We start from the raw sequence: 57,671 nt of genomic DNA, 5'->3' as shown, positions 1-57,671 counted from the left end.
GCCGAAATATGAGCCGCTAGTTTTTAGTATTATCGTGAATCAGTCGGATCAATCTGCAACAGTTATACGACAGGCAATTGATGAAGTTGTTGTGTTGTTAACACAGTTGCAGCATTGTTAATATAATTCGTAATTCGTAATTCGTAATTCGTAATTCGTAATTCGTAATTCGTAATGACGCTCTCTACGAGACGCTAAAAGCGAACGCGGACTCGCTAACGTAATTACGTTTTGTGACGGGGATTTAGCTTAGGTGTTCAATTCGTTCTGAATGTAGAAGCAGAGGACTTAAACCCTCAAGCATTGTTAATATGATACTTTTCACTCCTAACTTGTTTCATGCCAGCCAAAATCTTACCATCGCCCTTAAAACCTGGAGACTTATTACGAGTAATTGCCCCTAGTGGTGCTTTGCGAGAATTTGAGGAATTTAAACAGAGTCTAGAAATTTGGCGATCGCGTGGCTACAAACTAGAAATCAGTCCCCAGGTAGATGACAAATGGGGTTATCTAGCTGGAACAGATGAAACTCGTCGTCAACAGCTAGCAGCAGCATGGCAAGATCCCGATTGTCGTGGTATTCTCTGTGCCAGAGGTGGTTTTGGCAGCACCCGCATCTTAGAAAATTGGAATTGGCCAAACTCAGGGCCTCCCAAGTGGCTTATAGGCTTTTCTGATATCACAGCTTTATTATGGAGTCTTTATACAGCAGGAATTTCCGGCGTTCACGGCCCTGTAATGACAACTTTGGCAGATGAGTCAGATTGGTCAGTTAAGCGATTATTTGATTGGGTAGAAGGTGGTTCTTTTACCCCTCTCAAAGGTTGCGGTTGGGGTGGTGGTGTAGTGAATGGTACTTTGTTACCAGGTAATCTGACGGTGGCTACTCACCTTTTAGGTACACCAATCTTGCCACATCTGGATGGTGTAATTCTGGCGTTGGAGGATGTTACCGAAGCACCTTATCGCATCGATAGGATGCTGACGCAGTGGCGTTTGAGTGGTGCTTTGTCTCAAGTCTGCGGTATTGCGTTGGGCGGTTTTACTCGTTGTGAAGCGCCACCAACTATATCTAGTTTTAGTGTAGAAGAAGTATTGCGCGATCGCCTGGGTGATTTAGGGATTCCCATTGTCTCCGATTTGCCTTTTGGCCATGATAGTCCCAATGCAGCCTTACCAGTGGGTCTAGAGGTAACTTTAGATGGAGATGCGGGAATATTAGCGATCGCGCATCCACATTAAGTTAAAATCAGATCCGCTTCTGGTTAAACAGTCATAATCCACTCACAGAATAATGTTCTAAATGCTTTGGTAAATTCCAATTGATTTTCGGATCTGGCTGATGTTTTACAGGTTCAACATCTCCTCGCCAAGCAGCACCCATAATTTGCATAGTTTGGTAAATGATTGTATTCCAACCTTTTTCCTTTAAGTAGTCTAAACCTTGTGCTACATCAGGGGAAGTTAAATCATGGAACAAAATTAAAGCATCGTCCTCTGCCAATGGTTCACAAACAATCGTATCATTGAGCGGAGCAGGTGCTTCACGATCGCCATCAATGAAAATCAATGACCACTTGTGTTGTAATTCTTTAGCTAACTCTTCTACCCTTTGTGGGCTATAACCAGCTACTAAATTAACTGAGTCAAGAACATTAGCAAGTCGTAGGGAATTACTTACACTTTCATAAACATCTTCTCTGGCTAAAAAAGGATCGATTACATCTAATTTCACTCCACCCAATGCCAGATGACAGGCAGACCAACCGCGCAAACAACCAATTTATAAAGCTTTTTTTCCGGCAAATCTGAGTGCCGTATTATCTAAAAGCCTCTAGTATGGTACTGCGGCAATTAGAGCGGAGCATCGATTCAGGAATCACAAACCTAACCCTCCAGACTCCTTACTTACCAGATAAGTAGAGCAACACTTGCCTCTTGCAACCGGGGAAGGATTGGAAAAGAGGATCTTCCAGGAACGCTAAATTGTTATTTTCAGGCAAGCTTAAAATAAATGCGATGCCATTATAAATAAAATACGAAAATAGCTTATAATATCTAATTCATCTTCCTGATTATAAAACTTTGAGTTATTAACTATATGCCAAAACAATATGTACCTAATGCCTTTTTAAAAGTTGAAGATTCACAGTTATATGCAATTTTTGCGTGGAGTCAGCGAACCGCAAAAATTATCCCATCAAAATCATGGTTGACAATCTTGGAAATATTTATTCATGAACATTCATTAGAGACAGCTTACCAAATATTTCAAAAAATTAAATTAGAACCTATAGCAGAGAAAGTTATTCAGGAGATCAAAAAATATGAGCAGCTTCTTAAAAACGCCCTAATTTTTTTAGCAGATGGTAGCCTGACAATCTTCGGTAAAGGCTTTCGGAGTTTTATCGAAAAGGAAATGCAATATGAACTTGGTTCATTAAGTAAAGAAACTTACCAAGTATTGCCACAATTATTTTCCCAATATCAATTAGAAAATGACCTAGAATCTATTAAAAATATAGAAGACTTTCGTAAATTAGTAGAACATTTAGAAAGTCTTGGTTTACTGTCCCCTGCTACAGGTTCGATAGATTGGGGTGATTTGAAAAAAACAGTTCCTATTTGTCAAGCATTTGGATTGACAAGAGGTACACCCGTCGATAGATACTACCTCAGCAAATTTCTAAAAGAAATTCAAACCCAAATTGGTGGCAATATCTTAGAAATAGGAGGAACACCAAAAGATAAAGATTTTTATCAAATTAACCCAGGCGGATTATATCAGATTCTCAACTTAGAAGCAGGCCCAGGAGTAGATATAGTTGGAGATGCTCATGATGTATCCGTTATTAAACCAGAATCTTTGGATTCAGCGATCATTTTTAACGTCTTAGAACATTGTTATGCCCCCTGGATAGTGGTGGAAAATATCCACACTTGGCTAAAACCTGGTGGAAAATGTTTTGCAATGGTACCAAGTGCGATTAGAGTTCATGCTACTCCCGTTGACTATTGGCGACCTTTACCTGATGCTTTCGCCTGGATGTTTAGAAACTTCTCACAGCAGAAGTTGTATGTCTATGGCAACCCTACCAGTGTCATAGCTAGTTATCATGGAATAGCCGTAGAAGAACTAACATCTGAAGAACTAGACGCTTACCATCCAGATTATCCCGTCGCAACTTGTATTTTGGCTGAAAAGTAAATCTAAAAGTGTGAGGAGAAATTAAATTATTTATGAAAATTGCTCTTGTAGCTTGGGGTTATATCCCTGAACCCCCCTATCGCATTCTGTTTTAACTGTGATAAATGAATACAAAAATTTTTTAGAAACAATTTATGATTTTGTGCATTTACACACTTACAGTTTTGTCAAACTCATAAAATTGTTACCGATACAATTAGCGAGATGATTGAGAAAAACCAATATTATCGTCCACAAATTTTAGAATATGTTCGAGAAAACTTTGATTATAGCCGGATAATTTATCATTATAATGATACAATGCACGATTTTATAAACTTACATAACTAAGGAGTAATTTTTCAGCCTGTTAATAACTTAGTTCTGTTCAACACAGCTTAATACTTTACTCCTCAACAATTAAAAACCCCTCTTTTGTTAGTGAGATTCTTGTGCGAACAATTACGATGATGATTTAAAAATGGAAACTGTAGTTTTTGATTTCAATCAGGAAGTATCAATTATCCTCTGTACCTATAATCGGGCAAAATATTTAAACAATTGCATTGATAGTGTTATTGCTCAAAGTTTTCAAGATTGGGAACTGATTATAGTTGATGATGGCAGCCAAGATAATACCTTTGAAGTTGTCAATCCTTATATTCAACAATTTCAAAATATCCGATATTTGAAACACCAAAATAGGAAGCTGTGGTATGCTAAAAATGTAGGGATACAGGCATCTTTCGGCAAATATATAACATTTTTAGATAGCGATGATGCGTACAAAGTCAATCACCTGGATGCGCGAATTGAATATATGAGAGCTAATCTAGAAATTGATTTAATTGAAGGTGGATTCGCCACAGAAGAAGAGGTTTGGGTTGCAGATTATTTTCAACCAGGTCAAAAAATTAATCTCCGAGAATGTGTTTTAGGACCAACATTTTTTGGAAAAAGACAGGTATTTTTGGAGGTGAAAGGATTTAATAATATTGCATACGGAGAGGATACAGACTTTTGGTATCGGGCGGCAAAAATATTCAGAACTGAAAAAATAACCGAACCCCAAACTTATATTTACACAAGAGCAGAAACTAGTATTACCAAAAGTGTTTTGGAGAATATTTCTTAATCTGATGAACTATCTGGTATGAAGATTATCCTTTTTCTATCCCAAATAAGCCATTATTCTCGCCGAGTCATCGCTTCTGGTTGGCAGATGTTACTTCTAGGGATTGTTCTAAGTTCGTTCCTAATATTTTTATCTGCTTGTCAGGGACTAGTACAGAAGGATGATGGAGTAATTCATTTAACCCTATGGCAAGCAATCAATCCCCCTGCTAATCGGGATGTGTTTGAAAAATTGGTAGACAAATTTAATCAGACTCATACTGATGTGCAGGTAGAATCTGTCTTTTTAGCTCAACCCCACTTGCCAAAAATATTAACAGCTGTTGTGGGTAATGTGCCTCCAGATATCTTGGCATTCTATCCGCAAATTACAGGTCAGTTAGCAGATTTAAGGGCAATTATACCTTTAGAAGATTGGTTGAAAAAATTGCCCCTAAAGTCAGAAATCACCCCTAACTTACTTGAAGAATTGCAATTAGATGGTCATCTTTGGTCGGCTCCATTATATACAAGTAACATTGGTATTTTTTACAGACCTAAGCTTTTTGAAGCTGCGGGAATTACACAAACGCCCAAGACTTGGGAAGAATTGAGAGAAGTTGCCAAAAAATTAACCATAGACCGCAATGGCGACAACCGACCAGAACAGTACGGAATTCTACTGCCTTTAGGAAAGGGAGAATGGACTGTTTTTAGCTGGTTTCCTTTTTTATTGAGCGCTGGCGGAGAAGTACTGACAAATAACCGACCGAATTTAACGAATGCTGGAGCGCTGAAAGCTTTACAATTCTGGCAGCAGCTGTTGAAAGATGGTTCAGCAATGCTTTCTTCTCCAGAACGGGGTTATGAAGAAGATGCCTTTATAGCGGGTCGGGTTGCTATGCAAATTACGGGCCCTTGGACTTATATCACGAAATCTAACGTTGATTACGACGCATTTCCCATACCTACAAATGTTGGTCAAGCTACGGTGACAGGTGGCGGAAATATCTATGTGATGAAGACTACACCAGCCAGAGAGCAAGCTGCACTCAAGTTTTTAGAATATGTTTTGAGTGAAGAATTCCAAAAAGAATGGAGTATCGGTACCGGTTTTTTACCAGTTAATCTTAAAGCTGCACAAAGTGAAGCTTATCAGCAATTCCTCAACCACAAATCTTGGTTAAAAGTGTTTATGGAACAAATTCCTCTAGCTGGTGCTAGACCGATTATTGCCGGATATAGCCGTCTTTCTGACAGTCTTGGTCGAGCTATCGAGGCTACATTGCTGGGTGAATCTCCCGACAAAGCTCTCAAAATAGCACAAGAGCGTTTAGAAACTATTTGGGATAACAATTAAATGGGACTGGGTAACTCGTGATATCCTTTGAGGTGTTGTAGCGATGCGCGTTCGTAACTACATCCCAGTTCCGCCAAGATATCTGCTGGGGTATATGGTAATTCAAAATACTTACTAAATGTATAACTTTGACCGGGTTGGAGAATGCGCGGGCGAGTCATAAATATTAAGGTTATGGAATATATCGATAAAAGTCAGGAAGAAACTCCAGTTTTGGAATGTAAATTTCTTTTTAATCTACACAAACCAATTGCTGGTATAGCTCCTAAAATCGCCGCTGTCAGTCCTTGTCCACTCCAATATAGTATGGGAGTACGGTAGGTTTCTGGAATCAAATTTTGCATAATAAAAAGCAACCAAATCAAAATAGTAATCCAGAAAAAAGAGATTGAGGGTACAAAATTCCACCACCAAATACCTGCTGTATATCGCCTTAACACCAGCCATTGGCAAATCCCTAGCCAAATTCCAGAAATTATATATGCGATCGCAGACAAAAATCCAAAAATCAAAGTATCTTCAGAAGCTGATGAGGCAATGGTTGAAATGTAGTTAATCCAGGCTGTAGAAACGCCGTTGGCAATCAGCCAACCGACACTAGTAGCAAATAGCCACTGCCAACCCGGTAAATATCGGTAAAGGACAAGAGCTTGATCTGCAGCGAAAATCACGGCAAATACAACGTTACTCAGGCTTCTAACCAAAATGCTCCATGTTTGTGGTTGAGTAGCAACGTTAGATGAAAGACTTTGGAGAATAATTTTCTCTAAGGCGATACTGGCAACACCACCGACAACCCATCCGATGAGGGTCATTAAGGTAAACTGAATAAAGAACCTCTGTCGCTGCGATCGCGGAATCAAATACTTTCCTGGATTAAGCTCATTATTAGCAGATGCAACACGATCGGGACTGTTAGAGTCAGTTTCCATAGGGAATTAAAAGAGTAGATAGTGGAGACAACACAAAAGAGTGACGAAATTCTTTTATATTCCACTTTCTTTGTTAATTCTTGTTTTATCCCATTTCTGACCCGATTTTCCTTTGGTGTAAAAGGACTAGGGCTTTTGCTGACAACTTGCTAATAAAGCGTAATCCCAGAATGATAAGCTAAACAGTGGCATAAAAGTTGTGACTTAGGATGAAGTGATAAATGGGTGTTTATTCAACGACTCCTCATCTCTTACGGGCTGCTCGTGGTGAAGTAGTAGATCGTCCCCCTGTATGGATGATGCGACAAGCGGGACGATATATGAAAGCATATCGAGACTTAAGAGAAAAGTATCCTTCGTTTCGCGATCGCTCCGAAATTCCAGAAGTAGCAATTGAAGTTTCTTTGCAACCCTGGAGAGCTTTCCAACCAGACGGAGTAATTTTGTTTTCTGATATTGTCACCCCATTACCTGGTTTGGGGATTGACATGGACATCGCCGAAGGTAAAGGGCCAATCATTCACTCACCTCTGCGCACTCAAGAACAAATTGATAATTTGCATCCTTTAGAACCAGAAGCAGCTCTACCATTTATCAAGACAATTTTGCAAGCGTTGCGTTCGGAAGTAGGCGACAAATCAACGGTGTTAGGCTTTGTGGGTGCGCCGTGGACATTAGCAGCTTATGCGGTGGAAGGAAAAGGTTCTAAGACCTACTCCATCATCAAAAACATGGCATTTTCCGATCCGACGATATTGCATAAACTGTTAGCTAAATTAGCAGATGCGATCGCCATCTATGCCCGTTACCAAATTGACTGTGGCGCTCAAGTTGTGCAAATGTTCGATTCTTGGGCAGGGCAATTGAGTCCTCAAGATTATGATACTTTTGCTCTCCCCTATCAGCAGCGAGTTTTCCAGCAAGTCAAGCAAACCCATCCCGATACACCTTTGATTTTGCTAGTTAGCGGTAGTGCGGGTGTGTTGGAAAGAATGGGACAATCTGGCGCTGATATTGTCAGTGTAGACTGGGCAGTGGATATGGCAGATGCAAGAGCCAGATTGGGTAAACAAATGAAAGTTCAAGGAAATCTTGACCCAGGTGTACTATTCGGCTCTAAACAGTTTATCCGCGATCGCATTCTCGATACCGTTCGCAAAGCCGGTAATTGGGGTCATATTCTCAATCTCGGTCACGGTGTCTTACCAGAAACTCCCGAAGAAAATGTCGCTTTCTTTTTTGAAACTGCGAAGGAATTGAATCTTGCAGGAGTTAAGGGTTAGGAGTCATACAATTTTAGATTTTAGATTTTAGATTTTAGATTTTTCCTGCAATCTAAAATCCAAAATTCAAAATCTAAAATTTTCAGAGTTATTCAGTTGCAATTCGGAACTTTTAACTTTATTCTTAATTCTTTAATTTTAACTCCTAACGTTTTATAAATTCTCTATGAGCCAGAAACGGATTTTAGTGACTGGTGCAAGTGGTTGTGTAGGTCATTATTTAACAGAAGCCTTAATTAAAGAAACAAATCACGAACTGTATCTATTAGTTAGGAACCCAAGCAAACTGCAAGTTGATACTAATGCTCGTTCAGGCATCAACGTTTTACAAGGTGATATGCAAAATATTCGCCAATTTGCCGATTTGCTATCCACAATTGATACGGCGGTACTTACAGCCACAGCTTGGGGTGGCGAGCAAACATTTGATATTAATGTCGTCAAGACTATAGAGTTGCTCGAACTCCTAGATCCAGAACGTTGCCAACAGGTAATTTATTTTTCGACAGCTAGCGTTTTGGATCGCTACAATCAACCATTAAAAGAAGCCGGGGAAATTGGAACAGATTATATCCGTTCTAAATATGAGTGCTTAGAGAAAAAAGAAAAATTAGCGATCGCACCCAAAATTACCACAGTATTTCCGACTGTAGTATTGGGCGGTGATGCGAATAAACCCTATTCTGCTGTCACATCTGGTATTACAGAAGTGACGAAATATATTAATTTGATTCGCTTTTTAGAAGCAGATGGCAGTTTTCACTTTATCCACGCACAAGATATTGCCACTGTAGTGCAATATTTGATCGATCGTCCTGCTAAAGATAATCAGCCACGTCGGCTGGTTTTAGGTCAAGCACCGTTAACTGCTAATCAAGCAGTGAAACAAGTTTGTGCTTATCTGGGCAAAAAGATTTACTTTCGTATTCCCATATCTATAGCATTGGCTAATTTGATTATTGTTCTGTTCCGCATTCGGATGGCCGCTTGGGATCGGTTTTGCATGAACTATCGGCATTTTACATACGAAAAATTCATCAATCCCGATAATTTCGGCTTGCCAAATTATTGTGCAACCATGAGTGATGTTTTGAAAATTAGCGGTGTTAAACGTGTGTGAAATATCTATTATTTGCTAATGATAGCGGTCATTTCTTGCGAAGATAAGCCGACACAAGCTGCCAATTCTTCCAATGTCAATCGTTCGCGTGTGTTTGCTTCTAACAAAGATGTTGCAGCTGCAACGTAATCAGGATTAGCAAGATGATTGACATTCTTAGGAAAACTTGTTTGGGAATCAAGATTGGCAATGTCAGAACTTCCAGTAATTTTTTGTATTTGATAAGTGGCAATTAAAGCTGCTTGACGGGCTTGGAGATAGGCAACATAATATTGCACGATAGCTAATCTTTTTTGCTGTCTAGCTTCCTTCCAACGAGCTTGCAAAACAGGAAGCTGCCCAAAAGTACTAATAAATTTAATCGGGTCAACTGTGACGGTTAAGGAAAAGCTGTTTGAGCGCTCAGATGGGGAATCCGGTGATGTTGAGATCGTACTTAGAGCCGGAGATAATTCGATAGCTAAGACATCTCTAAAAGCATTCAATCCCATTGCAGCTTTTGTTTCCAGTACTTGGGCTGAGTTGCGTTCAGCAATAGCTACTAATTGATCGATGATTCTGAGATCCTGCTGTGTAATTTCAGTTTGAAGGAGGTTACGTTGATTACTAGAACTAGACTTATCTTCGGATGCAACCACAGGAAATGTAGTACTGACAAATGTAACGGCAAGGAAAATCCTGAAACTTTGTGCAAAAGCTTTTGAGAGCCATTGTGCGATCATCTGATTGATTTATTCGGAAGCGCTACACTTGTTTTCTAATTTGCTTCTCTTTTCACGATACAGCTAAATGACAATAATTCTTATATATGGGGGGAGTCTTTTTAAGGAAATCCTAGTAAACTGTGGCGAAAGTTTACCTACCTTTAACCAGTTGCTCAGAGCAACTTGTCTAGTTAATTGAGATGGTAGTTGGATTTACGCCGTGCTGTACTGGTCGCCCATTTGAGTTAAAAATATGAATGGTAAAATAAAACAACTTTAATAAAAAGTCAATAACTCTTTATTTTCGTTAGAGTGGGATAACAATCAAAGTGTGAGGATTGATACTACATGCGAATCTTGTTAGTGTATCCAATATTTCCCAAAACCTTTTGGTCTTATGAAAAAATCTTGGAATTAGTCGATCGCAAGGTTTTATTACCACCTCTGGGTTTAGTAACAGTGGCGGCGATTCTGCCCCAAGAATGGGAATTCAAGCTGGTCGATCGCAACATCCGCCCCGCAACAGAAGCAGAATGGGCATGGGCAGATGTAGTAATTCTCTCTGCGATGATTGTCCAGAAACAAGATTTACTTGAGCAAATTCAGGAAGCAAAAAAACGTGGCAAGTTAGTCGCAGTTGGCGGCCCTTACCCCACTTCTGTACCTCACGAAGTTGAAAATGTTGGCGCAGATTTTCTGATTTTGGATGAAGGGGAAATCACTCTCCCCATGTTTATTGAGGCAATTAAACGGGGTGAAACATCTGGCACTTTCCGCGCCACAGAAAAACCTGATGTCACCAGCACACCAATACCCCGCTTTGATTTATTAGAATTGAACGCTTATGACATGATGTCGGTGCAGTTTTCGCGTGGATGTCCTTTCCAATGCGAATTTTGCGACATTATTGTTCTCTACGGGCGCAAACCGCGTACCAAAACCCCAGCGCAATTGTTAGCAGAGTTAGATTACCTCTATGAATTGGGTTGGCGGCGGGGTGTGTTCATGGTAGATGACAACTTTATTGGCAACAAGCGAAATGTCAAATTGTTGCTGAAAGAGTTAAAAGTCTGGATGGCAGAACATAAGTATCCCTTCCGATTTGACACGGAAGCTTCAGTTGACTTGGCACAAGACCAAGAAATGTTGGAGTTGATGGTTGAATGTGGTTTCTCAGCGGTGTTTTTGGGAATCGAAACGCCGGATGAGGATAGTTTGCAAATGACCAAGAAGTTTCAAAATACTCGCAGTTCTTTAACTGAGGCGGTGCAAACCATTATTAAAGCGGGATTGCGCCCAATGGCTGGGTTTATTATCGGGTTTGATGGCGAAAAAGCCGATGCAGGCGATCGCATTGTCCGCTTTGCAGAACAAGCAGCAATTCCCTCAACTACTTTTGCCATGTTACAAGCGTTACCTAACACTGCGCTTTGGCATCGCCTGAAAAAAGAAGGACGACTCCGGGAAAATCAAGATGGCAACATCAACCAAACAACATTGATGAACTTCCTGCCTACCCGTCCCCTGGAAGAACTAGCCAGAGAATATATTGAGGCATTCTGTACTTTATACGACCCAGTACAATATTTGGATCGTACCTATCGCTGCTTCTTGATGATGGGCTTGCCGAGTTGGAAAGCGCCAGCCAAAATGCCCGAGTGGGTAGTTATAAAAGCGTTGCTGATTGTGATTTGGCGACAAGGAATCAAACGGGAAACCCGTTGGAAATTCTGGCATCATTTGTTCAGCATTCTCAAGCGGAATCCTGGAGTTATTGAACATTACATCGCTGCTTGCGCCCACAATGAGCATTTTCTGGAATACCGCCAAATTGTGCGCGATCAAATTGAAAGTCAGTTAGCTGAGTATTTGGCACAAGGTGCAGAAAAACCTTATATGCTAGTTAAGGAAAAAGCTGAGGAAAAAGCTGAAGCAGTAGTTAGTTAAATGTAGTAACGGTTAATAGGTAAAAGTGAAAAAATTACTTATTAGCCGTTATTAAAATCAGTATGCTATTCAAAGTATGATAGATATAAAGTGTGCGTTAGCCTTTGGTGTAACACACCCTATAAAAACTATTTTGCTTTTGCAATCCCAGTTATTTCAAAAATTAGCTCTGCTGCTTTACTGATTAACGAAGTGTTAATTTCAAGTTGATAGTTATCTTGTTTTAAAACCTCTGTTACAACTTTCGCCAAATCTGCGTTACCTTTTCTCGCACCCAAACCATTAATTGCACATTCAATTTGCCTCGCACCGCAACTTAAAGCAATGAGTGAATTATCTACCGCCATACCCAAATCATCATGACAGTGTACTGAAACGACAACTTTGTTAATATTGGGCACTCGATTAAAAATCATTTGCAGAAGTTGTGAAAACTCTTCTGGCGATGCCAAACCTAAACTATCAGGAATGCTAACAGTCGTGGCACCACTTTTGATTGCAGTTTCAATAGATTTACACAAAAAATCAGGCTCACTTCTAGGAGCATCAAAAGCGCTCCATTCCACATCATCACAGTAATTGCGTGCTAAAGAAACACTCTCTTTGATTGTTTCTAATACTTCTTCTTTGGTTAATTTAGACTGATTTTTCAGATTTACCGGAGTATAAGTGTGAATTCTACTTCTGATTGCTGGTTTAATTGCTTCAGCAAGAGTGATTATTTCATTTGAATTGGGACTAGCTAGCCCACAAATAGTAGAATTTTTAATTAATTGAGAAACCCGAAAAACTTCATCAAAATCTTTTTGAGAACTTCCTGGATAACCAACTTCAATAATATCTACTCCCATTTCTTCGAGCAATTGGGAGATAGTAATTTTTTGTTGCAAATTCATCTTTACACCAGGCGTCAATTCTCCATCACGCATGGTGGTATCAAAAATAATTACTTTATGATTATTTTCTGACATATTGGCTAGAGATAGCGATCGCTTACATCAAATGCAATATTAAGGAATATCCTCACTTCAGAAAACTGTCTCTAAATCTCGATAACCACTGATAATACGTACAACTTCCACACCGCCATTAATAGGACGATAAAATATTAAGTAATCTTCTACTGGAAAACTCCGTAAACCACTGGCAAAATTATCGCAACTTTGCCCCATATTAGGAAAATCAGCCAACATTTTACATTGCTGTTTAATTTTTGAGTCTTCGAGCTGCATCAGGATTGTAGCGGATAATATAGCGATTAATCTCTTTAAGGTCTTACTTGGCTGGAATTGTTAAAACGTACCGACTCATTATTTAGCGGCCTCTGCTTGTTGCATTTGAGCTTCAGCACGTCGGATGTCTTCCTCTATTTCTGCAAATACCTCTTCACCATCAATTCCTTCGCCACGTTCGAGTTCTTCGATACCAACTTGGATTTTAGCTTTCAATTCTGCTAAACGTTTTTCTTGAAGGCGTTGGCGTAGCCCGCCGCAGGCATCGCGTTCATCTAGTAATCTCAATGCTTCGCCCATCACCTCACTCACTGAGTGATATCGACCACTATTAACTTTATCCTTAACCAACTGCTCCAGTTCTGGGGTCAAAGATACATTCACAATTATTACCTCATTCCATTTACTCTATATAGTAACCGAAAGCAATTGGAGCAAGGCTAAAATAATTCGTAATTGATAATACTAGGCGATTATTACTAATGACAAATGACAAATGACAAATGACAAATTAGTTAATTCACGGCTGTTTGGGCTTCCTGATAAATTATTTCTTGAAACTGGATCATATCTTTTTGTGGATCGGCATGGCTAACTTTCACGACTATTTGTTCGCCCAACTTCACAGAACGTTTGAAAGCCATTGGCAACTGCAAGCCCAAATCTTCTAATAAAATTAGGGCTAAGTTGCTGTCTTCTCGCAACCACATCAACACTGTTACATCCCAAGTTTCCTCTGGATGACGGCGTAAATACTCTAGAGCATAATATCTATTAGTTTGTCGTTCCACCATCGTCACTTCTTGGGTGATGCTGGTGACAGTCATCATCACTTCTTTAAGTTGATCTGCGGAAAATGGCAGAACTTCACCCCGCAAATGAGCTTTAATTTGAAAGTGGGTAAGTAAGTCACTGTAGCGGCGGATGGGAGAGGTTGCTTGGGTGTAAGTATCCAAGCCCAAACCAGCATGGCGCAAAGGCGTAATGCTCATTTCACTCTTAGGCATACAGCGACGCATAGCGCAAGCGCGAACGAATCCGGCTGGAAGTAGCAGCAATTCCTCATCTGGAGGTAATTCTGGTTGCGGTTGACCGCGAAAGGGCAAAGGTATGTTATGAGTTTTACCATAACGAGCCGCAACTTCACCGGCAACAATCATCATTTCTGCTACCAATTGCCGTGATGGAGAATCATCCAAAATATCGATGTGGATCTCCTCACCTTTGACTTTGATCGCCGCTTCCGGCATGGTGATGCTAATTGCCCCTTGGGCGTAACGCCAAGCTTTGCGTTTTTGTGCCCAAGTGGCGATCGCAGCAATTTCTGGTTCTGCTTGTACCCGTAATTGCAGCATTTCATCTACATCTTCGTAGGTGAGGCGATAAGTCGGCTTAATTAAGCTGGTATGAATGCTGTAATCTTCTACTCCCCCAGTTGTCCCTAAAATAATCCCGAAACTGAGGGCGCAACAAACCTTTCCCTGGATCAGACTCATTGGCCCAGTTGCCAATACCTCTGGAAACATGGGAATCATTCCCGTAGGTAAATAGACTGTACTACCGCGCTTTCTGGCTTCTAAATCTAATTCATCTTCCGGTACTAACCATCTAGTGGGATCGGCGATATGCACCCACAGGCGTTCCCGTCCATCGGGGAGTACTTCCCAACTTAGACCATCGTCGATCTCTGTGGTAGTTTCATCATCAATGGTGTAAACCTTCAGGTGAGTCAGATCAAGGCGGTTTGTATCTGAGTCAATCGGCGGGAAATCCAAACGCTGTTGCGCCACTTCTAATACCTTATGAGGAAATTGGATCGGAATTGAAGAACGCCGCAGGAACAAGTTTTCATTAGGACTCCAGCAACCCAAATCTACCAATAGTTGAAAGGCTCCTTGGGGTGTTGTGGGTCGTCCCAGCATGGTCATAGTTTCTAATACTGGAGCGCTGGGCGGATAAGCGCGAGCTAAGGAGTCATAGTTAACCCCCGTCCGCACGGTGTCAGCTATTAGCGCTGCGTATTTTTCTAGTCCTTCTAAACGCTGGCGATCGTGGCGCTGCCACTCTACTGCTTCACCTTTGAGTGCCTGTTCTACACGAGCTAAAAATTCCTGCTGTCCTTTAGCTTTTAGTGCCTCTACTTCCAGTTGGTGCTTGCGTTCTGCCACTTGAGCAGCAGTTCTTGGCTCGTAAGCGTCTCCTTTTTGCTTGAAATAAAGTTTGTCGTCTGATAACAAGCAATAAGCGGCGTAACAAGCAGGCGCGGCTGATTCTGAAAATAGCAGATTCGCCATTTGGTCTGGGGTAACTGTTTCCCCATCCTCAACCAGTAATTCCCAAGCCACTTCTAAACTAGATGGGTCTAAATAAGGCTCGATCTGCTCCAAAAAGCTGGCAATTTCAGAAGCCTTGTAAGTCTCTTTGGTAACTGTATAGGTTATTTGTCTAGGCGCGAGGCTGTGGGATTGACCGCGTTCGTCTACCACAAACCAGCGGGTTTTACCGTCTGGACGTTCTACGATGCCCAGACGGCGATCGCCTTGAACCCTAAATTCAACTAGCGTCCCCTTCTCCACAACTCTCGCACTCTAATAATTTTAGATTTTAGATTTTGGATTTTGGATTTTGGATTTTATAACTGGTGTTAAATCCTAAATCCAAGCGTTTTTCATTCAGCAATCTATTTTACACTCTCTGATTCAGATTTGAGATTTTGGACTCAGAAAGACAAAGCCAGATGTTTATTTCAATGCAGCTTCTCTTTATAATCCAAAATCTAAAATTCTAAATCCAAAACTGTTTTAGCCTTCCGCATTGATAAATGGCAACAAAGCCACAATCCGCGAACGTTTAATTGCTAATGTCAACTCTCGCTGTTGCTGAGATGTCAGCCCGGTAATCCGACGTGGCAGTATCTTTCCCCGCTCGGTGACAAACTTACGCAATAAATCAACATCTTTATAATCGATTGGTTCTCCTGGCTTGATCGGAGAAAGGCGACGACGGAAATAACTCATCTCTACTTAATTTCCTTGTGAACGGTATGTTTGTTGCAGTGGGTGCAGAACTTTTTCAGTTCTAGCCTGTTAGTAGTGTTGCGGCGATTCTTGGTACTGGTATAACGTGAAACACCAGCAGAACGCTTATCTAGATTTGTCCGACACTCAGTACACTCTAGTGTGATAATAATCCGGACACCTTTACTCTTAGCCATAATCTTACAAACAGTGAAGCCTGAAGAGAATTAACACAAATGACTATCTTCTCACATTCCGCCGCATATTTTCAACTAATCTTTTAATTTTTATATCGAGCGAGTAGCCACGACGCGACGAAACGATGAAAGTTCCACAATAGCGATCGTGTAAAGCCTGCCGCATCTGGGTATCAGAGAAAGCAGTCCCACAATCAATTGCTAGGGGAATTACTAGCAGTATAGCAGTGGGATTGGCTCTAATATTGCTCAGGGCAATTGACACTAACAAAGCACCTAAGCCGATAATCGCCTCTCGCTTCACTAGTGAGAGCAAATCGGGAATTCTGCCCACTACTTCTCCATCTTCGACTTCCAACACCTTTAAATCGAACGCCCAACGCCCTAAACTTTGCCCTTGATTGTTGTATACCACCACTACCCGCAAAACCAGCCAAAGTATTACAAAAACTAAGATTTCAAGAAATTGAATCCCGATATCGCTGCCTCCCAGTAGGGAACTGACTAACCAGACACCAAGAAAATCAAGTCCCAATGCCATACCTCGCCGCCCAATCTCAGCTTTGGGATAATGTTTTTGGGGAAGTCGTTCGATAGTCATACAAAATAAGTATTTTATTTAGGGATTGGGAAATAGCGATCGCTCCTGCTTTTAATATTAAGATGATGACTTGGCTAGTTGCTGCGCTGTAAAGGAACAAAAATTTGCACACTACCAACTGCACGACTCAAAAATAAGAGCGAATATTTAGGTAATTTTTGATACTTTTGTCTACTTGGTTAACATCTCATAGAGTAGCCGCTACACGTCATGGATGCAACATACAGTAGGGTTGTACATCTATATTGTATTGTTGTAGAAACTTCATTTTAATTAATTTGGAAGTTATATCTATGACACATCTGTTTACTAAAACAGCTATTAGTCTGGTGACGACTACTACTTTAGCGTTAGCGATCGCCATAAACACGAACAACCTAGCTCATGCTGCTGAGTTTAACTTTAATTGGAAAGGAGACACTGGTTATTCAGCGAAAGGTTCATTTAACTACGATGCAACAACTGCTTCCAGCATCATTTCTGAAACAGGCTTGGGAGCTACGAAGAACTTGCAATCTCTCTCAATTTCCTTCTTTGATCCCTTGAGTAATCTGATAAATAGTTTCACTCCAGTGCTTGGTGGAATATCTAACTACGGCTTTTTGAGATTCAACTTTGATAGCACTACCGAGCAAATCTTTGGCCCTTTTGATGTTGGCAAGGATGATGAGTTTCCTGGTGACACATGGCTTAATAATAATCTCGCACTCATAGATGAAGGTTTTAGTGATGAGGTTCTAGCGAAAGAATTTGGTTTTAACAATAGAGATGCAGCAGGCACAAAGCAAATCCTAGATTTAAGCAACAATTCGGTTCAGGTATCCAAAGTTCCCGAAGGAAGCATAATTATCGGTTTACTAGCAGTGTGTAGCTTGGGATTTACCTGCAAACAGAAATCAATCCAAAATCCAAAATCCAAAATCTAAAATTGGTCAGTGTTACTTTACAGGGATAAAGAAAAAAGTCGGAGGCGATCGCTATGTTATCAGTCAGCGATGCACAAGCAATTATTTTAAATTTGGTGCAGCCGTTGGATCGTCAACAGGATACAGAAGTTGTAGATTTATTAACAGCCGATAGTCGCATTTTGGCAACGCCTGTCACCAGTCCACTAGATTTTCCCCATTGGGATAATTCGGCAATGGATGGCTACGCAGTTCGCTACGAAGATGTACAGCACTCCAGCACCGAACAACCAGCCATGTTAGAAATTGTTGAAGAGATTCCGGCTGGGTATCAGCCCAAATCTACGATTCAACCAGGGCAAGCTGCACGAATTTTTACAGGTGCGGTAATTCCAGCAGGTGCGGATACTGTAGTTATGCAAGAGAAAACACGCCGCGAGGAAAACCGCGTATTTATTCTAGCTGCATCAAAACCGCAAGAATTTGTCAGACACAAAGCATCTTTTTATCAAGCTGGAACACAACTACTACCAGCAGGAATTAAGTTAAATGCCTCAGAAATTGCCGTATTGGCAGCAGCACAGTGTCCGCAATTAAGTGTTTACCGCCGTCCGCGTGTGGCAATTTTTTCCACTGGTGATGAGTTGGTGACAGCTGATAAACTGTTGCAATCGGGGCAAATTGTGGATTCTAATCAGTATGCGCTGGCAGCTTTGGTGAGACAAAGTGGCGCAGAACCGTTAATTTTAGGAATTGTTAAGGACGATCCAGTTGCTTTGGAGAAAGTTATTAGCCACGCTGTTGCGATCGCTGATATAGTTCTCTCTTCTGGTGGTGTCTCAGTGGGAGATTATGACTATATTGACAAAATTCTACAGTCACTAAAAGCAAAAATCCACATTCGGGCTGTAGAAATCAGTCCAGGAAAACCTCTGACTGTCGCCACTTTCCCTAGTACAGATGCGATTAATCGTGTCTCTACCCACTCAACACTATACTTTGGTTTACCAGGAAACCCTGCTGCTGTGTTGGTGACATTTTGGCGATTTGTGCTACCAGCAATCAAGAAACTTTCGGGAATTCCTGAAGGTTGGGAACCAGCATTTTTGAAAGTGCGATCGCATGATGAATTGCGATCGAATGGCAAACGTGAAACTTACCTTTGGGGTAAATTGCATTTAATTGATGGAGTTTATGAATTTCACAAAGCTGGTGGTAGTCACAGTTCCGGCAATTTAATTAATTTAGCTCAAACCAATGCTTTAGCGGTTCTACCTGTGGGTCAAACAGTAATTTCGCCACAAGAAGAAGTGCAAGTTTTGCAGCTTAGTAATAGGTAATGGGGACAAGGGGAGCAGGGGAGAAATCAATTCAAAATTCAAAATTCAAAATTCAAAATTCAAACATTGTAGAACTTCTGCCTCCTGCCTCGTCTTTCCCAATGCCCAATCCCCAATGCCCTATGCCCAATCCCCAATCCCCAATCTTAAAATACCTGCTCAAAAGCCTCAATCAGACTGTTGACTTCCTCAAGGGTGTTGTAATGCACCATACTCACCCGAACTATTCCACCTTGCGAGGCTAACCCCAGGTATTCAATCAGCCGTTTAGCATAAAAGTCCCCGTAGCGAATCCCAATATAATGTTGGTCAATTTTTGCCGGAATAGTTGAGCTATTTACTCCATCGACCACAAAAGATATAGTTGGTACACGGGTTTGGCGGTCAGCCTTTGATTGACCAATCACTCGCACATTAGGCTTACTGTTGAGGTAATTTAGGAGGCGATCACTAATTTTTTCTTCATGTATGCTAATTAAATCAAACGCTTGCACCATTTGATTTCTCAAATCAGGAGCCGTTTCATTCCCATAGTGTAGTTGTGCTAATTCACTTAAATAATCACATAAACCTAACATTCCATAACTTAATTCAAAATTGACATTTCCTAACTGAAATTTATAAGGTATATCTGTCTGGTCGATAAAATAATGGTTAAGACCAGGCAATTTTAATAAATGTTCTTCTTTGCCATAAAGTAAGGCATGGTGAGGTCCATAGACTTTATAAAAACTCAAAGTATAGAAATCAACATCTAAATCCTGGACATCAACTAATCTGTGAGGTGCATAAGCTACACCATCTACACAAATCATGGCGTTGCGATCGCGTACAAATGCAGCAATTTCTTTGATCGGGTTGATGGTTCCCAGAACATTAGAAGCATGAGTCAAGGCTACCAGTTTTGTGCGCTGACTCATCAATGGTTCTAAATCTGCTAAATGAAGTTCTAAAGTATCTGGGCGAACTTTCCACACTTTAACCTTTATTCCTTGTTTTTCAAGAGCGACCCAAGCACCAATATTAGCCTCATGGTCGCAATTAGTAACAATAACTTCATCACCAGATGTGAAGGTTTTACCCAGACAAATTGAAAGAACTTTCAACATCATTGTAGTCGATGGCCCCATGACTACTTCTTTATAAGAATTGGCATTAATGAAAGTAGCCATTTCCCTAGTTGCTAAAGCCAATCGTTCTCCAGCCAGTTGAGAAACCCCATAAGAAGCTCCCAACTGGACATCAGAACTTAGGAGAAATTCGCTAATTCTATCTACTACTTTTTTCAAGGTTTGTGACCCACCAGCATTATCAAAAAAAGTCCATTCACCAGCTAGAGCCGGAAAATATTGACGAACTTTATCAAGATTCAGGAGCATAATATAAGTTTTCTAGAGAATGTTCTTTACCCTAGCCTACCTTCTGACAAGTCGCCCAGAGAACACCTACATTAGACTTCTTGCATAAATCAAAAATAAAGAACCCCACCCCGCATTTGAGTAAAGCAAATGCTCCCCTATGCTTTGGAGAGAAGTTGGGGGTGAGGTGTTAGAGACTTTTGCAAGAGACTCCACTTGCTTTCATAACGGGAAGGTTAAGAGCGAACAACTCAGTCAAGACGACCAACGTAGTGACAACCCTTAATAAATGGGAAAGTGGTTGGGTCTTTATGTATCTCATGTTAGCGTAGCCTCTGCCTCCAACACACTGTTCGCGATCGCACGAGAAGTTGAAATCTCCTGTATTTAACTTCCAGCAACTATTAATGTCTTGATTCTTCACAATTCTCGCCAATTTTATTTGATAAGTTTAAGGGAGAGTTAAAGCAACTATTGTTTTGAGTCTTAAGTAGAGCGGCGTGAATAATTCAAGGTTTGTAGTGTTCGCGAAGCGTCTCGCAGAGAGGGCTTCAGCCCTCAAAAAAGGACTAAAGTCCTCACTAAAAACTAATTTCAAGATTTTTTACATTACTTAATCTAGTTTGATTTATTCTTACTGACTTACTTAATTCCTTGATTGAAAATAAAGGAACGACTTATGAATACTACGGTAAAATATGACATCCAAGTTATCAAAGAAGAAGCACTTCAACTTGTTAAAAAGAGACTTCTTAACCGTCAACAGCCAATTTATACCCTCTGTAAATATATTCCTCATCGTGACTGGATTAATTTTGAACTGGAGTTAGAAAAAAATGAATTTCTACTCAGAGATAGAATTATCGATTTACTGAATCACGAATCTTGGGAAGATGATTGAGGCTGCATAAGGCTAAACCCTATTAGCTGCATTCCATAAAATCAAAATTACAAATTCATTTTAGGTGGACATGATATTAGGGGTTGCTACCTCCAGTCAGACATAGCCTGACCTCAGAAGCAACCTCACGTCTTTGGCTGTGGGTTTGAGAAATTTTTCTGTTTTCTTTCTCTAAATGTGTCAATTAATACCTAAAAAATAGGCTATAGTCTCACATTCTTGAGCAATTAATTACTGAAATCAAGAAAAACAATTAGACTAATCGGTTTCAGTAAATTGGATTAAGTAGATAACTCTTCTAGCCCAATCCATTCGGTAATCGATTGCCATTGGCTTGCGTAAACAATAGTATTTCTACGTTTTTCTTTCTGAGGCTTTCTAGATAGTTTTCCCATGACGACATCAGCAAATGAACTGGATTCGTTCCTATTATTCCTATTATAAATAGGCATTTCCTGCCAGCAGTGACGACAAAACCAGTAAGTCTCTGCACCGCGTATATGTTCTAAAAGTAAACTTGAGCAGCAAGGACAGTAATTCATGTTTTTCTCAAATCCTGTTCATAAAAGTGTTATTGCGATTCAGGGCAGCTATTTGAGAAGCCCGTAGATATTAAAAAGAAACTGTCTATATTTTGACTATAGTCTTTAAATATGAGGAAGTTGTGAGGATAGTCAAAATACTTAATGTTTTAGCAAAACTTATACACAATTATTAAGTAATACTTTCAGGCTAATTTAGCGGTTTTTTCACAAGTTCCTCAGACCTGCCTTATTTTCAAGGCAGGAGACAGTATTTCGACTACGCTCAACAACCAGGCAGTTCTTGCTGGAGGAAAAGACATTTTCATTGTTCCTTGTGAGCGCAGCTCATGGAGTCTCTTGCAAAAATCCTTGAATCACCCCTCCTCAAGTTTCACGCCACTTGACGGCAGTTGGGGAAACCCCAGACGCTCGAGAACTCGCTTGCTGCCGGCGCTATCTGTTGTCGCAAGTGGCATGGGATTAAGGGGAGTCTATTCGACTGATGCAAGAGGTATATTTTTTGTATTGCTTATTGAAAGTCTTGCTGGAGATGATTAAGAAAGCCGAAATTCTGAACCTCTGTCGATATTCGAGACCAGATGTTTAATATTTGCACTCATCAATTAATTTCAGATATTTCACACTAATAAGACTATTAAAACTATCAATTAAGGTAATATTTTGAAATCGCAAATCATCTATCTATAAATTTGACAATAGAATGAGTTTGACGGCTTTAAAATTTTATTTACTTTCTAGTTTAGTTACTAACTTATATTGTATTGCATGTATTAGGCATTCTAATAGTTAAAGCCTGTATTTATCAATACAATTAATTTATAGTTGCTTTATAGTTAATTTATGATTACATTTAGCCGCTTGCTAGTTGCTTGATAGTTATTCCGCCACAATAATTTCTGATGTTCAATAGCTGACTTCTTTTGCTGTTGCTGACTTCTGCTAATTTGTCCTGAATATCAAAAAGCTTATTAGGATTGATAAATTAACTATGCAATTTAACGAACAACTGATTAACTTACCTAGTTTAAATCATGTTATAAATTATTCCCCATTAACAATTAACCCTGATAGTTTTGTAATCGAAGCTATTTTATTGATGAGTCAACAAGAATGTATTAATTATGCATCTAGCAACTTAAATTCTTGGCTGAACTTAACTCATCGGAATCAACCAAAATCTTCTTGTGTCTTGGTTATGGACGAAGGAGAATTGTTAGGTATTTTTACTGAAGAAGATGTAGTTAGACTTATAGCTTCGAGAATAGATTTATCTGGGGTGACAATGGCTGAAGTGATGACGCAGCCAGTAATTACCCTTAGACAATCAGATTCTCAGGATATTTTCATCGCTTTATCTTTATTGCGTGAGCATCAGGCTGGCTATTTGCCCGTTTTAGACGATCGCGGACAATTGGTAGGAGTCATTAACGAGACTAGCTTGCTACAAGCCTTTGACTTGGTAAAAATGGTAGGGGTCGTTGAAGGCTTGCAGCAATATTTACAAAAACCCAGAGATGAATTTAGCCAGGTTAATCAGTACACAGAGATACAGCAAGTTTGCTGCCAAACTCAAAATAACTTAAAGCTATGGGTTGAGGCACAATCGGCTGAAATTATGCAAGTTAATCAGGAGCTTCAGCAAGCCCTCGAAGAACTCCAGGTTATGGAAGAAGAACTGCGCGAACAAAATGAAGAGTTAGGCGTTGCCCGCGAACTAGTAGAATTGGAGCGTCAACGTTACCAGAATTTGTTTGAGTTCGCTCCAGATGCTTATTTGGTAACTGATACAGCAGGTATTATCCAAGAGGCTAACCGAGCAGCAGCAATCTTGCTAGCTGTACGCCAAAAATATTTGGTCAACAAACCATTAATTTTATTTATTCCTTACCAAGACCGCCAAACTTTTAACACTCGACTAATTAATAAACAGCAGGAACAGAAGTGGGAAGCTTATTTAAAACCACGGGGAGGTAGAGCTTTTCCGGCTAGTATTAAAGCCGACGCCATGTACGATTCAAAGGGTAAGCAAGTTGGCTGGCGCTGGTTATTCAGCGATATTAGCGAACGCCACCAGGCAAAGGAATCACTGCGCCAAGCTTACGAGGAGTTAGAACGACGAGTGGCAGAACGGACAGCAGAACTTGTGATGTCCAATGTCCTGTTGCAACAAGAAATTACCGTTAGCGAAGCTGCCCGAAGGGATCGCCAACGCGCAGAAGTTGCATTACGCCAGAGCGAAAACCTCTATCGCCAACTCGTGGAAAGCCAAACTGACATAATTATCCGCATTGATTTGCAAGGGCAGATTACCTTTGCCAATGCGGTTGCTTGTCAAATTTTCGGTTGGAAACAAGATGAGTTTCGCGATCGGTCAATTTTCCAATTTCTTCATCCAGATGACTTGCCTGAAGCGATCGAAGATATGGCAGCTTTAGGATCTTCATTCCATCCCTTGATTAATCGCGAGCGACGTGCATTGACAGTCAATGGTATCCGTTGGTTTCAATGGAATGCGATCGCAATTCGTAACGACAAAGGAGAGGTTTTTGAAATCCAAGAGGTAGGCAGAGATATTACCGAACAGCAAGCTACGCTAGACGAACGCCAACTTGCCGAAGCCGCACTCCGCCAAAGTGAAGAGAAATTTCGCAAATTTGCCGAAAACACCCACGCAGTTATCTGGATTGCCAGCACAGATTCATTCCGAACCTTGTATGTTAGTCCTGCCTATGAAAAAATTTGGGGTCGCTCTTGCCAAAGTTTATTGGAGCGGCCTGAGTCTTGGATAGACTCCGTTCATCCAGACGATCGCGGTCTAACCACTAAAGCAGCAAAGCAACAGCTTAGTGGTGAATCCGCTTCAATAGAATACCGAATTTTGCGACCTGATGGATCGATGCGCTGGATTTGGGATCGGAGTTTTACTGTCTATGATGACCAAGGAAAAGTTCAATACTATGGTGGCATCGCCGAAGATATCACCGAACGCAAACTGGTCGAAGAGTCACTGCAAGAAAGCGAAGCGCGATTGAGTTTAGCTACCGAAGCAGCCCAAATTGGCATCTGGGAGCGGAACTCGATCGCTAATACTGGTATTTGGTCTGCCAATATGGGGCCACTTTATGGTCTACCGAGCAACACCTTGTGTCCAACCTATGAAGATTATCTTAATTTAATCTATCCCGAAGACCGCGAATCAGTGGCTGCGAGTATAGCGCGGATGATTGAGCAAGGAAAGGGATCTATAGAGTATCGAATTGTCTGGCCCGACGGCAGCTTACACTGGTTAAACTGCAAAGGTCAGGTTTACTATAACGAAATTGGTCAGCCGATCCGGATCGTCGGCATAAATAGGGATGTCACTGAGCGCAAGTTGGCAGAACAAAAAATCTCTGAACAAGCCGCTTTACTTGATATTGCCACCGATGCCATATTAGTTCGAGATTTACAGTCTCAAATCTTATTCTGGAATCAAGGTGCAGAGCGGATGTACGGTTGGCTTTCTACAGAGGCGATCGGAAAAAACCTCCAGGAGATTTGTTACACAGCAGGAACTCAGCAGCAATTGGAAGTACCCCTGAAAAAGGTAATTGAGAGTGGCTCGTGGCAAGGTGAGTTAAATAAAGTTACAAAATCTGGTCAGAAAATTATTGTGGAAAGCCGCTGGACATTGATGCGCGATTCTGCGGGAAAACCCAAATCCATCCTGACTGTTGACACTGACATTACCGAAAAGAAACAACTCGAAGAACAGTTTTTTCGCACCCAGCGATTGGAAAGCCTTGGCACTCTTGCAGGTGGAATTGCCCACGACTTGAACAATATATTGACACCAATTTTGGCAGCCGCTCAATTGCTACAGGGAAGAATTTTACAAGATGGGGAGCGTTCTGGGCAACTGTTGGCACTTGTAGAAACCAACGCCAAACGCGGAGCAACTTTAGTAAAGCAAATCTTGTCCTTTGCACGAGGAAATAAAGGAGAGCGGACAATTATCCAAATCCAATATCTGATTTCAGAAATTGTCCAAATTGCCAAACAAACATTTCCCAAATCTATTGAACTTTCCACGTTTATCCCAGAAGGAATTTGGGCTGTAAATGGAGACATTACACAACTGCATCAAGTATTAATCAATCTGGTCGTAAATGCCCGCGATGCTCTACCAAATGGCGGTAATATCAATATTTCTGTAGAAAGTAAATTTATTGATGAAGCTTATACGCGAATGAATCTTGATGCCAAGGTTGGGCATTATATTGTGATTACCGTTGCTGATAACGGAATTGGCATACCGCCAGACATAATAGATAGAATTTTTGAGCCATTTTTTACTACAAAACAAGTCAATGCAGGTACCGGACTTGGACTTTCAACAGTGCTGGGAATCATCAGAAACCACGACGGTTTTATCAAAGTGTCTAGCAATGTTGGTATAGGCAGCAAATTTGATCTGTTTTTACCAGCAGTGGAAGCAACCCAAGCGTTCAACATAGAAGAGGTGGATTTGCTTCCAGGAGAGGGAGAATTGATTTTGGTTGTGGATGATGAACCCCAAATTCGGGAGATTGTCACAATCATCTTGGAAAACCATAACTATAAGATACTAACTGCCACTAATGGCATTGAGGCGATCGCGCTTTACGCCCAATACGAGCATCAAATCAATGCCGTATTGATGGATCTAATAATGCCAAAAATGGATGGAATCATCGCTATTCGCACCTTGCGAAGAATGAATATGCAAGTTCAAATTATTGCCTGTAGCGGACTCAACTCAATAGAAATTTTTGCTCAATCTGCTGATGCTAATGTACAAGCAGTTTTATTAAAACCCTATACGGGCAGAGAATTATTAAAAACCTTACACAATTTATTCAGAGGCTAGTAGCACAAGGCAAAAGTCAAAAGTCGCGTATGCTTTAATTTTGGGCTTTCTAGTAGACTTTGATGATTTCCTCACAAGTTCCTCAAATTTCTTTGCTAGGGTTAAAGCTAAGGCAAGTCGGCAAAATGGAGTTAATCCGGCTGATGAACATTATTAGGGAAATTAATCATGAGTTAGCGATCGCCGGGCAAATTACACTAGAGCAGCTACAACAAATAGCCGATCGGGGTTATAAGTCTGTAGTGAATCTACGTTTGGCTGACGAAACAGGTTTTCTGGCTAATGAACAGGAAAAAACTGAGCTTTTGGAATTGTATTATGTTAATTTCCCAACTAAATCTGAAGATATTAATCATCAATGTATGCTCCAGATATCTGAACTCATCACTGAATTACCTAAACCGACTCTGATACATTGTGATAATTCAATTCGTTCAGCTGCAATAGTATTTTTGTATATCGCTCTTAAACAGGGTATGGGTTTTGAAAAAGCCTTACAAAAAATTATTAATATAGGCTTGATATAAGACTAGTACCGCAAGGCGGAAGTCAAAAGCCAAAAGTCAAAATAATTATATTTCAAGCTTAGTAGCGATCGCTTCAATTTTGCTTTAGTACTTAGTTCAATAATTTTCCCTTGCTACCTTCCTCTACTTGCTCATTCCATAGATTTGAAGTTCTCACAGCCTTTCATCCCAGAGCTAGACGCAAAGATTTTTATAGTCATTTATAATAATTTGGGGAATATACCTCAGCAAACCGAAAACTGGAAAGAAAAATGAGGTTATCACCTAACTAAATTTCTGGAATTCGTCATCATGTATGAACTAGTTCAAGCTCTCTCCAACGGTGATGAAAAAACTGCTCTACATCAGTTGATTTATGCGTTGAGTGTTTCAGGTAAGCATTACTTCCTAAGAAATGAGATTTTGCTCTTCTTTGCTGATTACTGTCATCAATCCCAAAAGCCAGCCTATTTTTACCACTCTTCTTCTGTTGGCAAACTAATACAATATACCCACGAAATCATTCTCGAAGAGGAAAGAACTTGGTTCGTGATTCGACCGAGAATTGCGAATCAAGAAGTTTGGCAACTGACAGCCGATAGCAGGTTCGAGCAGATGACACCTCAAGCGCTGTTAGATGTGAGAGATCGTTTAGTCAACCGTTACCAACCCCATATCCTCGAAATCGACCTCCACCCCTTCTATGAGAGTTCTCCAAAAATTGACGATGCGAGAAATATTGGTCGAGGTTTAGCCTTCCTCAACCGTTATCTGTGCAATCAATTGTTGACTGACTCTGAATATTGGGTAGAAATGTTATTTAAAGCATTACATAGGTTGCAATGCAATGGTATTCGTCTGTTGTTAAGCGATCGCATTGACTCCGGTATTCAGTTAGCCAAACAAATTAAGCTAGCGCTGAAATTCCTGAGCGAGCGATCGCCTGATGAACCTTATGAAAAATTCCGCTTTGATCTCCAAGAACTCGGCTTTGAGCCGGGTTGGGGTAACACTGCGGCGCGAGTTTCTGAAACTTTAGAACTCCTCGACCGACTCATTTACTCTCCAGAACCCGCCATTTTAGAAGCTTTTGTGGCCCGCGTTCCCGCCATCTTTCGCGTCGTCCTCGTTTCTGTCCACGGCTGGGTTGGACAGGAGGATGTTTTGGGAAGAGATGAAACACTCGGTCAAGTTATCTACGTCCTCGAACAAGCTCGCAGCCTAGAAAACGAACTACGCGAACAAATCAAACTCGCTGGACTCGATCAGCTAGGCATTAAACCCCATGTGATTATTCTGACTCGATTAATTCCTAACTGTGAAGGCACATTTTGTAACCTGCCCTTAGAAAAAGTCCAAGATACTGAAAATGCTTGGATATTGCGCGTTCCTTTTGGTGAATTCAATCCAGAGATTACGAATAATTGGATTTCTAAATTCGATATTTGGCCTTATTTAGAACAATTTGCTGTAGATGCACAAAGAGAATTACTAGCTCAATTCCAAGGCAAACCTAATTTAGTTGTTGGCAATTACAGCGATGGTAATTTAGTAGCCTTTCTGCTATCTCGCCGAATGAAAGTCACTCAGTGTAACATTGCCCATTCTTTAGAAAAACCTAAACATCTATTTAGCAATTTATATTGGCAAGATTTAGAAGATAAATATCATTTTTCGGCACAATTTACCGCCGATTTGATTAGCATGAATGCAGCCGATTTTATCATCACATCGTCCTATCAAGAAATTGTCGGTACGCCTGATACCATCGGTCAATACGAGTCATACAAGTGGTTTACGATGCCGCAGTTGTATCATGTAGTTGATGGCATTGATTTGTTTAGTCCTAAATTTAACTTTGTGCCGCCGGGAGTAAATGAAAATATTTTCTTTCCCTACAGCCAAAAAGAAAACCGAGATTCTAAACTTGGCACACAAATCCACGATTTACTCTTTACCCGCGAAGATGCACAAATTCTTGGTTATTTAGAACGCCCCAATAATCGACCAATCTTTGCCCTTGATACCATCAATTCAATCAAAAATTTCACTGGTCTAGCTGAATGTTTTGGTAAAAGTCAAGCGTTACAAGAGCATTGTAACCTGATTCTGTTAACTACTAAACTGCATTTACACGAAGCTAGCAACCCAGAAGAAGCAGAAGAAATTCAAAAACTCCACGACATTATCGACCAATATCAACTCCAAGGCAAGATTCGCTGGGTGGGGATGCGTGTTCCTAGCCGGGACATCGGCGAAGCCTACCGAGTAGTTGCAGATTCTCAAGGAATTTATGTCCATTTTGCCCGTTTTGAATCCTTCGGTCGGAGTATTTTGGAAGCGATGATTTCTGGCTTGCCAACTTTTGCTACTCAATTTGGCGGTTCTTTAGAAATTATCGAGAACAAAGAAAACCAATTTAATGTTAATCCTACAGATTTAGAAGGAACAGCAACGAAAATTTTAGACTTCCTTGAACAATGCGATACTCATGCTAAATACTGGCAAGAAGTTTCAGAATGGATGAGTCAGCGAATTCATCACAAATATAATTGGCATTTACATAGCAATCAATTACTACTGCTTGCGAAAATGTTTAGTTTTTGGAACTTTGTTGCTCCCGAAAATAACGAAGCTAGAGATCGCTACATGGAAACCTTATTTCATCTCATTTATAAACCTAGAGTCGAAAAGATTTTGGAAAAACATCAGGGAGTGGGGAGTGGGGGATGAGGGGGATGAGGCAATACGGTGCGGGTTTTGATCCTCCCGCCTACGGCAACCCCCCTTAAAAAGGGGGTAAATAGGAAGAAAAGCCCCCTTTTTTAAGGGGGGTTGGGGGGATCTCCGAGAGCCAAATATACTAACCGAACCGTATTGGGGGATGAGGGGGATTAGAGACTTGTTCATCCACCTCGGAACTCCGTTAATCCACCTCTGAACTCCGTTAATCCACCTCAAATACTCATTAACGGAGTTCAAAGACTCATTCATCTAGCTCAAAGACTCAAAATCCCGATTCCCCACTCGCCAACTTATGCAAACAAAAGGTCGTTCTCGCCATTTTATCTACACAGACTGGATATTAATCGAAACCCAGTTTGACCCTGAGCAATTGCACTCCAAAGAAACCGTCTTTACAATCGGCAATGGATACTTGGGAACCAGAGGCAGTTTCGAGGAAGGTTATCCTCATGCATTGCCAGCTACTTTTATTCACGGTGTCTACGATGATGTGCCTGTAGTATACACCGAACTGGTAAATTGCCCTGACTGGCTACCCTTGATAGTAATTGTAAATGGCGATCGCTTCCGTCTCGATCGAGGTGAGATATTGCGCTACGAGCGCCAGCTTGATTTAAGCCAAGGACTACTGACTCGGGTTTTGCGTTGGCGCTCTCCCAGTGGGAACACCATAGACATCAGCTTTGAACGCTTTGCTAGTCTTGCAGATCCGCACGTATTGGCGTTACGCTGCCATTTAACACCAATAGATTTTGAGGGATTAATCGAAGTTCAAGCTAGCATCAATGGCTATCCCGAAAATCAGGGTTTCAATCACTGGGAAGAATTAGATCAGGGCAAGACTAACCAAGGAATCTGGTTGCAACGCCGCACGCGCAACTCTCGAATTGAACTCGGTATGGCAGCTAAGTTGACAATATTAGGCACTGAAGCATCTTTGCAAGTCAATACCGCACCTGGTTATCCTACCTTGAGTACAACCTTCTTAGCTAAAGCGCAGCAGACCGTAACGGTGGAAAAACTTGTTACCGTTTTTACCTCGCGGGAGATTGAAGCACCAGTTCCAGCAGCTCGAGAAAAACTCGCACAGCTGCCAGATTATGCAACATTACTAAAAGCTAATGAACAGGCATGGAATGAGGTTTGGCAGCAAAGTGACATCCTGATTGAGGGGGATAGCACAGCTACTTTTGCTGTTCGTTACAATCTGTTTCAACTGCTGATTGCTGCCCCACGGGATGATGACAGAGTGAGCATTCCCGCTAAAACCCTTTCGGGGTTTGGCTATCGCGGTCATATTTTTTGGGATACAGAAATTTTTATGCAGCCTTTGTTTCTGTTTACCCAACCAGCGATCGCCCGCAACTTACTCAGTTACCGTTGGCACACCTTACCAGGAGCTAGACGCAAGGCAGGCCATTACAGTTATAAAGGGGCAATGTTTGCCTGGGAAAGTGCTGATACTGGAGATGAAGTGACACCACGTTGGTCTATCGGCAGTGATTTTTATGGTGAAGACGTGCGGATTTGGTGCCGCGATCGCGAAATTCATATCAATGCAGATATCCCCTACGCAGTCTGGAACTACTGGCAAGCCACTGGTGATGATGACTGGATGCAAAAGTGCGGCGCAGAGATTATCTTAGATGCCGCGCTGTTTTGGGGTAGTCGAGTCGAATTCAATTCTGAGCGCTCGCGGTATGAAATTCAAGGAGTAATCGGAGCGGATGAATACCATGAATTAGTCCACAACAACGCCTTTACAAACCGGATGGCGCAATGGCATTTAGAGAAAGCGATCGCCGTCTATGATTGGCTGGCTGACAAATTTCCCGAACGAGCCATCGAACTAGAACAGAAACTAAAGCTGACCCCAGAGGAGCGATCGCACTGGCAAGAGATCGTCGCCAAAATATTGTTTTTCTATGACCCATCAACAGGACTAATCGAGCAGTGCGAGGGATTTTTCCAATTGGAAGATATCAACTTAGCAGATTATGAACCACGCGATCGCTCCATGCAACCGATCTTAGGTATTGATAAAACCAACAAATCTCAAGTACTCAAACAGCCAGACGTATTAATGCTCCTATATTTAATGCGGGAATCAGCAGATTTTCCCTATAACGAAAAAGCATTGCAGACAAACTGGGACTACTACGCACCCCGCACTGATATTACTTATGGTTCGTCCCTTGGCCCAGCAGTTCAAGCGATTTTAGCTTCCGATTTGGGCAAATCAACTGAAGCTTACGAACAATTTATGCAGGCGTTAATGGTGGATCTTGAAGATAACCGAGGTAATACCAACGATGGAATTCACGGTGCTAGTGCTGGTGGGATTTGGCAAGCTGTAATTTTTGGATTCGGCGGCATCCAATTAACTGAAAATGGCCCTGTAGCCAACCCCCATCTACCCCCTGGCTGGACGCGTCTAAAGTTTAAACTGCACTGGCGCGGGAAATGGCACGACTTCGATTTGCATCCGGTATTGGGCATGGGGCATCCGGTATTGGGCATTGGGGATGAGGATAAGGGAACAAGGAGACAAGGAAACAACGCAGATAACGCAGACAACCAATTCTCAATGCCCAATGCCCAATCCCCAATGCCCAACATCCAAGGATTCATCTTCGATTTAGATGGTGTGCTAACAGATACAGCAGAACTCCACTATCTCGCTTGGCAAAAGCTAGCTGATGAAGAGGGTATACCGTTTAATCGAGAAGCTAACGAAGCTTTGCGGGGCGTATCCCGTCGTGCTTCTCTGATGGTGATTCTTGGGAATAGAGCGTATTCGGAAGCACAAATTGAGGAGATGATGGAGCGCAAAAATCGCTACTATGTGGAATTGATCCAAAACATGACATCCCACGATTTGTTACCAGGTGCGATCGCTTTGTTAGATGAACTGCGGCAAGCTGGTATTAAGATCGGTATTGGTTCAGCAAGCAAAAATGCCCAGACTGTGATTGAGCGATTGGGCATTATGAACAAAGTAGATGCGATCGCTGATGGTTACAGCGTACAAGAACCCAAGCCAGCACCCGACCTCTTTCTGTACGCAGCCAAGCAGCTAGGAATCGAACCAGCGCAATCTGTGGTTGTAGAAGATGCCGCAGCCGGTGTTGAAGCCGCTCTCGCTGCTGGGATGTGGGCAATAGGACTCGGCCCTGTTGAGCGAGTTGGAGCCGCTCATATTGTTTTACCCAGCCTAGAAGGTATTAAATGGGCTGACCTTCGAGAGCAATTGAGTAACATTTCTAAACGAAAACATTAAATATAGCAAGGGATTGGGGACTGGGGACTGGGGACTGGGTGAAAAGCCTTTTTGTGTCTAAGTTGTATCGTCTGTTGATGTCCTAACCACCAAGGCTTGTGCTATAAACGAGAGCTGCTTGATTACTTACAGCAGATTTCCAGGAAGGTGAAATAGACAAAGATTCGTCTTAAAGCCAGATAGAAAGAGTATTTTACTTCTTTTATGCGTAGCCGATTCACCAATTCTTACTCCTGAATTCTGCTGTATTAAAGACTTCTTGCATAAGTCGGTAAAAGGGTAAGGGGGAAAGGGGAAAGGAACAATAAAAACCTTTTCCCTTTTCCCGCCTCTTGCAAAAATTACTTTTGCAAGAGGTCTTAAGTCCTAATCACCCCAAAGAACTAAAACTACCTAAAACTACACTGAAATTACTGATAACTGCTAAACTCCAAAAGCTAATATCGTCTAAGTAGGGAATCTAAAACAAACTCCACTTTAGAAATTAGGAGCAAGAGCGTGAATTCGGACGATTTAGCTTTGCAGATAGAGAACATGCGTAAGCGCGTCGCCCTCTTGCAACGCCAGAACGAACAGCAAAAAGCACAAGCAGATATTCAACTCGTTACCGCAGTATTTCAAGAAGTTTACCTGGCTTTGGAAGAACTTCAACTAGTAAATGAAGATTTAAAGCAGCAGAATGAAGAATTATCCAAAACTCAACAGGCTTTGGTAGCAGAAAATCAACGCTACCAAGAATTATTTGAGGAAGTCCCAGACGCTTATTTTGTGACTGATACAAAAGGGATAATTCAGGAAGCTAACTCAGCCGCTACAACTCTGCTTAACATTTCTAAAAGTTCGTTGTTGGGCAAATCCATAGGGATTTTTGTACTTGAGAAAGAAATAATTGCTTTTCATTTGAAACTAAATCATCTGCGCGATCGCGCTCAATTTCCAGACTGGAAAATGCAAGAATGGGAAGTAACCCTGCGACCGCGTGACAAAACACCTATTATGGCTGCGGTTAAGGTTGCTGCTATCCGCAATCAATCTAGTGAGTTAGTTAGTCTGCGCTGGCTATTGCGCGACATTAGCGAAAGCAAGCGAACCCAAGCCAAGCTGCAATGGGCAGAAGAGGCGATGCGACAAGCGCTTGCTAAAGAAAGGGAGTTTAGCGAACTTAAATCCCGCTTGCTCACTATCACTTCCCATGAGTTTCGCACTCCTTTGGCTACCATCCACTCTTCTGCAGAACTACTAGAACATTATCGCCACCTCTGGAGCGAACAGCGACAACAGACCCACCTGCGTCGCATTCAAAAATCAGTTATGCATATAACCCAGTTATTGGATGATGTATTAGTGGTGAGTCAGGATGAAACAAGCAAGTTAGAGTTTAATCCAACACCGATAAATTTAGTGGAATTTTGCCGCGATTTATTAGAAGAATTACAACAGAGCGATCGCTCCCAACATGCGATCGTTTTTAGCAGTGAGTGCCAATGCACAGAAGCTAATTTAGACGCGAAACTACTACGGCAAATCTTGAGTAATTTATTCTCGAATTGTCTAAAATACTCTCCCATTGGTAGTACAGTTAGGTTTTCTGTAACCACTATCAACGAGCAAGCTATATTTCAGACTCAAGACTCTGGTATTGGCATTCCCGCTTCTGACATTGAACACATCTTTGAACCGTTCCATCGCGCTAGTAATACAGCTAATATCCCAGGAATGGGATTAGGGATGTCCATTGTCAAGCAGGCTGTAGATTTACACGGCGGCGAGATTACAGTTGAAAGTGCGATCGATACGGGAACTACCTTTACAGTCATTCTGCCATTTTCAAGAAATTTCCATGTATAGCTAATTAATAAACTTTTTGCAAAAGTCGGGGTAAAGGTGAAGGGGAAAAGGGTAAAGAAACTCAAAATCCTTTCCCTTTACCCTTTATCCTTTACCCTAAGAGCGCAAAAATATTTTTGCAATAAGTCTAATCACTTTTATTTATCGAATTTAAAAACAAAAGTAATTGCTTGTATGCAAGAAGGTCTTTAAAGTGGAGTAAGCCGGTCAACAATAGGTTGATTGTAAAGTTTTTCTTCGCAGTAGCTTAGGGAAACAAACTCAAAGACTTTGTATCTTTAAATATGAGCTTAAAATATTACGCCTGTGGTAATCTCTAACAAATCAGAATACGCACTTCTAGCCCTGTTAGAGTTAGCAACCTGCTACCCTAACGGTGAAGCCCTACAAATTCGAGAAATAGCGGCATTGCAAGACATCCCGAACCGCTATTTAGAACAACTCCTGGCAACGTTAAGACGTGGAGGTTTAATTAAGAGTATACGCGGAGCCAAAGGTGGCTATGTTCTAGCACGAGATCCCGGAAAGATCACAGTGTTGGATGCTTTTAGCTGTATGGAAGGGTCAGATATTGCTGTATCTCCCTGTGAACCGGCTCCCAACACGGTAGAAGGTGAGCTAATTCAGGAAGTTTGGCAAGAAGCACGTCAAGCTGCTAACTCTGTTTTGGCAAAATATACACTCCAAGACCTTTGTGAACGAAGATCGATCCGACAACAGAAGGAACTAATGTATTACATTTAGGAAGTATAATTACTAGTTCGTAATTTGTAATTTGTAATACTTCGGCTACGCTCAGTACAAGTTCGTAATTCGTAATTCGTAATTAAAAGGGGAAGATGAAAGTAAGAACGAGCAATCTGTGACGCTGTGATATGCCTGAAGTCAATTTTCAACAGCCGATAAATAGTGCTGCTACTCTTGTGGAGAGTTATGCAGCAGGAAAACGGAACTTTAGTAAAGCAGAACTGGGTAATGCTGATTTGCAAGGCATTAACTTGAAAGGATCTGACCTGAGTTATGCTGACTTGAGTGAAGCTAACCTGAGTAACGCTAATTTGAGGGGAACTGATTTGAGCTTTGCCGATTTGAGTCAAGCTAATCTGAAAGATGCCGATCTTAGGGGAGCATTATTGATGTCAGCGAATCTCCGCCAAGCCGCTCTTAAAGGAGCGAACCTGGAAAAAGCAGACTGCGATCGCAACACCCATTTTCCCCAAGATTTCGACCCGATGAAAGCGGGTATGCAGATTAAATTTGAAGATTGATTAATTTAAGTTAAACGATTGTACTTGCCTCAAGATAGAAGATATTTCTCTCAAAAGAGTTGTATTTTGGGAGAAAAGCCTATCTATGAGGTTGACAATGGAGGCGAAAAATGAAACCCTCAACCGACGCGCACCACTAATCACTGCTGGCATTTTTCTTGGTGTGGGTCTTGGAGGGTTTATTGATGGAATTTTACTGCATCAAATCCTCCAGTGGCATCACATGCTCAGTAACATCAGGCCTCTGACAAATAGGGCGAATATAGATTTGAACATGGTGTGGGATGGATTATTTCATACCTTGGATTGGGTATTCACCGCGACTGGACTTGTGTTACTATGGCGTGCTGGAAGACGTGATGATGTTCCTTGGTCATCACAGACCTTTATTGGATCGATACTGATTGGTAGTGGATTGTTTGACTTGATTGAAGGTTTAATTGACCATCAAATTCTGGGTGTTCATCATGTTAAACCAGGCCCAAATGAGTTAGCTTGGGATCTAGGATTTCTGGCATTCGGTGCGCTACTTGTTCTCATCGGCTGGCTAATGATTAAAAAAGAGTCAAGAGTCATTAGTCATTAGTCATTGGTCATTGGTCATTGGTCATTGGGCATTGGGCATTGGGCATTGGGCGTTAGAGTGCTGAGTTAGGAGTTAGGAGTTAAGAGTTAAGAGTTTTGTTTATCTCCTTGTCCCCTGCTCCCCTGCTCCTCTGCCCCCTGCCCCTCTGCTTCCCTGCTCCAACTCATTACTCATCCGCTCCCCCACTCCCCGCTCCCTCCTATGACAGATACTTTTGAAAAAACTAGCTGGAATTGGCATTTGTCTCAATTCCAACAACAAGCGGGTGAATGGTGGGAATACCAGTTTTACCGCTTTGAACGGGCTTTACCAGAATTGCCTACTGGATGGTCAATTAGCCCAAGGCTTAGTGAATTGCTGAAATTATTGTTTTGGCTAGTACTGGGATTATTTGTAGCGTGGGTGGGTTGGCGATTATGGCGAGAATTCAGTCCCTATATATATTCTTGGCTAAATAGAAGTGGCAATCTCACTGATTTTCGCGTCAAAACTCGCTCTAATGAGTCATCCATAGCCCTTTTGTTGGAGCGATCGCAAGAATTTTATCGTCAAGCTAACTACCGTGAGGCTTGCCGTTGTGTTTATTTAGCGATGTTGCAGCAGTTGGATAAAAATGCGATTGCACCCCACAAACTCAGCCGTACTGATGAAGAATATTTGCAATTGCTGCGATCTTCTGTGACTTCCATACAGCCTTATGAAACTTTAATTACTACTCACGAGCAATTATGTTTTAGTAATGCTGAAATTTTGCCAGACAATTATGAGCAATGTCGGCAAGCCTATCGAGAAATTTCCCCAGAATGAAAAAGAGACGTTACAATGCAACGTCTCTACACAAAACAAACAATATTTTATATAGCAAGGGACTGGGGACTAGGGACTGGGGACTGGGTGAAAAGCCTTTTTGTGTCTAAATTTGATCGTCTGTTAATGTCCTAACCATTTTGGCTGTTGCTATATGAAGAATTCAGAACTTAGGAGCAAAGCCGGAGACGCTTTGCCAAGGCGTCAGAATTCATACTGAATTCTGTACGAGTGGGTGACGAATATTGGTTAAAAGCGAGTGAAATAGTGGGCGGAAAAAATTAAAATATTCTCGCTTTAAAACTCTATCTCTTTATGGGTAGAGTATTCACCAATTCTGAATTCTGTATTTTGACTCCTGTTTTATTTGGTGAGATTTGCGATCGCCTTGTCCACAGCTTGCAAGGCAGTATTGACTTCCGCCTCTGTAACAATTAACGGTGGCACAAACCGGACAACTTTTGGCCCCGCTGGTACCAACAATACACCCTCCTTGATAGCAGCATTGACGACATCGGCTGCGGTTATCTCGATGTCGGCTCGTAACTCCAAACCGTTGATTAAACCCCAACCCCGAACTTCGCCAATGTGCTGAGGATATTTTGCGGCGATCGCCTTCAATCCAGATCGTAATTGTTCGCCCCTGTCTTGCACATTCTGCAAAATATTTTCTTTTTCCAATGTCTGGCAAACACTGAGTGCTACACCACACACAAAAGGATTTCCGCCAAAGGTGCTAGCGTGTTCCCCTGGTTGAAAAACATCGCAAAATTTCTTGCTCATCATTGCACCGATGGGGACACCTCCACCTAAGCCTTTAGCACTGGTGAAAATATCCGGTTCAACGCCGAGATGTTCGTAAGCCCATAATTTGCCACTACGCCCCATACCAACTTGCACTTCGTCGAAAATCAACAAAACGCCAGTTTCATCGCAAATTTGCCGGAGCTTTTTGAAGTAGGCAACATCTCCCGGACGGACACCGCCTTCTCCCTGCAATGGCTCAATCAGAATCGCCGCTACCCGATAATCGCCTTCATCCAACTCGCTAATCGCCACTTCCACAGCGTTAATATCGTTGTAATTTACGTAGTGGAACCCAGGAACCAAGGGATCAAAATATTTTTGATACTTCGGTTGTGCAGTGGCGGTAATCGTTGCCAAAGTCCGTCCGTGGAAACTGGCATTGGCGGTTAAAATAATCGGTTTTTCAATGTCTAATACTGTGTGGGCGTATTTCCGCGCCAGTTTAATTGCGGCTTCGTTAGCTTCAGCACCAGAGTTGCAGAAAAATACGCGATCGGCACAGGAACGATCGACAAGCCATTTTGCCAATTCACCTTGCTCAGGAATGTAATACAAATTAGAGACATGGTGCAGCTTTTGGATTTGGCGTGTTACCGCTTCTACCATCGCTGGGTGGGCATGTCCTAAAGTACAAGTAGCAATTCCCGCTACAAAGTCCAGATATTCCCGCCCCTGCGTATCCCAAACCCGACATCCCGCACCCCGTTCTAGGGCTAAGGGAAACCGAGCGTAGGTAGACATGACAGCTTCATTAAAGCTATCTGTATCAAAGGGACTAGATGCTGACCCTGAATCTGGGGGGATGGTGGCTTGGTCAACGAGAGTTTGTAGGCTCACTACCGCTCCTCCTGAAAGTTTTTCATTATATAGTTATTTACTAGTTTCCTAGAAATCCCTAAAAAATACTTTTTATTTAGCACAACTCGTACTTCTTCTTAAACTAACGTTTATATGACCTCAAAGGCCTAGCAGTGGTGAAAAAAAACTCCCCTTTGGGATGAAGGGAGTTTAGCGAGAAATTGAAAATAGTTACTGACTGAGTAGTCCAACAACCATTTCAAGGTGCATCTTAGCTTTGTGCAAATTCAGCAGGTTCTCTTGGTCAAATCTATCAGGGTAAGCCATTCTCCTACCTTCCAAGGTTATTTTGATGAGTGCTGCTTGCTCATCTGTGGGTGAATTCATTTCATCTATCACCCCTTCAAAAAATTGAATGGCGCTAAGTCCAGGAGATTTTAATCCCCTTTCTTCTCTTAGCTGCCCAAGTGCTAGCTGAGGGAATGCCATCAGAGAAGTAAGGTAGCTGACTTTGTATGCCGCACTGCCTGTAGGTTTAACACCGTATCGACGGCATAAGTCACGTAATTCTGGGATGGTTTTGATTTCTAACTCGGAACGCGTGAACATAAAATAGAGTTACCTCTTGTAAAAGTGGTATCGGTAGGTAACAACTTTTCCAGGGATGATACCTACCGATTTAAACTCTATTTCCTTGTATACATCAAATCAAGCCTTATTTATATCTCTCAACAATGCCTAACCCCAAGGGTAACCCTCAAAATTTTGAATCATCTCAACCAAGTAGAGAGTTAACCGATAATCTGAGTTTCCGGGTTACTAAGGAAATGAAGGAAGAGGTGAAAGCACAAGAAGACCCTCCAGAATTCTGTAGACGCGCTATCCAAGAAGCACTAGATAAGAAAAAAGGTAAGTAGTCCTGAGTTATTGGACTATTAATATAGATAACTTTAAAGTTAGTAGAAAACTAGAAAAAGTAGGCTAAAAGTACTATTTTTACGTCATTCTCAACACTTGAGCAAAAATATCAACGTATCCAAAAAGAGTTGATGGCTGGGGCGATCGCTCTTGGTGGTGTTTTCTTCATTGGCACTTTGTGGTACTGGTTAGTGGAGGGCTGGTCATGGGAAGATGCAGCTTACATGACAGTTATCACCTTAGCCACTGTGGGATACGGAGAGACGCACCCACTCGGTAGCCGAGGACGATTATTTACAATTGCCCTGATTTTGTTGGGTGTAGTCAATATCGGTTACATTGTCAACAGATTTACAGAAGCGATCATTCAAGGGTATTTTCAAGAAGGAATTCGGCTACAACAACAGAGGCGGTTAATGGAATCCTTAACAGAACACTACATCATCTGTGGATTTAGTCGGACTGGTCGGCAAATTGCCAAGGAATTTCGGACAGAAGGTGTAGCTTTTGTAGTAATTGATTCGGAGACTGAATCAATCCAAAGGGCGCAAGCTGAAGGTTATACAGCATACCAAGGTGACGCTACATTAGATGACACACTCCTAAAAGTTGGTATTGAACGGGCGATGTGTATTGTTGCAGCCCTTCCCTCTGATGCTGAAAATTTATACATCGTATTATCAGCAAAAACGCTGAATTCAGGAATTCGGGTGATCGCACGGGCAAGTACAGAAGAAGCTTTGCAGAAGTTACGACGCGGTGGTGCAGATGAAGTGATATCCCCCTATATTACTGGTGGGAAGCGCATGGCTGCTGCGGCTCTCAGACCCCAAGTATTGGACTTTGTAGATGGGATTTTGACTGGTGCAGACCGCCAGTTGTATATGGAAGAATTTTTACTCGACCCGGCTTTTTGTCCTGTTGTGGGTCAAAGTTTGCAAAAGGCGAGATTGCGATCGCAATCTGGAGCATTGGTTCTGGCAATTCACCGTGTTGATGGGACTTTAATCGGTGGCCCCACTGGCGATACGATTTTAATGCCGGGAGATCGGCTAATTGGTATGGGTACAGCAGAGCAGTTGAGTAGCCTGAATCAAATTCTCGGCCCAATGAATTCCAAGAAACTGCGACCACCAAAAAATATTTAATTTTATTTATAGCCGTAGTCACATAGGTTAGAACAGTGTTGAGCGCTCAAAGCCTTGACAAAACTGGGTTTTTACTCAGCATGGGCTAAACCTTAGCTATCCGCTAACAGCACTTTGCTATAATTACTTTTTTATACTATTTAGCTATTGTGTATATAGTCTAATTGCGTAAGCAGATTTAGACTTTCCCAAATCGCCGCTCCCGTTGTTGGTAGGCACACAGGGCACGGTGGAACTCAGCACGGTCAAAATCGGGCCAGAGAGTATCGCTAATATAAATTTCTCCATAAGCCATTTGCCAGAGAAGAAAATTAGAAAGACGCATTTCTCCGCTTGTGCGAATTAACAAATCTGGGTCAGTCATTCCGGCTGTGTATAAGTGGCTTTCAAAGACGTGTTCATTAATTTCATTGGGTTGTAGCATACCTTGCTGGACAAGTTTTGCGATCGCTTGACAAGCTTGTAAGATTTCCTGCCGTCCGCCATAATTAGTTGCTACCGAAAACCGGATACCGCGATTATCCTTAGTTTCTTCCATTGAACGGAAAATTTCTTGTTGAAGCGATCGTGGCAGGTCTTGCAAATTCCCTACAAACTTAATTTGAACATTCTCTTCTATCATTTCCCGCAGTTCTTGGCGCAAAACTCTTTGAAACAGAGTCATCAAAAAATCTACTTCTTCCTGCGGTCTTTTCCAATTCTCCGTTGAAAAAGCATAAGCTGTCAGTGCCTGAATTCCCCAATCCTGACAGCAGCGAAGTAAATCCTTGAGAGCATCTACTCCTCGCTTATGACCCATAATTCGGGGTAGACCCTGACGTTTAGCCCATCGACCATTACCATCCATAATCACCGCAACGTGCTGCGGCAATAGTTCTCGTTTTAAATCGGTAGGTAAATCTTGCAGTTTAGTTTGTTGTAGTGTCATTTTTTATCTCGAGAAGCGGTCGATGGTAATCTGAGTAAACGTGAAACTAGTGTTAGTGTCTTCCCACCTATCCGACGAACAAAACTCAACAGACCAGGAGCAACTGCTTCCCTATCCACGGTTGGGGACAAAACAGCCTCTAATGACTCTTTCAGTTTCCTAATCGTCAGCGGTCTATTTAGGGTTCCCCGTTCCGCTAAGGAAATAGAACCCGTTTCTTCAGAGACAACAACACAAATGCAATTTTCGACCCGCTCAGTAATTCCCATTGCTGCCCGGTGGCGTGTTCCCAGCTGGCGCGAGGCTGTGCGTCCCGAAAGTGGTAAAATTATACCTGATGACACGATCCGTGAGCCACGAACCAATGTTGCTCCATCGTGTAACAAAGTTTTCGGCTGAAAAATTGTCTGGATTAGTTCTTTAGAAACTTCCGCATTTAGCTTTACTCCTGGCACAGAAAAATCTCGCTCATCAATTGGCCCTGTGGTTTCCACAATTAGTAAAGCTCCAATGCGGTTTTTTGACAATTCTTTAACAGCCTCAACAATTTCATCAATTACGCTATCAGATTTGGGGATTGCCAGACGGTCGGGTTGAAACATCTGGCGGAATTCGCCACGCCCCAATTGCTCCAAAAACCGCCGAAACTCTGACTGTAGAGCAACTGCCATCGCTACAGCACAACCAATCACCAACTTTTCTAGTACAAAACTTAGCAGAGGTAGTCCGAATCTGCCACTGAGTGCTGAGGCTAGCATTAAGATAATGAATCCTCGCACCATCCATAGTGTCCGGCGCTCACTAATAATAACTAGTATCATGTACGTCAGCGCCAGCACTAACACAATATCCAGAGTCCCAAGTAGCAAGGACTGTGACCACCCCAGGTTTGTCAGCCATTGCTTCCACCAATCTCTCATGACATCTGGATTAAACTTTTGCCTCTAATTTACAGTTGGTCATTTGTTATTTGTCCTTTGTCATTTGTCCTTGGTCATTTGCAAATGACCAATGACTAATGACCAAGGACAAATGACTATTTCTTTAGTCTTTCTGGTAGGCGATCTTGTCGAATTAAATCTTCATAAGTTTCACGTTGCAAAATTAAATTTGCTTCGCCATTTGCCACTACGACTGCTGCCGGTCGAGGCAAGCGGTTGTAGTTAGATGCCATACTGTAATTGTACGCACCAGTTCCCATAACTACGAGAATATCCCCTGGTTCAGTCTTTGGGAGTAGAGCATTTTTAATCAGAATATCTCCTGATTCACAATGTTTACCAGCAATTGTGACTGTTTGGGTTAAAGGTGAAGACATTTTATTGGCAACTACTGCCCGATAAACTGATTGGTAAGTAATCGGTCGGGGATTATCAGACATTCCCCCATCGATCGCTACATAGGTACGAATTTCTGGGATAACTTTGGATGAACCAATAGTATAAGCAGTGACGCAAGCTGTGGCAATTAGCGATCGCCCCGGCTCGCTAAGTAATTTTGGCAAAGGCAGATTTTCGGCTGCACAAGCTGCTTGAATTACTTCACAAATCGACTTGACCCATTCTTCAATGCTGGGGGGATCGTCTGATTCTATATATTTAATCCCTAAACCGCCACCAACATTTAACTCTGTAATATTTAAACCATACTTCCTGGCATCCCGGAGCCATTGCACCATAACAGCCGCCAAATCTTGATGCGGTTGGCGCTCAAAAATTTGAGAACCAATATGAGCGTGTACTCCTACGCAATTGAGCGCAGGTTGTTGACTGACAAAGGTAAAAACTTCATCTAAATCGTTGGGATCAAAGCCAAATTTACTATCTAAGTGTCCCGTGCGAATATATTCGTGAGTGTGGCACTCAATACCGGGAGTTAGCCGTAGCATGATGCGGATTGCTTGATCGGTTTGGGCGATTTCCACAAGGGTATGCAACTCATACCAGTTATCCGCCACAACGGTAACACCAGACTCGATCGCTAGAATTAATTCTTCACGAGATTTATTATTTCCATGAAGGTAAATTTTCTGGGGACTAACACCCGCTTGTAAGGCGGTGTAAAGTTCGCCTCCAGAAACTACATCGATTCCCAGACCCTCAGAAGCGGCGATCGCACAAACTGCTAAACAATTCCAAGCTTTTGAGGCGTACAATACTTGAGATTCACCCTTGTAGTATTGCTTGAAAGCATCTCGGTATTGCTGACAAGCCGAACGCAGGGTTTCTTCATCTAAAATATATAAAGGTGAACCAAACTGCTCAACTAGGGTTGTGACATCACACCCACCAATTTCCAAGAGGTCACGATCATGAACTCTGGCAGTCAAGGGTAAAAGTTCTTGATTAGGCGATGGATTTGCACTGGTGTCGTGCCTTTGAGGTAAATATTGACTTCCAGAATGTTGAACCCCAGTGGGGTGAGTCGATACCATAACTATAAAAGTTTTCCTTGTTCAAATTACGGGCTTTGAGTTCGTCTCCCGATTCCCAGTTTACAAAGGGTTTGTAACGTTATTCAATAAATGTGATTTCATTAGACTTAGAAATTAAATTACTGACACTAGAAAATCTCACTGCTATTTTGGAACTCGATCGAGCTTGTTTTGGCGGACTTTGGACTCTGGAGGGCTACAAACGAGAATTGGATAGTCCCAACAGCGATTTACTCGGTTTATTTTCTTCCTCCTCCAGCACAAGTTTGCTAGGAATGGGTTGCTTTTGGTCAATTTTAGAGGAAGCCCATATTACAATTTTGGCAGTTCATCCCGAATATCAGCGTCAAGGAATGGGCGCGGCTTTATTATATTCACTCATTAAGACAGCTTGCGATCGCAAAATGGAGCGAGCTACCCTCGAAGTACGAGCTTCCAACCTGGGGGCTATATCTTTATATCAAAAATTTGGCTTCAAAACAGCTGGGCGACGGCGGCGTTACTACCAAGATAACGATGAGGACGCTTTAATCCTTTGGCTTCCAGATTTACAACACCCGAAATTTCAAGCAACTTTAGACCAGTGGTATTCCATTGTCAGCGATCGCCTCGAAAAATCCTCTTGGCACTTGCTTTTTAAGTAAGTCCGCGAGAAGATGTACGACTATATTATTGCGTTCGCCCCTAGCGTTCTTGAAAGGTACGGAGCAAAGCAAAGTGTTCGCGGAGCGTTCCCGAAGGGTAGCAATTACATGGGTTTTGAAGGTTTTACATTTTGTTATATAGTTAGCTTTATTTGTACCTACCTATTTAGTTGGGTATGAGTAATTTTGAACTATTAGGGCTTGCGATCGGCTTCAGCAAAAAAATGTAACTTTGCCGTACCTATTTTTATTTAAATATTTTATTAAAAAATTCAATTATATAAATAAATTATATATTAATTATTTTTGCTTGATATGAAAAAATATATATGTTAAATATAAATGTTTGGGATTGAGTCAAAAAACCCTTAATCTAAGCAGTGAACTGTTTGTAATAAATCCCAAAAACGCTGGTAAACTAAAGCTCCTCAGTACACTAGCAACATAGAAGTAGTCAATAGTTAACAATTAGTCCATCAACCCAAGTCATAGGTTCAGGATGTCTATAATCTGTTATACAGGCATCCAAAAGCTTTGCCTGTGCTAAAATCAGCATACCGGCACGACCGCAGATGATGGGATAAAGCCATGTTTGAGCGCTTCACAGAAAAAGCCATTAAGGTAATCATGCTGGCCCAAGAAGAGGCCCGCCGTTTAGGTCACAACTTTGTCGGAACCGAGCAGATCCTCCTGGGTCTGATTGGCGAAGGCACTGGAGTGGCTGCTAAGGTGCTGAAATCAATGGGCGTCAATCTCAAAGATGCCCGAATTGAAGTTGAAAAAATTATAGGACGGGGATCGGGCTTTGTTGCCGTGGAAATTCCGTTTACGCCACGGGCGAAGCGAGTTTTAGAACTTTCCCTAGAAGAAGCACGCCAACTAGGGCATAACTACATTGGCACCGAGCATCTGCTGTTGGGCCTAATCCGCGAAGGGGAAGGCGTCGCAGCCAGGGTGCTAGAAAACCTCGGTGTGGATCTATCTAAGGTAAGAACCCAAGTCATTCGGATGTTGGGAGAAACTGCCGAAGTTTCACCAGGCGGTTCATCCGGGCGCACAAAAACTCCTACTCTGGATGAATTTGGTTCAAACCTGACCCAAATGGCAATAGACAATAAGCTCGATCCGGTGGTAGGACGCGCCAAGGAAATTGAGCGAGTGATCCAGATATTGGGTCGCCGAACCAAAAATAACCCAGTGCTGATTGGGGAACCAGGGGTTGGTAAGACTGCAATTGCAGAAGGTTTAGCTTCACGCATTGCCACTAAAGATGTCCCTGACATCCTGGAAGATAAACGCGTCGTCACCTTAGATATTGGTTTGCTTGTAGCAGGAACAAAGTATCGAGGTGAATTTGAAGAACGCTTGAAAAAAATCATGGATGAAATCCGCTCGGCGGGTAATGTCATTCTCGTGATTGATGAGGTACACACCTTAATTGGTGCGGGTGCGGCAGAAGGTGCGATTGACGCAGCAAATATCCTCAAGCCAGCTTTGGCTAGAGGTGAGTTGCAGTGCATCGGTGCTACAACCCTAGATGAATACCGGAAGCACATCGAGCGAGATGCAGCGCTAGAGCGACGTTTCCAACCAGTAATGGTTGGCGAACCTACAGTTGATGAAACAATTGAAATTTTATATGGTTTGCGCGAACGCTACGAGCAACACCACAAACTGAAAATCTCTGACGAAGCATTGGTAGCGGCGGCGAAATTGTCAGATCGTTACATTAGCGATCGCTACCTCCCAGATAAAGCCATCGACTTGGTTGATGAAGCTGGTTCTAGAGTGCGCTTGATTAACTCCCAGCTGCCACCCGCAGCCAAAGAGTTAGACAAAGAGCTGCGTCAGATATTAAAAGAAAAAGATGACGCGGTGCGCTCTCAAGACTTTGACAAAGCTGGAGAATTGCGCGATCGCGAAATGGAAATCAAAGCCGAAATCCGGGCGATCGCTCAAAGCAAGACCAATGCAACTGGCTCTGAACATGAAGAACCCGTAGTTACAGAAGAAGACATTGCCCACATTGTCGCTTCTTGGACTGGGGTACCGGTGAACAAACTCACCGAATCTGAATCTGAAAAGCTGCTGCACATGGAAGACACCTTGCATCAGCGTTTAATTGGTCAAGACGAAGCTGTGAAAGCAGTTTCACGGGCAATTCGTCGCGCTCGTGTCGGTTTGAAAAATCCCAATCGACCCATAGCTAGCTTTGTCTTCTCTGGGCCTACTGGTGTAGGTAAAACCGAGTTGGCGAAGTCATTGGCTGCCTACTTCTTTGGTTCCGAAGAAGCGATGATCCGCTTAGATATGTCTGAATACATGGAGCGTCACACCGTCAGCAAGCTGATTGGTTCGCCTCCAGGTTATGTTGGTTATAACGAAGGTGGTCAGCTGACCGAAGCCGTGCGGCGGCGTCCTTACACCGTGGTGTTATTCGACGAAATCGAAAAAGCCCACCCCGATGTATTCAACATGCTGCTGCAAATTTTGGAAGACGGTCGGTTAACTGATGCTAAAGGTCGCACGGTGGACTTTAAGAACACCTTGCTGATTTTAACTTCCAATATTGGTTCTAAGGTAATTGAAAAAGGCGGTAGCGGTATCGGCTTTGAATTCTCCGAAGATGCTAGCGAGTCAACTTACAACCGGATTCGCTCTTTGGTGAACGAAGAATTGAAGCAGTACTTCCGTCCAGAATTCCTCAACCGACTCGATGAAATTATCGTCTTCCGTCAGTTGAGCAAGCCGGAGGTGACCCAAATCGCCGAAATTATGCTCAAGGAAGTATTTGGTCGTCTCACTGAAAAGGGTATCACCTTAGAAGTTAGCGATCGCTTCAAGGATCGGTTGATTCAAGAAGGTTACAGTCCCAGCTACGGCGCAAGGCCATTACGTCGGGCAATTATGCGCCTGTTAGAAGATAGCCTAGCAGAAGAAATTCTGTCTGGTCGTATTAAGGATGGTGATACAGCCTTGGTTGATGTGGATGAAAATGGCGTTGTGCAAGTTAGTTCTCAACAGCGTCGGGAATTATTGCCCCAAGGCGTTGAGTAAGATTTAGGGTTTGGGATTTAAATCTCAAATAGAAAATTAGAAAACGGTAGAGTATTTATTGCTCTACCGTTTTTTGTGTTATTTGATAATTTGCTTATTGAACTTTACGCCAAGCCGAAGTAACAGTTTTAGTTCCTGGTACTAGTTCAATCAGACCCTGCTCTCTAAGTCTATTAAAAGCCGCTTTGATAGTACTTTCAGAATCTACACTGGCGATTTGTCGTGCAATTTTGTTAGTTACATTTTCATGATCATTTAAGTATTCCATAATTGTTGATTCAATGGAAGCAAGGGGTTCATGTCGAATATAAACAGTTACTGAGTTTTCTTGTTCAAGAATAACAGGAACCTTAAGTCTTAAACGAGTCATCGCATCAAAAGCTGTGTTTAAACCCTCACCCACGTCTTTATTGGGTGCTTCAGGAAATCTGTTAATAAGGCGTACTATTACACCATTCCTCGCAAACTGTTCTTTCAAAATGTTATCTATTGTGATATGTCCGGGTAATCTACCGGGACTTTCAACTTCTACACGATTATCAAAGATGCGAATTTGCACGTCTTTTAAAATGCTATAGTCCCTATGAAGCACTGCATTAGTAATAATTTCATGTAAAACCTCATCAGGATATTCGATATGTTGTAACCTTCCTGCTTCCAATTTTGGGATTTCTTCAACTATATTCTTTGTCTTCTTTACTGCCTCAATAATTTGATCGTACAAGCAGCCTTCAATGGTTATCGGATCAAAAGCCAAATTCTCCCTCCGACCTTCTTCATCAGCAGTCTTGTATCTATAGACTTTAACTCCGCATCTTTTCGGTAGTAAAGCTTGTGGTTCCTCAGAGAAAAGAAGAACACCAGCAACAGTTGGCTTTCCATTAATAATCAACTGTTGTTTTTTTAACCACTGTTCTGGCTCTGCTGACGGTATCACGCGAAGCATAAAATTAAGAATAGGAAGAGAGTTTGTAATAACTTCTATATTAGCCTTGACTGTAGATGTCTCAAAAGAATCTATACCCTTGTCAAGCTTGAGGCGTGCAAGTTTTTCTTCTGTATCCTGTGGGAGATTTTGTGCTCCAAGTCGCAAATATGGAATAGGCTTGTCCAAAGCTTTAACGATTTCTCGCGTTTTGTTAATGTCTATTTGAAGAACTAGCCCTAAACAACTATCACAGGACAAGAAGGTATAGCTATAGTACTGACCTAGTGGGAATAGTTCCTGAAAAACCTGCAAATGAGCATTTGCATCTTCTTGATCAGCAAAGCCACGCCAAGTACGTTGATTTTTCCTATCAATTTCAGTTTCATCAATTCCAATATAAACTTCACCACCACTAGCATTTGCAAATGCAGATAGAGAGCGAGTTAGTTTCGCTGGCTTTATGTCTATTGATTTCAAGTCTAAAAAGTGGCTTTCCTCAGATGAGAGAATTTGACTAACCTGCTCATAATTAATCTTTTCAACTTTAATTGACATAAGAATTTTTCAGTTACGACTTTAGTATTAAGTAAGAATTATAGTACTCGACTATAAGTGTAGTTACTCAGCTATCGCCTCAGCCTAATGCCACAATCAATATTTATATCAGTTTTATCACATGCTCCTATGCATATCTTTATCTTCAATCAATCGACTGATTCTGAATAAAACCTGAAGTGCCCTTAAAATGAGAAAATATAAAGAATTATTAAGAGGAATCAATCGTTATGAGTGGGATAGTTGCTAAGTGAACGATTGACGAATATCACCGCATGATTGACGCTGGTATTCTGAGCGATCGCCTTTTATAGGTATTGCTCTGGACCTGGATATTGCAAAGCAAAACCTATTTGTTTAGCCTACTCAAGCAGCAGAGGTTTTTATTTTTTCAACAGAGGCTACTTAACACTTCGCTATGCGGAATAAGTAATAGGATAGGTTGGGTTGAAGAGGTTTGCCCTGAACTGAATTGTGGGATGTCTCCAGATAAAGTGAGGAGGTTTACATTGCATTGCTTTTCTCTTAAAAAAATTCCTTAATTCATTACGTAAAAACAGAAAATTTCTGTTATTTTGCCTTTTTCAACAGTAAAATTTAAACCTCCAGGGCTGGGTTTTTCAACTATATAATTTAAATTAGTAACTTTACCATTTTGGGAAATTTCAGTTTTTCCATAAGTTCTAATCACTTTTGATTGTTTGTCACCTACTTTTACTCCATCTATGGTGGAATATTTAGAACGAGTTGCTTTGATTTGATAAACAGTAAAGTTACCTGGTTTAGCACCTTCATCTAAATCAACTGTGATTCCTGCATATTTCAGAGTACGAACTTTACCAATAGCAGCTATAAAGCCATTTTCTACTTTTACAGGTTTACCTAAAATTTTTCTGACTTGTGCTTCGGACATAGAAAGTTTTACCCCACCTATTCCTAGACGTTCAATAGTTATTCCTGTTGATTGATTGTTAAGATTCTGAGAAATTTGATAATTAGTGGTGGTAGCAGTTACTTGACTATGGGTGTAGCTAGTTAAGGGAATAACAAAAGTAGCGATGCCTATGGCGGACTGCGCCAACACCAACGAAATTTCTCTTAACATAATTGCATACTCGACTATTTTATAGTTACCAAGCTGTTACCTCAGCCTGTGTATCAGTATTATCACATGCTTTCTGGCATATCTTTATCTTCAATCAATCGACTTATTCTGAATTACACCTAAAGTACCTTTAAAATGGAAAAATATTAAGAATTATTAGGAGGAATCAATCGTCATGAGTGTGATAGTTGCTAAGTGGACGATTGACGAATATCACCGCATGATTGACGCTGGCATTTTGAGCGATCGCAAAGTTGAACTACTTAAAGGAGAAATTGTCGAAATGTCGCCGGAAGGAGAACCTCACGCTTATAGTAGTGGCGAAGCTGGTGACTATTTAGCAAAGTTATTGGCTGGACGCGCTAAAATTCGTCAAGCTAAACCAATTACTCTACCCAACGACTCGGAACCCGAACCAGATATTGCTATTGTCCAACCTTTAGGACGCGAATATCGACAGCATCATCCCTATGCAGAAAATATTTTCTGGTTGATTGAGTACGCTAACTCTAGTTTAGAAAAGGATTTAGAGACAAAAAGCAAAATCTATGCAAAAGCAGGTATCTTAGAATATTGGGTTGTCAATCTAAAAAAGTTACACTTGGTGGTGTATCGAGAAATCTTACATGGAGAGTATGTGACAAAACTGACATTGACCGAAGGAATAATTCAACCGCTTGCATTCCCAGATGTTTCTGTTGCAGTGGAACAAATTATTAACAGCTAAGATAATTTACAGCCTTTTTTACCTTTTTGAACCACAAGAAGGTAAAAACACGAAATTGGACTGATTGTGCCCCGCTACGTTAACGCATCTCTATAAGGATTCTGGATAACGCATATTTAATTTCACCAGATGTCTAATAATCATTCTTAAGATATTTGATGCAGAGACACGATTTTACTCGCATCTCTACAATGTCTTTTCATGAGTTTTATTCTGCGTTCACAAATTCCAAATATCCATTGCTAAGTTCTTTAACTGCCAAATCATAAAATTGCTTACCATGTTCTGGCGTTGCTAAAGCCGGATTTGATCCCATACGTCCATCTGGATAACGCACTCGAAAGTCAGCAGCGCTATAAATCTGATGTCCGCTTGCAACTTCTGGTGAAAGGAGTGCTTGCTTAATCGCCTCTGGATAAACGTACTGGGTGAGGGCTACTTCACTTGGCGTTGCATGAGAACCTTCTTGATCCCCATATAATTCTTTAGCTAGCTTATATACAGAACCGCACATAAACCAGTTTGCCACTTGACATTGCACCTGTTGAGCATTGGCAATCTGCAAATCTTCTAAATGAGCATAAGTTTCTGAGAAAGCAGCTTTCAGGGTAGCAATATTCCCACCGTGTCCGTTAATAAAGTAGAATTTGCTAAAACCAGCTTTTGCTAAACAAGTTACATAATCTCGCACTACTTGAATTAAAGTGCTGGGACGCAGACTAATTGACCCAGGAAAAGCAGTATGATGTAGTGCCATCCCCACATTGATTGTAGGGCCAACGATCGCTTGGGTTGCATCACCTACACCACGAGCGATCGCTTCTGCACAAATAGCATCAGTACCAATTAACCCTGTTGGCCCGTGTTGTTCTGTAGAACCAATAGGGAAAATAATCCCCTTTGACTGCTGTAAATAAACTTCGACTTCTTGCCAAGTACTTAAATGCAGTAACATTTAATCATTTTCCTCAATAAAATTGCGGTGGGATCAAACATTTTGCTGCTAAACTCCCACTAACACGATTATGAACTCTCTGGATTTTCTCTGCTGGCGATCGCACAAAATCCCCGACAACTTTTGCGAAATCGGGGATCTTTGTTTTATACCAAATTTGGAGAGAATTAGACGATCTATTTCTACGAATATTTTTTAGGTAATGGAGTCGCAACGAGTTTTGACAGAGATATATATAAACAATTTACCGATTCTGCCATTTTATCCTACGATACTCGTCGGTAAACTTCCATAATATAAATCAAAATTGATTTATGAAATCTTGCTTTTCTGGATAATCAAGAAAAAAAGTCGCTCAATTTTGATTTTTTACTACTCGAAGTAATAATGCTTTTTTACGTTACTTGTAATTTACCATGTACAGGACATACCAGCGGGGAAAATGACTAAATCGCCTTTACCCATTTGCACTGGTTTTCCGCCATCAGGAGTAACAAGTACGTCACCTTCCAAAAAATAGCAAGTTTCTTGAGAATCATAAGTCCAATGAAATTTGGAAACTTCATTTTTCCAAATTTCCCATTTAAATACACCTAATTCATTGAAATATTCAAGTCTTAAGTTGCTGCTCAATTTTAATTTCCATATTAGTTATTTCTCGTTATATTCAGCAGTAAGATTGAATATCTTCTCCACACTGATCTACTAAATAACACAAAGCGCGAAAACGCAAGTAGACAAGTTCGTTATAAAGCGGATTCAGTTTACACATTGGCGGAATGTGTCCTATTTTGCGACCAAAAAGCATGACATCACGCTCAAATGGACACTGGGCGGGAATTAATTTAGCAATAAATTTAGCTAATTTCCGATTCTGAATCTCAATTTTGTCGAGCCATTGACGTAATGGTTGCAGTAAATCTAATTTTGGTTGAGCAAATTGCTTTTTACTAGCTGTTTGATTTTTTTCTTCTAAAGGTTTAATGAAAGCAGGCAGAAAAATACGTTGATTCTGTGTTTTAAGCATAGTTTTAGGCAAGGTTTTCCTTGTGAATATGAACTATTTGCCGATTGAAAATCTTGCCATGTAATATGTTTAGTCAATTTGCACTCTGCTTGTAAATTAAAAAGCAAAGTAAGCATAATGCAAACAATTTACATGCATCTTTGGGAAGAGAAATGGTTTAACTAATTGTTATTTAAGCCCACCAAATCATGAAGAACTGTCCCGTTAAATACAAAATAACAAAGAAAATATAAAAATGGCATTTCTTTAACTTATGGATTTCTAATCTGAAAAATAGCAATTTTATATATTAAATATAAATGCCTGGTTCGGAAACTGACTAGTATCTAAAGATGTAGTTTATGGCACACAAACACAGTTTTGTTCTGACCCCACATACATTTCGCTAGGATTAGCCCCTAATATCTTTCGATTTTAAGGTATTGAATATCCTTCATTTTGTCTGATATGCTACATCAGCTAACCTAAATATTATCTAATAAGTAATGATAAATCGATTGATAAGCCAAGCTAAAGTAATTACTTATACAAATATAAAAACGCTTGTACTGAATAATTCTCCAGTTTTTATAATCCACTTGTCCAATTACTCACTGTGAGATTTAGCCGTTAGCACAGCCTTTGTAGAAAAGTATTGGCTATTCTCCTCAGTCCTCACTCCCTGATGATGAAAAACTTAATTATTTAAAATATCTTAACCCGGTATTAACCTGATATTTGTTGATATATTCTACATTCTGTTGCTCTAATTTTGTCAGCAATTTAACTGGAAATGTCTTTGGTGAATATATAGGACGATACCAAAGTTGGTTATTAAAGTAATTTTGCAATTCAATATTCTCAAAACGGCGACCATGACTGGCAAAAATCGAATTTCGCATAATATCGAGTTCAAAACCGCTTTTACCATCCAAATCTGCATCAGTTACAAGTCTTTGAGAAAGCCAGAAATAATTGTTGAGAGTTGTGCTATCAACAGGTGGTATTGATGTAGTTGAGGAAGATGATTGAGTTGGAACAGATAGGGTCGTTGGTGTCAATGTGGGAGTTTCTATCACTGGACTTGTAATATTTGACGGTGTTTCTGAAGGTAATACCGTTTTGTCTGCTGTAGATTGAGAAGATTTGGATAACACTTGACTAATAATCACAGATGCACCAATTAACCCACCTGCAATCAAACTGCCTATGAGAATATTATTCTGACTATGTCTACTTTGAGGGCTAGGCTGTGGTTTGACAGATGCTGTCTGAGGTGGCGGTGCAGAGACTACAGTTGGTTGAGTTAACAGGGGTTGCGTTGGTGGAATTGGATTTGCTATGCTCTGCAAAGAATCCAGCATTGCTCTAGCTGTGGGATAGCGATCGCGTGGATGATAAGCGATCGCCCGATCGATTACTCTTGTCATAATTGGGCTAACATGACTCGCATATTGCCGCCAGACAATTTCACCCGTTTGAGAATCGGTTTCTAGTTGTTGCGCCTGTTTACCAGTCAACAAATAAATTACCGTCATTCCTAAACTGTATAAATCACTAGAATAAACTGGTCTACCTGCGGCTTGTTCGCTCGGCATATAGCCAGGTGTACCAATCACAATGGAACTGGTAGGATTACCTTGAGAATTCACCACTGTTCCCATTGACTCCCGCACAGCACCAAAATCAATCAGCACTGGTTTAGCATCCCGATGACGCACAATAATATTATCTGGCTTAATATCGCGGTGAACGATATGCTTAGAGTGAACGTAATCCAGGACGGGTAATAAATTCATAAACAATTCCTGGACAGCGCCTTCACTAAATAGCCCCTGCTTCTGGACTTTTGCGGTTAAAGTATCCCCTTCAACCCATTCTTGAACTAAGTAAAATTGTCCACCTGAAGAGAAGTAAGCATATAATGCCGGAATTTGGTCATTTGTGCCACCGAGTTCTTCTAAAATAGCTGCTTCGCGTTGAAACCTCTCTTGTACTAACTGATAAATTTGGGGATTGTTGTGAATCGGTCTTAGCTGTTTAACCACACAATGGCGCTTTGAAGGCATATAGGTGTCTTCAGCTAGATAAGTTTCACCAAACCCACCAGCACCCAGTGTGCGGATAACTTGATAGCGATCGTTCAGCAGCTGTATTGTCATGGGAGATTACAAGCGATATTCATAAGATAGTTTTCCCCAAAACTACCTTCATTTCAAATCTAGTAAACCTTCTTCTTTCAATTTAGGATTGAAGCGAATTTGCATTTGCAAACCGCGCACTTCTAACAATTGCGTTGAAATTTCTGCTTCTACTCTGCGTGCCACATTTTTAAGAACTTTTATTTGTGCTAATTCATCATTAGCTGGATTTTCATATTTTGCTTGTTCTTCAGCTGTCATTGCAACTTTAACATCAATGGGATGAGTCCATTTTTCCTTTTGATCCCCATTACCCCAAGGCACACTGCCATTTTCAGCAATCCAAGCATTTTCAGTATTTTCTAAAATTGTACGACTAGGGCGTTCAATAGTTTGAACTTTGACCCAATAGCATTGCTGTGGCTGACGAACTAAATGCTGTTTGAGGCTGAGGTAAACATCACGAGAGTATCCTATAAATTGCAGCACTTTTTCTTGGTCAAAGATCGCATATACTCCGATTTTACCCTGAAATTGTTCGGGTAATTGGCCGCGATCGTCTATATAAGGTATATATTCCAGACTTGCCAAAGAAGAAAGATTTGTTTCAGAAGCCATACATTAAATATCAAACTTACTATTTGCCTTCAGGATTGAAAATTGCGAATTAGAAAAAATTATCTTTAAAATTATTCATTACTTAAAATTTTTGGTAAATTGCACAAAGGCGGCTGGGTTTAAAAATCTTAGCACTGAACATGAAATTTGGTGGCACATTAATGATGACATACTCATCAGATTCATGATATTTTTCAAATTCTGCTGGCATTCCTTTAGTAGTAGTTAAGCTATAAGGAACTGGTTGGAAAAGTAATTTTGTAAAATTAAGTTGCTCACACTCCAATTGTTGGCAAATTTGATTCAAGAAAGCAACGCTTGTCAATAAATTGAATAAAGTTTCTTGAGCTTGTGCTTCAAGAGTAAAACTTCCATCAAAGTTCTGAACAATTTTAAGGGCCATTTTCTGTATTAATAACTAGTTATTAACGACTAAGTGATGATAGAGCATAACAACATGTTACACAGTCATCCAAATGTAATGTGCAACGAAGCCTATCTTCTTGTGCAGATAAACTTGGTTAAAAATAACCACTTTAAGATCAGCCTATTGGATTATGGGACTTCTGTCAGCTAGATGATAAAGCTGGTATTGTTAATAATCATGAAGTTTAGTAATCTAGTCAAGTCTTGGGAAAATACCTCATTTCAATCAACCTGTATATTCATTGGTCACAAGCTAAGGTTATGAGCCAGTTGTCAAGGGGATTTTAGAAAATGCTTGAAATAAAAATTCTTTGGTTTTATTTGGGCTTAATTTTTGTCTAAGTCCCACTAACTATCCCTTCATTTGCTATAACCCTCTTCTGTCACTTTCCGGGTATTCTAAATAAAAGATATTAGAAGAAAAAACTCTCTTCAGGTAAGTAAGTAGGGCAATGGATGTAGAATTACAAATCCTGAAACATCTGGCAAGAGATGCCCATCCAACAATTGCGCTCGTAGATGAATATTGAATCATCTAAGTTGTGCCATGAACCAATTTAAACCCTTTTTTGCTTCTGGATGATTTCACTCCTGAACTACTTGCTTATCTCGGAGAGTGACAGAAGAGGGATAAATAGTAGCACAGTTAAAACTTTAGGATTTTGATGAGAAACAAAAAGCCCCAGGCGGGATGAGCTTGGGGCTTTTGTTTGAATTATGCAACCTGGCATCGAGCTATTTTTGCGTAGGGCGACCCCTAAACTATCGTTGCCGCAGCAGCGTTTCACCTCTGAGTTCGAGAAGGG

General features: G+C 41.2%; 50 protein-coding genes and 1 pseudogene (1 of these 51 running past the window's edge). 25 read left to right on the top strand and 26 right to left on the bottom strand.

Features of this window, described 5'->3' with window-relative positions:
* Positions 1-121: the end of a D-alanyl-D-alanine carboxypeptidase/D-alanyl-D-alanine-endopeptidase gene (dacB, locus tag RMY32_RS20620; protein ID WP_409883575.1), read on the top strand. Its footprint begins 1,322 nt before the window's first position; the window shows 121 of its 1,443 coding nt (coding positions 1,323-1,443); the start codon falls outside the window, past its left edge; the stop codon is at positions 119-121.
* Between the two features lie 218 nt (positions 122-339).
* On the top strand, positions 340-1,242 hold the full coding sequence (locus RMY32_RS20615; RefSeq protein ID WP_322711628.1) for an LD-carboxypeptidase: 903 nt from the start codon (positions 340-342) through the stop codon (positions 1,240-1,242).
* Positions 1,243-1,273: 31 nt separating this feature from the next.
* On the opposite strand, the gene RMY32_RS20610 is transcribed toward RMY32_RS20615, so the two are convergent.
* Positions 1,274-1,774 carry a class I SAM-dependent methyltransferase gene (locus RMY32_RS20610; RefSeq protein WP_322711627.1) on the bottom strand — a complete coding sequence of 167 codons (501 nt, stop codon included), beginning with the start codon at positions 1,772-1,774 and terminating at the stop codon, positions 1,274-1,276.
* A gap of 327 nt (positions 1,775-2,101) precedes the next feature.
* Between RMY32_RS20610 and RMY32_RS20605 the strand changes: the two genes are divergently transcribed.
* The 3 genes from RMY32_RS20605 to RMY32_RS20595 all read left to right on the top strand — a co-directional run bounded on the left by RMY32_RS20605 (position 2,102) and on the right by RMY32_RS20595 (position 5,660).
* Complete coding sequence (locus RMY32_RS20605; protein WP_322711626.1) at positions 2,102-3,208, top strand: methyltransferase domain-containing protein; 1,107 nt, start codon at positions 2,102-2,104, stop codon at positions 3,206-3,208.
* Positions 3,209-3,668: 460 nt separating this feature from the next.
* Entirely contained in the window at positions 3,669-4,322 is a 654-nt protein-coding gene (locus RMY32_RS20600) for a glycosyltransferase family A protein (protein WP_322711625.1), read from the top strand.
* 18 nt (positions 4,323-4,340) lie between these two features.
* Complete coding sequence (locus RMY32_RS20595; protein ID WP_322711624.1) at positions 4,341-5,660, top strand: ABC transporter substrate-binding protein; 1,320 nt, start codon at positions 4,341-4,343, stop codon at positions 5,658-5,660.
* Here RMY32_RS20595 and RMY32_RS20590 read toward each other — a convergent pair.
* Both RMY32_RS20590 and RMY32_RS20585 read right to left on the bottom strand, forming a co-directional pair.
* Complete coding sequence (locus tag RMY32_RS20590; RefSeq protein WP_322711634.1) at positions 5,657-5,821, bottom strand: hypothetical protein; 165 nt, start codon at positions 5,819-5,821, stop codon at positions 5,657-5,659. The genes RMY32_RS20595 and RMY32_RS20590 overlap by 4 nt on opposite strands.
* Before the next feature lie 33 nt (positions 5,822-5,854).
* Complete coding sequence (locus RMY32_RS20585) at positions 5,855-6,592, bottom strand: hypothetical protein (RefSeq protein ID WP_322711623.1); 738 nt, start codon at positions 6,590-6,592, stop codon at positions 5,855-5,857.
* 221 nt (positions 6,593-6,813) lie between these two features.
* Here RMY32_RS20585 and hemE point away from each other — a divergent pair, with 221 nt between their 5' ends.
* Both hemE and RMY32_RS20575 read left to right on the top strand, forming a co-directional pair.
* Complete coding sequence (gene hemE, locus RMY32_RS20580; RefSeq protein WP_322711622.1) at positions 6,814-7,875, top strand: uroporphyrinogen decarboxylase; 1,062 nt, start codon at positions 6,814-6,816, stop codon at positions 7,873-7,875.
* A gap of 166 nt (positions 7,876-8,041) precedes the next feature.
* Positions 8,042-8,995 carry an NAD(P)-dependent oxidoreductase gene (locus RMY32_RS20575; RefSeq protein ID WP_322711621.1) on the top strand — a complete coding sequence of 318 codons (954 nt, stop codon included), beginning with the start codon at positions 8,042-8,044 and terminating at the stop codon, positions 8,993-8,995.
* A gap of 8 nt (positions 8,996-9,003) precedes the next feature.
* Here RMY32_RS20575 and RMY32_RS20570 read toward each other — a convergent pair whose 3' ends face one another.
* Positions 9,004-9,717 carry a hypothetical protein gene (locus tag RMY32_RS20570; protein ID WP_322711620.1) on the bottom strand — a complete coding sequence of 238 codons (714 nt, stop codon included), beginning with the start codon at positions 9,715-9,717 and terminating at the stop codon, positions 9,004-9,006.
* A gap of 330 nt (positions 9,718-10,047) precedes the next feature.
* On the opposite strand from RMY32_RS20570, the gene RMY32_RS20565 reads away from it, so the two are divergent.
* Complete coding sequence (locus RMY32_RS20565; RefSeq protein ID WP_322711619.1) at positions 10,048-11,646, top strand: B12-binding domain-containing radical SAM protein; 1,599 nt, start codon at positions 10,048-10,050, stop codon at positions 11,644-11,646.
* Between the two features lie 128 nt (positions 11,647-11,774).
* Here the strand turns inward: RMY32_RS20565 and RMY32_RS20560 are convergent, their stop codons facing one another.
* The 7 genes from RMY32_RS20560 to RMY32_RS20530 all read right to left on the bottom strand — a co-directional run bounded on the left by RMY32_RS20560 (position 11,775) and on the right by RMY32_RS20530 (position 16,693).
* Positions 11,775-12,617, bottom strand: coding sequence for a 2-isopropylmalate synthase (locus tag RMY32_RS20560; RefSeq protein WP_322711618.1), 843 nt, complete (start codon positions 12,615-12,617; stop codon positions 11,775-11,777).
* A 57-nt stretch (positions 12,618-12,674) separates the two neighbouring features.
* Positions 12,675-12,839 carry a type II toxin-antitoxin system RelE/ParE family toxin gene (locus RMY32_RS20555; RefSeq protein WP_409883565.1) on the bottom strand — a complete coding sequence of 55 codons (165 nt, stop codon included), beginning with the start codon at positions 12,837-12,839 and terminating at the stop codon, positions 12,675-12,677.
* A gap of 117 nt (positions 12,840-12,956) precedes the next feature.
* A complete protein-coding gene (locus RMY32_RS20550) occupies positions 12,957-13,262 on the bottom strand; it encodes a type II toxin-antitoxin system ParD family antitoxin (RefSeq protein ID WP_322711616.1) in 306 nt (101 codons plus the stop codon).
* 131 nt (positions 13,263-13,393) lie between these two features.
* A complete protein-coding gene (locus tag RMY32_RS20545; protein ID WP_322711615.1) occupies positions 13,394-15,454 on the bottom strand; it encodes a ribonuclease R family protein in 2,061 nt (686 codons plus the stop codon).
* Between the two features lie 225 nt (positions 15,455-15,679).
* The gene (gene rpsR / locus RMY32_RS20540; RefSeq protein WP_012411240.1) at positions 15,680-15,895 is read right to left on the bottom strand and encodes a 30S ribosomal protein S18; all 216 of its coding nucleotides are present in this window, start codon (positions 15,893-15,895) and stop codon (positions 15,680-15,682) included.
* A gap of 2 nt (positions 15,896-15,897) precedes the next feature.
* Positions 15,898-16,092, bottom strand: coding sequence for a 50S ribosomal protein L33 (rpmG, locus tag RMY32_RS20535; RefSeq protein ID WP_229453431.1), 195 nt, complete (start codon positions 16,090-16,092; stop codon positions 15,898-15,900).
* A gap of 43 nt (positions 16,093-16,135) precedes the next feature.
* Positions 16,136-16,693: an RDD family protein gene (locus tag RMY32_RS20530; RefSeq protein WP_322711614.1), complete on the bottom strand. Its 558-nt coding sequence runs from the start codon at positions 16,691-16,693 to the stop codon at positions 16,136-16,138.
* 293 nt (positions 16,694-16,986) lie between these two features.
* Here RMY32_RS20530 and RMY32_RS20525 point away from each other — a divergent pair, with 293 nt between their 5' ends.
* The gene (locus RMY32_RS20525; RefSeq protein WP_322711613.1) at positions 16,987-17,619 is read left to right on the top strand and encodes a PEP-CTERM sorting domain-containing protein; all 633 of its coding nucleotides are present in this window, start codon (positions 16,987-16,989) and stop codon (positions 17,617-17,619) included.
* 53 nt (positions 17,620-17,672) lie between these two features.
* Positions 17,673-18,938: a gephyrin-like molybdotransferase Glp gene (gene glp, locus RMY32_RS20520; RefSeq protein WP_322711612.1), complete on the top strand. Its 1,266-nt coding sequence runs from the start codon at positions 17,673-17,675 to the stop codon at positions 18,936-18,938.
* A 146-nt stretch (positions 18,939-19,084) separates the two neighbouring features.
* On the opposite strand, the gene RMY32_RS20515 is transcribed toward glp, so the two are convergent.
* Entirely contained in the window at positions 19,085-20,317 is a 1,233-nt protein-coding gene (locus RMY32_RS20515; protein WP_322711611.1) for a cysteine desulfurase-like protein, read from the bottom strand.
* Between the two features lie 658 nt (positions 20,318-20,975).
* On the opposite strand from RMY32_RS20515, the gene RMY32_RS20510 reads away from it, so the two are divergent.
* The 10 genes from RMY32_RS20510 (at position 20,976) to RMY32_RS20465 (ending at position 37,670) form a co-directional block, all read left to right on the top strand.
* Positions 20,976-21,197, top strand: a complete 222-nt coding sequence (locus RMY32_RS20510) for a DUF4327 family protein (protein ID WP_322711610.1) — start codon at positions 20,976-20,978, stop codon at positions 21,195-21,197.
* A gap of 1,533 nt (positions 21,198-22,730) precedes the next feature.
* A complete protein-coding gene (locus tag RMY32_RS20505) occupies positions 22,731-26,630 on the top strand; it encodes a PAS domain S-box protein (protein WP_322711609.1) in 3,900 nt (1,299 codons plus the stop codon).
* 143 nt (positions 26,631-26,773) lie between these two features.
* Positions 26,774-27,157: a beta-lactamase hydrolase domain-containing protein gene (locus RMY32_RS20500; RefSeq protein ID WP_322711632.1), complete on the top strand. Its 384-nt coding sequence runs from the start codon at positions 26,774-26,776 to the stop codon at positions 27,155-27,157.
* A gap of 291 nt (positions 27,158-27,448) precedes the next feature.
* Entirely contained in the window at positions 27,449-29,869 is a 2,421-nt protein-coding gene (locus RMY32_RS20495) for a sucrose synthase (protein WP_322711608.1), read from the top strand.
* A 304-nt stretch (positions 29,870-30,173) separates the two neighbouring features.
* Positions 30,174-33,161, top strand: coding sequence for a beta-phosphoglucomutase (gene pgmB / locus RMY32_RS20490; protein WP_322711607.1), 2,988 nt, complete (start codon positions 30,174-30,176; stop codon positions 33,159-33,161).
* 498 nt (positions 33,162-33,659) lie between these two features.
* Complete coding sequence (locus RMY32_RS20485) at positions 33,660-35,009, top strand: ATP-binding protein (RefSeq protein WP_322711606.1); 1,350 nt, start codon at positions 33,660-33,662, stop codon at positions 35,007-35,009.
* A gap of 306 nt (positions 35,010-35,315) precedes the next feature.
* On the top strand, positions 35,316-35,753 hold the full coding sequence (locus tag RMY32_RS20480) for an Rrf2 family transcriptional regulator (protein WP_322695353.1): 438 nt from the start codon (positions 35,316-35,318) through the stop codon (positions 35,751-35,753).
* Between the two features lie 131 nt (positions 35,754-35,884).
* The gene (locus tag RMY32_RS20475) at positions 35,885-36,277 is read left to right on the top strand and encodes a pentapeptide repeat-containing protein (RefSeq protein WP_322711605.1); all 393 of its coding nucleotides are present in this window, start codon (positions 35,885-35,887) and stop codon (positions 36,275-36,277) included.
* 97 nt (positions 36,278-36,374) lie between these two features.
* Positions 36,375-36,863 carry a DUF2243 domain-containing protein gene (locus RMY32_RS20470; RefSeq protein ID WP_322711631.1) on the top strand — a complete coding sequence of 163 codons (489 nt, stop codon included), beginning with the start codon at positions 36,375-36,377 and terminating at the stop codon, positions 36,861-36,863.
* A 201-nt stretch (positions 36,864-37,064) separates the two neighbouring features.
* Positions 37,065-37,670 carry a DUF4129 domain-containing protein gene (locus RMY32_RS20465; protein WP_322711604.1) on the top strand — a complete coding sequence of 202 codons (606 nt, stop codon included), beginning with the start codon at positions 37,065-37,067 and terminating at the stop codon, positions 37,668-37,670.
* A gap of 363 nt (positions 37,671-38,033) precedes the next feature.
* Here the strand turns inward: RMY32_RS20465 and RMY32_RS20460 are convergent, their stop codons facing one another.
* Together RMY32_RS20460 and RMY32_RS20455 are read right to left on the bottom strand one after the other, a co-directional pair.
* Entirely contained in the window at positions 38,034-39,314 is a 1,281-nt protein-coding gene (locus RMY32_RS20460; RefSeq protein WP_322711603.1) for an aspartate aminotransferase family protein, read from the bottom strand.
* A gap of 192 nt (positions 39,315-39,506) precedes the next feature.
* Positions 39,507-39,884 carry a hypothetical protein gene (locus tag RMY32_RS20455; RefSeq protein WP_322711602.1) on the bottom strand — a complete coding sequence of 126 codons (378 nt, stop codon included), beginning with the start codon at positions 39,882-39,884 and terminating at the stop codon, positions 39,507-39,509.
* Between the two features lie 125 nt (positions 39,885-40,009).
* On the opposite strand from RMY32_RS20455, the gene RMY32_RS20450 reads away from it, so the two are divergent.
* A complete protein-coding gene (locus RMY32_RS20450) occupies positions 40,010-40,192 on the top strand; it encodes a hypothetical protein (RefSeq protein ID WP_229458098.1) in 183 nt (60 codons plus the stop codon).
* A gap of 132 nt (positions 40,193-40,324) precedes the next feature.
* A complete protein-coding gene (locus tag RMY32_RS20445) occupies positions 40,325-41,341 on the top strand; it encodes a potassium channel family protein (RefSeq protein ID WP_322711601.1) in 1,017 nt (338 codons plus the stop codon).
* A gap of 178 nt (positions 41,342-41,519) precedes the next feature.
* Here RMY32_RS20445 and RMY32_RS20440 read toward each other — a convergent pair whose 3' ends face one another.
* The 3 genes from RMY32_RS20440 to lysA all read right to left on the bottom strand — a co-directional run bounded on the left by RMY32_RS20440 (position 41,520) and on the right by lysA (position 44,703).
* Positions 41,520-42,269: an isoprenyl transferase gene (locus RMY32_RS20440; RefSeq protein ID WP_322711600.1), complete on the bottom strand. Its 750-nt coding sequence runs from the start codon at positions 42,267-42,269 to the stop codon at positions 41,520-41,522.
* On the bottom strand, positions 42,266-43,189 hold the full coding sequence (gene cdaA / locus RMY32_RS20435) for a diadenylate cyclase CdaA (protein ID WP_322711599.1): 924 nt from the start codon (positions 43,187-43,189) through the stop codon (positions 42,266-42,268). The genes RMY32_RS20440 and cdaA overlap by 4 nt, the downstream gene beginning before the upstream one ends.
* A 116-nt stretch (positions 43,190-43,305) precedes the next feature.
* A complete protein-coding gene (gene lysA, locus RMY32_RS20430; protein ID WP_322711598.1) occupies positions 43,306-44,703 on the bottom strand; it encodes a diaminopimelate decarboxylase in 1,398 nt (465 codons plus the stop codon).
* Between the two features lie 92 nt (positions 44,704-44,795).
* On the opposite strand from lysA, the gene rimI reads away from it, so the two are divergent.
* Together rimI and RMY32_RS20420 are read left to right on the top strand one after the other, a co-directional pair.
* Positions 44,796-45,347: a ribosomal protein S18-alanine N-acetyltransferase gene (gene rimI / locus RMY32_RS20425; protein ID WP_322711597.1), complete on the top strand. Its 552-nt coding sequence runs from the start codon at positions 44,796-44,798 to the stop codon at positions 45,345-45,347.
* A 588-nt stretch (positions 45,348-45,935) separates the two neighbouring features.
* A complete protein-coding gene (locus tag RMY32_RS20420; RefSeq protein ID WP_322711596.1) occupies positions 45,936-48,404 on the top strand; it encodes an ATP-dependent Clp protease ATP-binding subunit in 2,469 nt (822 codons plus the stop codon).
* Between the two features lie 94 nt (positions 48,405-48,498).
* Here the strand turns inward: RMY32_RS20420 and RMY32_RS20415 are convergent, their stop codons facing one another.
* Positions 48,499-49,887, bottom strand: coding sequence for an ATP-binding protein (locus RMY32_RS20415; protein WP_322711595.1), 1,389 nt, complete (start codon positions 49,885-49,887; stop codon positions 48,499-48,501).
* 538 nt (positions 49,888-50,425) lie between these two features.
* Entirely contained in the window at positions 50,426-50,992 is a 567-nt protein-coding gene (locus RMY32_RS20410; RefSeq protein WP_322711594.1) for a hypothetical protein, read from the bottom strand.
* Between the two features lie 175 nt (positions 50,993-51,167).
* On the opposite strand from RMY32_RS20410, the gene RMY32_RS20405 reads away from it, so the two are divergent.
* Entirely contained in the window at positions 51,168-51,719 is a 552-nt protein-coding gene (locus RMY32_RS20405; RefSeq protein WP_322711593.1) for a Uma2 family endonuclease, read from the top strand.
* 208 nt (positions 51,720-51,927) lie between these two features.
* Here RMY32_RS20405 and RMY32_RS20400 read toward each other — a convergent pair whose 3' ends face one another.
* From RMY32_RS20400 to RMY32_RS20370, 7 genes and pseudogenes are all read right to left on the bottom strand, one after another.
* A complete protein-coding gene (locus RMY32_RS20400; protein ID WP_322711592.1) occupies positions 51,928-52,674 on the bottom strand; it encodes a creatininase family protein in 747 nt (248 codons plus the stop codon).
* 411 nt (positions 52,675-53,085) lie between these two features.
* Positions 53,086-53,320 (bottom strand): annotated as a pseudogene (locus tag RMY32_RS20395) (cupin domain-containing protein).
* A 21-nt stretch (positions 53,321-53,341) separates the two neighbouring features.
* Positions 53,342-53,701, bottom strand: a complete 360-nt coding sequence (locus RMY32_RS20390; protein WP_322675624.1) for a Mo-dependent nitrogenase C-terminal domain-containing protein — start codon at positions 53,699-53,701, stop codon at positions 53,342-53,344.
* A gap of 680 nt (positions 53,702-54,381) precedes the next feature.
* On the bottom strand, positions 54,382-55,842 hold the full coding sequence (locus tag RMY32_RS20385) for a protein kinase domain-containing protein (protein ID WP_322711590.1): 1,461 nt from the start codon (positions 55,840-55,842) through the stop codon (positions 54,382-54,384).
* 48 nt (positions 55,843-55,890) lie between these two features.
* Positions 55,891-56,439, bottom strand: coding sequence for a GIY-YIG nuclease family protein (locus tag RMY32_RS20380; RefSeq protein ID WP_322711589.1), 549 nt, complete (start codon positions 56,437-56,439; stop codon positions 55,891-55,893).
* 82 nt (positions 56,440-56,521) lie between these two features.
* Positions 56,522-56,842 (bottom strand): hypothetical protein, encoded by a 321-nt coding sequence (locus RMY32_RS20375; protein WP_322711588.1) that lies wholly within the window; start codon positions 56,840-56,842, stop codon positions 56,522-56,524.
* A gap of 619 nt (positions 56,843-57,461) precedes the next feature.
* The coding region (locus RMY32_RS20370; protein WP_322711587.1) for a hypothetical protein at positions 57,462-57,671 on the bottom strand (210 nt) is incomplete at its 5' end.

Origin of the sequence: Nostoc sp. ChiSLP03a (assembly GCF_034531215.2) — a bacterium.
Taxonomy (GTDB): domain Bacteria; phylum Cyanobacteriota; class Cyanobacteriia; order Cyanobacteriales; family Nostocaceae; genus Nostoc.
Note: the sequence above shows the minus strand (reverse complement) of the source record. Positions and strands in the feature narration are given on the sequence as shown.

Coding starts and splice junctions, on each gene's coding strand:
- RMY32_RS20615 (WP_322711628.1), top strand. CDS start 340: ATGCCAGCCAAAATCTTACCATCGCCCTTAAAACCTGGAGACTTATTA.
- RMY32_RS20605 (WP_322711626.1), top strand. CDS start 2,102: ATGCCAAAACAATATGTACCTAATGCCTTTTTAAAAGTTGAAGATTCA.
- RMY32_RS20600 (WP_322711625.1), top strand. CDS start 3,669: ATGGAAACTGTAGTTTTTGATTTCAATCAGGAAGTATCAATTATCCTC.
- RMY32_RS20595 (WP_322711624.1), top strand. CDS start 4,341: ATGAAGATTATCCTTTTTCTATCCCAAATAAGCCATTATTCTCGCCGA.
- RMY32_RS20590 (WP_322711634.1), bottom strand. CDS start 5,821: ATGACTCGCCCGCGCATTCTCCAACCCGGTCAAAGTTATACATTTAGT.
- RMY32_RS20585 (WP_322711623.1), bottom strand. CDS start 6,592: ATGGAAACTGACTCTAACAGTCCCGATCGTGTTGCATCTGCTAATAAT.
- hemE (WP_322711622.1), top strand. CDS start 6,814: ATGGGTGTTTATTCAACGACTCCTCATCTCTTACGGGCTGCTCGTGGT.
- RMY32_RS20575 (WP_322711621.1), top strand. CDS start 8,042: ATGAGCCAGAAACGGATTTTAGTGACTGGTGCAAGTGGTTGTGTAGGT.
- RMY32_RS20570 (WP_322711620.1), bottom strand. CDS start 9,717: ATGATCGCACAATGGCTCTCAAAAGCTTTTGCACAAAGTTTCAGGATT.
- RMY32_RS20565 (WP_322711619.1), top strand. CDS start 10,048: ATGCGAATCTTGTTAGTGTATCCAATATTTCCCAAAACCTTTTGGTCT.
- RMY32_RS20560 (WP_322711618.1), bottom strand. CDS start 12,617: ATGTCAGAAAATAATCATAAAGTAATTATTTTTGATACCACCATGCGT.
- RMY32_RS20555 (WP_409883565.1), bottom strand. CDS start 12,839: ATGTTGGCTGATTTTCCTAATATGGGGCAAAGTTGCGATAATTTTGCC.
- rpsR (WP_012411240.1), bottom strand. CDS start 15,895: ATGAGTTATTTCCGTCGTCGCCTTTCTCCGATCAAGCCAGGAGAACCA.
- rpmG (WP_229453431.1), bottom strand. CDS start 16,092: ATGGCTAAGAGTAAAGGTGTCCGGATTATTATCACACTAGAGTGTACT.
- RMY32_RS20530 (WP_322711614.1), bottom strand. CDS start 16,693: ATGACTATCGAACGACTTCCCCAAAAACATTATCCCAAAGCTGAGATT.
- RMY32_RS20525 (WP_322711613.1), top strand. CDS start 16,987: ATGACACATCTGTTTACTAAAACAGCTATTAGTCTGGTGACGACTACT.
- glp (WP_322711612.1), top strand. CDS start 17,673: ATGTTATCAGTCAGCGATGCACAAGCAATTATTTTAAATTTGGTGCAG.
- RMY32_RS20515 (WP_322711611.1), bottom strand. CDS start 20,317: ATGCTCCTGAATCTTGATAAAGTTCGTCAATATTTTCCGGCTCTAGCT.
- RMY32_RS20510 (WP_322711610.1), top strand. CDS start 20,976: ATGAATACTACGGTAAAATATGACATCCAAGTTATCAAAGAAGAAGCA.
- RMY32_RS20505 (WP_322711609.1), top strand. CDS start 22,731: ATGCAATTTAACGAACAACTGATTAACTTACCTAGTTTAAATCATGTT.
- RMY32_RS20500 (WP_322711632.1), top strand. CDS start 26,774: ATGAACATTATTAGGGAAATTAATCATGAGTTAGCGATCGCCGGGCAA.
- RMY32_RS20495 (WP_322711608.1), top strand. CDS start 27,449: ATGTATGAACTAGTTCAAGCTCTCTCCAACGGTGATGAAAAAACTGCT.
- pgmB (WP_322711607.1), top strand. CDS start 30,174: ATGCAAACAAAAGGTCGTTCTCGCCATTTTATCTACACAGACTGGATA.
- RMY32_RS20475 (WP_322711605.1), top strand. CDS start 35,885: ATGCCTGAAGTCAATTTTCAACAGCCGATAAATAGTGCTGCTACTCTT.
- RMY32_RS20470 (WP_322711631.1), top strand. CDS start 36,375: ATGGAGGCGAAAAATGAAACCCTCAACCGACGCGCACCACTAATCACT.
- RMY32_RS20465 (WP_322711604.1), top strand. CDS start 37,065: ATGACAGATACTTTTGAAAAAACTAGCTGGAATTGGCATTTGTCTCAA.
- RMY32_RS20455 (WP_322711602.1), bottom strand. CDS start 39,884: ATGTTCACGCGTTCCGAGTTAGAAATCAAAACCATCCCAGAATTACGT.
- RMY32_RS20450 (WP_229458098.1), top strand. CDS start 40,010: ATGCCTAACCCCAAGGGTAACCCTCAAAATTTTGAATCATCTCAACCA.
- RMY32_RS20445 (WP_322711601.1), top strand. CDS start 40,325: ATGGCTGGGGCGATCGCTCTTGGTGGTGTTTTCTTCATTGGCACTTTG.
- RMY32_RS20440 (WP_322711600.1), bottom strand. CDS start 42,269: ATGACACTACAACAAACTAAACTGCAAGATTTACCTACCGATTTAAAA.
- cdaA (WP_322711599.1), bottom strand. CDS start 43,189: ATGAGAGATTGGTGGAAGCAATGGCTGACAAACCTGGGGTGGTCACAG.
- lysA (WP_322711598.1), bottom strand. CDS start 44,703: ATGGTATCGACTCACCCCACTGGGGTTCAACATTCTGGAAGTCAATAT.
- RMY32_RS20420 (WP_322711596.1), top strand. CDS start 45,936: ATGTTTGAGCGCTTCACAGAAAAAGCCATTAAGGTAATCATGCTGGCC.
- RMY32_RS20415 (WP_322711595.1), bottom strand. CDS start 49,887: ATGTCAATTAAAGTTGAAAAGATTAATTATGAGCAGGTTAGTCAAATT.
- RMY32_RS20410 (WP_322711594.1), bottom strand. CDS start 50,992: ATGTTAAGAGAAATTTCGTTGGTGTTGGCGCAGTCCGCCATAGGCATC.
- RMY32_RS20405 (WP_322711593.1), top strand. CDS start 51,168: ATGAGTGTGATAGTTGCTAAGTGGACGATTGACGAATATCACCGCATG.
- RMY32_RS20400 (WP_322711592.1), bottom strand. CDS start 52,674: ATGTTACTGCATTTAAGTACTTGGCAAGAAGTCGAAGTTTATTTACAG.
- RMY32_RS20390 (WP_322675624.1), bottom strand. CDS start 53,701: ATGCTTAAAACACAGAATCAACGTATTTTTCTGCCTGCTTTCATTAAA.
- RMY32_RS20385 (WP_322711590.1), bottom strand. CDS start 55,842: ATGACAATACAGCTGCTGAACGATCGCTATCAAGTTATCCGCACACTG.
- RMY32_RS20380 (WP_322711589.1), bottom strand. CDS start 56,439: ATGGCTTCTGAAACAAATCTTTCTTCTTTGGCAAGTCTGGAATATATA.
- RMY32_RS20375 (WP_322711588.1), bottom strand. CDS start 56,842: ATGGCCCTTAAAATTGTTCAGAACTTTGATGGAAGTTTTACTCTTGAA.